A 56,361-nucleotide genomic window follows, 5' to 3' on the forward strand; every position below is an offset into this window, starting at 1 on the left:
ATCCGTATTATTGTTCATGAATACGGCACGAGTCAATTTTTGCACCAGGTAGGCTTCTTCATTGGTGCAGCGCGAAGATGTAATCACCCCCACCGAATGACGGCCATGACGTTCGATAATGCCCTTCATCCGGTTGGCGGTGAAGTCCATAGCCTCATCCCACGACACTTCCTGCCACGGGTCGTTGATGCTGTCGCGGATCATCGGGTTCAGGATGCGGTCTTTGTGGCTGGCGTAGCCGTAGGCAAAGCGGCCCTTGACGCAGGAATGACCGCGGTTGGCCTTGCCGTGCTTGTAAGGCACCATGCGCACCAGTTCGTCGCCGCGCATTTCGGCTTTGAACGAGCAACCAACGCCGCAATAGGCGCAGGTGGTTATGACGGAGCGTTCCGGCGTGCCGATCTCGATGATCGACTTTTCTTGCAAGGTCGCGGTCGGGCAAGCCTGCACACAAGCGCCGCAGGAGACGCAATCGGATGACAACGCGGTGTCGGTTTTCGCTCCAAACGACACGCGGCTATCAAAGCCACGGCCCTCGATGGTCAACGCAAAGGTGCCTTGGACTTCTTCGCATGCGCGCACGCAGCGCGAGCAGACGATGCATTTCTGCGGATCGTAGCTGAAATACGGGTTCGAGTCGTCGCGCGGGATATAGTTAGGGTTGGCGATACCAGAGGTGTCTTTGGCTTTGAAATGGGTGTCGATAGCCTCATAGCGCACATCACGCAGACCGACCGCGCCCGCCATATCCTGCAATTCGCAATCGCCATTGGCCGAGCAGGTCAAGCAATCGAGCGGATGGTCGGAGATGTAAAGCTCCATCACGCCACGGCGAAGTTGCTTCAGCTTGGCGTTCTGAGTGTGGACTTTCAGACCGGGGGCGACGGGGGTGGTACAAGAGGCAGGGGTGCCGTTGCGGCCTTCGATTTCCACGAGGCACAACCGGCACGACCCGAAGGCGTCGATGCTGTCGGTGGCGCAAAGTTTCGGCACCGAAATGCCAATCTCGGCGGCGGCGCGCATGATCGACGTTCCTTCGGGCACAGTGATGTCGAAGCCGTCGATGGTCAATGTGACCATTTGTTTACTTTTGGCGGCAGGAGTTCCGAAATCGCGATCCGGGATGATGAAGTCTTTCATTCGGCGGCTTCCTTCATAGGGGCGAAATCATCGGGGAAGTGGGTGAGGGCGGACATCACCGGGTAGGGCGTGAATCCTCCGAGTGCGCAAAGTGAACCGGCCTTCATCGTGTTGCACAGATCCGTTAGCAGCGGGATTGCCGAGGTGTCACCCTTGGCAATGCGATCCACTGTTTCAACGCCGCGCACCGCGCCAATCCGACAGGGGGTGCATTTGCCACAGGATTCAATCGCGCAGAATTCCATCGCGAAACGGGCTTGCTTCAGCATATCGGCGGAGTCATCGAATACAGTCAGACCAGCGTGGCCGATCAGCCCATCCTTACCCGCGAACTCCTCATAACCGAACGGGGTGTCGAACAATGCGCGGGGGAAATAGGCACCCAAAGGGCCACCGACCTGCACGGATTTCACCGGTCGACCCGAAGCCGAGCCTCCGGCGATTTTGTCAACGATTTCGGCGAGAGTCAGGCCGAAAGCGATCTCATAAAGCCCGCCGTATTTAACGTTGCCAGCGATCTGCAAGGGGATGGTGCCGCGCGAACGGCCGAGGCCAAAGTTCTTGTAAAACTCAGCGCCTTTCTCGAAAATCACTGGCACCGAGGCAAGGGAAATAACGTTGTTCACCACGGTTGGTTTGGCCATGAAGCCTTGCAACGCGGGCAGCGGCGGTTTAGCGCGGACGACGCCACGCTTACCTTCCAAGCTGTTGAGCAAGGAGGTTTCCTCACCGCAAACATATGCCCCGGCACCGACGCGGATTTCGATGTTGAAGGTATGAGCCGAACCCAAAACAGAGGTGCCAAGCACCCCGGCATCCGTCGCGATCTTGACCGCTTTCTGCATCACATCAACGGCGATCGGGTATTCCGAACGGATGTACACAAATCCCTTTGTTGCTCCCGTCGCAAGACCTGCGATAACCATGCCTTCGATCAAAGTGAAGGGGTCGCCCTCCATAAGCATACGGTCGGCGAAGGTGGCACTGTCGCCCTCATCGGCGTTGCAGACGATGTATTTGCGATCCGCTACAGCATCCGAAACGGTCTTCCACTTGATGCCAGTTGGAAAGCCTGCGCCTCCACGGCCGCGCAGGCCCGAGTTGGTGACTTCGGCCACGATCGCGGTCTTGTCCATGCCGAGCGCCAAAGTCAGCCCAGCCAACCCGCCATGCGCCTTGTAATCGCCGAGCGATAGCGGGTCGATCACGCCGACGCGGGCAAAAGTCAGCCTGGTTTGCGACTTCATCCACGGCAAATCATCGGTCAGACCAAGCGCTTTGGGATGCGCTGTCAGATCGCCAAACAGCGCCGGTACATCCGCCAGGGTCAACGGGCCGAACGCCATGCGCCCGGCATCGGTGACGACCTCGGCCATAGGTTCTAGCCAGACCATGCCGCGCGAACCGTTGCGCACCAGCGTTAGATTGATCCCGCGCGCCTTGGCTTGAAACAGAAGCGATTCAGCGATCTCGTCGGCACCAAGGGCAACGGCAGCGCTATCGAGAGGCAGGTAAATCTTCATTTCAGCCCTCCGATGATCGCATCAATGCGGGCTTCATCGACGCGGCCTACCAGTTTGCCGTCGATGATCGCAGCTGGGCCGCAGGCGCAAAGGCCAAGGCAGAAAATTGGCTCCAGCGTGATGCTGCCATCTTTGCTGGTTTGATGCCAATCAAGCCCGAGCGTCGTGTGCACATGGGCAGCAACCCGGTCCGCACCCATCGCTTGACAGGATTCCGCGCGGCAAAGCTTGACCACATGCCGACCTGCAGGATACTCGCGGAAATCGTGATAAAAGCTCATCACGCCATGAACTTCGGCCTTCGACAGGCTTAGATCTTTCGCAATAATCGGCAACGCCACCTGCGGCACATAGCCAAATTCAGCCTGAATGGCGTGCAGGATCGGTAGCAAAGACCCCTCCATACCTTTATGGGTGCGGAGGATTTCCTCAACCCGAGTGGTGATGTCGACGGAATCAAGCATTTGGCGGCCCTTTGGTAGCTTCCTGACGTGATACGCTGATTGATACGGAAATCAATATGGATATCCCGTTGTTCAATAGGCTTTGGCTATTGAAAGCTATTGGCGCAGACGGATCGCCAACCTTGCAGCCTCATCCATAAGTGCTTGTAGAACGGGGGTTTGGGGATCGCGCTTGGCGGTGATTAACCCGACCAAATGCTCGGCTTCCGGTTCAACTATCGGGATCGCTTTCAGCCCCTGACCCGCAAACATTTCCGCGAGCTTCATCGGCACGACGCTGGCCCACAGCCCAGACTTCACATGCGCCACCAACGCGATGCTGGAGTTCGACTCTACCGTCGGCGCAACCCGCACCCCCACTTCGGCAAGATGCTGGTTGACGATGCGACGGTTCTGCATGTCTGCGGTCAGAAGACATAAAGGCTCGTGGACCAACTCGCTCCACGTGACCTGCGCGCGGTCTGCCAAAGGCGAGTTTGGCGCACAGAGATAGCGGTAGAATTCGGTGTAAAGCGGCGTCTGCGTCACCCGACCCAAAGGTTCATTCTCCAAGTAGGTAATGCCCGCATCCAATTCCAAGCTCTCGATCCCAGCCAGAATTTCCGCCGAAGTGCGCGATAGCAAAGTCACCCGCATATTCGGATGGCGGGCGATGAACGGTGCGGTGAGGTCAGCCACCATGGGCAGGGCAGTGGGGATCACGCCAACCCGTAGATTGCCTGAAAGCCCGGAATGTACCGAGCGCATCTCATCTTTCAGAGCGCGCATGTCGCCGACAATCCGGCGCGCCCAATCCAGCACGCGCTGGCCTTCCGGCGTAAGCCCTTGAAAGCGAGAGCCGCGAAATACCAGCTGCACACCCAACTGATCTTCCAGCTGGCGGATCGCCGAGGATAGGCTGGGCTGCGTTACGCGGCACACTTCGGCGGCACGACCAAAGTGGCGCTCGTTTGCAAGAGCGATAAACATTTCCAACTTGTCAATCATCACGCCAAGGTGGCTGGGATTGAGCTTGTTCGCAAGAGTTTGAAGCCTTAGCTTTGTTGCATGATGAAATATATCCCGTTTGTTAACAAATACCCCGTTGTGCCAGTGATCCGCTTGGCAGGCACGATTGGTTCTGGCCGCAACGCTTTGAACGATGCGGGTCTTGCTACGATCATCGAGAAGGCTTTCAAAATGAAACCCGCCGCGGTGGCATTGGTGATCAATTCGCCGGGTGGCTCGCCGGTGCAATCAAGCCTCATCGCGGCACGGGTGCGGCGGTTGGCCATCGAAAAATCCATACCGGTCCACGCTTTTGTCGAAGACATCGCGGCGTCTGGCGGCTATTGGCTGGCCTGCGCTGCGGACCAGATTTGGGTCGATGCCAGTTCTATCGTAGGCTCTATCGGCGTGATCTTTGCGAGCTTTGGTTTCCCCGAGTTGATGGCGAAGCAGGGCGTTGAACGGCGTGTGGTGGCGATGGGCAAATCGAAAAGCTTTGCCGACCCGTTCCTGCCGCAAAAGCCCGAAGATATTGAGCGGTTGAAGGCGCTGCAAATGCCGATCCACGAGGCGTTTATTGCGCATGTAAAGGCCCGGCGCGGCAACCGCTTGGCCGATGCTGATCTGTTCAACGCTGATATTTGGGTGGGCCAACGCGCGGTTGATCTGGGGCTGACGGATGGTGTGGCGCATCTGGTGCCGAAGCTGAAATCGCTTTATGGCGATAAGGTGAAGCTGGTGCCGCTGGGGCAAAAGCGCGGGCTGCTTAGTCGCTTTGGCCTCAATATGGCCGAAGATGCGCTGGCCTCGGTCGAGGAGCGTGCACTTTGGGCGCGCTACGGGTTGTGACATGATCAAGGCCGTTCTGGTGTTTTTGCTGGTGATGCTGGCGATTGGTATGGTCGGCAACGCGTTGTTTCCGGGTCGGATCGGCGGTTCGGTGAAAAAACGCTTCGGACTTTCCAGTCCGGCTACCTGCAAACGCTGCGGGCGGTATATGATCGGCTCCAAAGGCTGCAACTGTAAGAAAGGCTCGTGATGGCAACAAGTTGCGGGCGCGCATTGGTCACCGGTGCTGGCAAGCGGCTGGGCCGTGAGATGGCGCTCTATTTGGCCCGTCGCGGCTATGATGTGGCCGTTCACTATGCGAGTTCCCGCAAGGAAGCCGAGACGGTTGTGAAGGAGATCATCGCTTTGGGTCGCAAAGCCGTTGCGCTGCGTGCAGATCTGCTGATCGAATCGCAAGTGGAAAAGTTGCTACCCATGGCCGTGCAGGGTTTGGGCGGGCCGCTGACTGTGCTGATCAACAACGCTTCTATCTTCGAGTACGACACCGTCGCCACCGTCAGCCGCAAAAGCTGGGATCGGCATCTGGAAAGCAACCTGCGCGCTCCGTTCGTGCTTTTGCAGGCTTTTGCAGCGCAAGTGCCTGCGCCAAAGCTGGACGATCGTGGTGAGCCTGTCGCTGGCGGCATGGTACTCAACATGATTGACCAACGTGTCCTGAAACTGACGCCCGAATTCCTGTCTTATACGCTGTCGAAGATGGGGCTATGGGCACTGACCCGTACTGCTGCACAAGACTTGGCACCTCGGGTGAGGGTGAACGCGATCGGGCCAGGGCCCACCTTGCAAGGCAGCCGGCAAAGCGACGAAAGTTTTGTGACGCAGCGTGGCGCAACAATTCTTCAGCGCGGCGCAAATCCTGCCGATATCACTGCTGCGCTAGGTTTTTTTCTAGATTCCCCTGCCGTAACAGGGCAAATGATCTCGGCGGATGGCGGCCAGCATTTGGGTTGGAAAACTCCAGACGTGATGGATTTCGACTAGGCGATATGTGGCCTCACGCAAAAGTTGTCCACTTTTGGCGTTTGCTTCACAGAGACGTTACAAAATGTTGTGGCATATCAGGGATTTGACGGGTAATAAGAATTCTTTGGTTTAAAATCAACGGCTTAATATTTCGCCTAAAAAATAGGCAACTAAGCGAATCAAGCCAAAAACATGGGAAATTTCACGGTTCTGAAAACTTCTCCGCAGTGTTATCCACAGAAAGCGGGGATAGCTTTTCTCTTGTCACATCCCATTTATCATTGCAGCAAGAGACGAGAATCGATGAGTCCCGCATGGGTATTTCTGCATGAGTGAAATCAGCTTGACCGGTCACGACCGTATTCAGGAATACCTGAAAACGCTCGATAATAGTCCCGGTGTTTACCGTATGCTGAACGCGGCCTCCGAAGTGCTTTACGTCGGCAAGGCCCGTAATTTGCGTGCGCGGGTGTCAAACTACGCCCGCGCCTCGGGTCATTCTGGCCGGATCGCTCGGATGATCGCCGAGACGGTTTCAATGATGTTCCTGACGACGCGCACCGAAATCGAGGCGCTGCTGCTAGAGCAAAATCTGATCAAACAGCTGAAGCCGCGATACAATGTGTTGTTGCGCGATGACAAAAGTTTCCCGAACATTTTGATTAACACGGAACACCCTTTTCCGCAGCTCAAGAAGCATCGCGGTAAGCGGTCCGAGAAAGGCAGCTACTTCGGTCCGTTTGCTTCGGCTGGCGCGGTCAATCGCACATTGAACCAGCTGCAAAAAGTGTTCCTGCTACGCAACTGCTCGGACTCCATGTTTGAAAGCCGCACTCGGCCTTGTCTGCAGTATCAGATCAAACGCTGCTCGGCACCCTGCACGGGGCGTATTGACCCTTCAGCCTATGCAACTTTGGTGGCTGACGCCGAGCGATTTTTGCAGGGTAAAACCACAACCGTGCAATCCAATCTTGCGGCGGAGATGAACATTGCCTCAGAGGCGATGGAGTTCGAGCGCGCGGCGGCGTTGCGTGACCGGATCAAAGCATTGACTCAAGTGCAGCAATCGCAAGGCATCAACCCGGCGGGGGTGACCGAAGCGGATGTGATTGCGCTACATCTCGATGGCGGGCAGGCCTGCGTGCAGGTGTTCTTCATCCGCGCCAATCAATCTTGGGGCAACCGCGACTTTTACCCGCGCACCGGAGCCGGAGCGGAGGCGGCCGAGATTTTGGAAGCCTTCGTCGCGCAGTTTTATGATGATAAAGAGCCGCCGCGGCTGATTTTGCTGTCACATACCGTCGAGAACGAGGATCTGGTGGTTGATCTTTTGTCGGAACGGGCTGGGCGCAGAGTGGAACTTGCGGTGCCGCAGCGGGGTGAGAAAGCGGAGCTGGTGGAGAACGCGGTTCGCAATGCCCGCGAGAGTTTGGCGCGGAAAATGTCGGAAAGCTCCACCCAGAACAAACTGCTCGCCGGTTTGGCCGAGGCTTTCGATCTCGACGCGCCGCCGACGCGGATTGAAGTCTACGATAACGCCCATATTCAGGGGTCGGATGCAGTGGGTGGCATGATCGTGGCGGGCGCGGAGGGCTTCCTGAAATCGCAGTATCGCAAGTTCAACATCAAATCGGCGGCGGGGAAGAATTCGGACGACTTCGGTATGATGCGTGAAGTGATGACGCGTCGGTTTGAGCGGTTGCTGAAGGAAGACCCGGAGCGCACCTCGGGCGCTTGGCCGGACTTGCTGTTGATTGACGGCGGGGCGGGGCAGGTTTCAGCCGTGGCGGGGATTTTGGCGGAACTCGGTGTAGATGATATCGCGGTGGTGGGGGTTGCGAAGGGGATTGATCGCGACGCGGGGAAGGAGGAGTTTTACCGGACGGGCCGGCCAGTGATGGCTTTGCAGCGCAACGATCCGGTGCTGTATTTCGTCCAGCGGCTGCGGGATGAAGCGCATCGCTGGGCCAACGGGGCGCACCGGGCGAAGCGGGCAAAGCAGGTGTCGATCACGCCGCTTGATGATATTCCGGGGGTGGGCGCGGTTCGCAAGCGGGCATTGTTGGCGCATTTTGGCTCGGCCAAAGCGGTCGCGCGGGCAGGGATCTCGGATCTGATGGCGGTGCCGGGGGTGTCCGAGACGATGGCAAAGGCGATCAGTGATTTTTTCAGCGCGCGAGGGTAGTGTCCACATGTGGACACGTTGAAAATACGAACAATAACAGTGGCTTGACTATTCTGGTAACGAGTTGTTAAGGGCCGCGCAAAGAATTAGGTGAGCGCAGCACCGGATTTTCAAGGGGTGTTAGAAGTGCATTGTTGCACAGTAGCTAGGCGAAAACAGGCGTAGTTATCGCTGCGAAAATGGCTAAACTTCCTAGTCCAGATTTCCGACAAAGGAACGAAACGTTATGACTTCCTCGATCTTTGAACCAGCTTTGCTGGGCCCGCATCAGCTTAAGAATCGCATCGTCATGAACCCGATGACCCGCAGTCGCGCCGATGTGGACGCGGTACCGACGCCCATTATGGCGACCTATTACGGCCAACGCGACACCGCTGGCATGATCATCACTGAAGGCATCGCACCAAGCCCGAACGGTCGCGGCTATGCCCGTATTCCGGGGCTGTGGAACGACACACAGGTGGCGGCTTGGAAGCCCGTAACGGCCGCTGCCAAGGCGAAGGGCGCGGTGGTTTTCGCGCAGCTTATGCACACGGGGCGGGTCAGCCATCCGAGCAACATGCCAGCCGGCGCAAAGATCGTGGCGCCCTCGGCTATCGCTTTGGCGGGGCAGATGTATACTGACGCGGACGGGATGCAGGACTATCCGGTGCCGCAGGAAATGACTGAGGCTGATATTCAGCAGGCAAAAGCCGAGATCGTCACGGCGGCCAAAAACGCTATCGCTGCCGGCTTTGATGGCGTCGAGTTGCATTCTGCGAATGGCTATCTGCTGGAGCAATTCTTGTCGCCCGACACCAACAAACGCACCGACGGCTGGGGTGGATCGGTTGCGAAACGCTCGCGGTTCTTGCTTGAGGTTGCGCAGGAAGTTGTGGCGGCGATTGGCGGCGACAAGGTTGGCATCCGGATCTCGCCCTATGGCACGGCTTCGGGCATGGCGGCTTATGCCGAGGTCGATGAAACTTATCTGGCGCTGATGGCAGCTTTGGACAAGATCGGCTTGGTTTACGTGCATTTGGTGGATCATGCGGCGATGGGCAATCCGGCAATTCCTGCCGATTTCCGCGCTAAGTTGCGCGCGGCTTGGCCTCGGACGTTCATTGTCGGCGGCAGCTTGGATGCGGCTTCGGCGCAGGCCGCGGTGGATGCGGGCGCGGCGGACCTGGTCGGATTTGGTCGGGCCTTCCTTGCGAACCCGGACCTTGTGGCGCGGATGCAGACGGGCGCGGAACTGAACGCGCCTGACTTCGCGACATTCTATACTCCGGGGGAAAAGGGCTACACAGATTACCCGACGCTTGGGTAAAGAGAGATTTAGCTATCAGAAAGGCCGCGCTGCTGCGCGGCCTTTTTTATTGGTGCATGTGGTCCGGTGGGGCAGTCGCATGTCAAAGCATTCTAGACCGGATTCGCCGCTTTAGCAGTTGGCCAAAAAGCCGATCGCTATTTGAATGCCGACAACGCGTCATCCCGGTGCCACATACTTCTGTGCGCAGGCGCGCAACTTGGGTGCGATTCCTCTAATTGTGCAGAGGGGTCATAGGGCGCATGTAAGAGGCAGACAACTTCCTCCCACTCCGTGAATGGACCTGACATGACCAATATCCTGCGCGTTGAATCCTCAATCAAACCCGCTGGCGCTGTTTCGCGCCGCCTGACCGACCGTATCATGGCGCGCGTTCTGGCCGCTAACCCGGGTGCGAACGTTGTTACCCGCGATCTGTCGGCTGGTGTTCCGGCAATCGACGGCGCTTGGTTGGGCGCAGTGTTTACGCCAGCTGAAGCCCGCAATGACGATCAGAAAACCACCGCGGCTTATGCCGATGCGCTGCTGGCTGAAGTCAAAGCCGCTGACCTGCTGGTCATCGCGCTGCCGGTCTATAACTTCGGCGTGCCGTCGCAGTTGAAGTCGTGGATCGACCAACTTGCCCGCAAAGGTGAGACCTTCAGCTACACCGAAACCGGCCCGGTTGGTCTGCTGACTGGCAAGCGCGCAATTGTTGCGTTCACTTCGGATGGCACCAAGTTCGGTTCGGAGATTGATTTCGCTTCGGGCTATATCCGCCATATGCTCGGGTTCTTCGGCATCACCGACGTGCAATTCGCAGCGGCTGATGCAATGGCTTTCGGTGCGGACGCGGCGATTGCTAAGGGTGAAGCTGAAGTCGACGCTTTGGCGGCCTAAGTTTTCTAAAAATTTAAGCAAAAGGCCCCGCAGATTTGCGGGGCCTTTTGCTTTGTATAAGCTTATTCGTCTCCGGCGGAGTTGTCGCCGCCATCGGCTTCGCCGCCGCCATCGTCGCCACCTGCATCGTCAGCCGCTTCATCGCCGCCGCTGTCGTCCATGCTGGCATCGTCGCCGCCGTCATCGGGGGCAGCTTCATCACCGCCGTCATCTGCGCCGATGTCTGCGTCGGCAGCGGCCTCGTCGGCGGGGGTGGCTTCATCGTCTGCTTGGGCTGCATCATCGGCCGCCGCGTCTTCCGTGGTGACGTCGTCCGTGACGGCAGTGTCTTCGCTCATTTCGGAGGTAAATTCTTCCGAAGTGGCGCTGGCCTCAATCGTGGTTTCAGATTCTTCGTAACTGGTGCTGATTTCTTCAGAATATTCGCTGTAAAATTCTGAATAGCTGAAGCTTTCGTAGGAGTATGCGGTCCACGACACGATTGAAGTGAGCTCGATCACCTCGGCCCAACTTACCATGGTTATATTGGCTTTGCTTGTATGCGCCGCGTTGCCGCGCCAACCGTCGAAAACGAAGTCGAAATCGTTTTGGGCGAGCCAATAATAGACGATTTTATCCAGAGAGATCGGGTCTTTGACCGTTTTACCGCGCACGCTGGAAATCACATCGCCGGGCAGGATGCCGGCCTTATCGGCGATGCCACCGGGTTGCGTTGACAACACCAGCACACCTTTATCGTCGGGCAGCAGGCCGAAGGCGGCGGTGGTGTCGTGATTAACCGGGATCAGCACGGCGTCGAGGGCGCGCGACACATAGGGGGTCGGGAGCGTCGCGGCGTGACTTGCGGTTGGCATAAGCAGCGCGGTAAAACTGAGCGCGGGCATCGCAAGGGCCAACACGAGACGCAGAGCTTTACGGGGGGAAGTTTTTGGCATCGAACACCTTGGGTTAAAATGGTGTTGCGGTTAAAGCAGCCAAATGCACGAACGTCTATGCTGTTGTTTGGGCCAGAACTGCCGCAATCGTTGGCGTGAAATGCGAAACGGGGGCAGCTTGCGCTACCCCCGTTTCAAATTTGATGTGACGGGCGGTTAAGACCGCCCGAAATGGCTTATGCCAGAGCGAGGTTGATCGCCGACTCGCGGCCGTCACGGCCTGCTTCGATGTCGAAGGTCACTGCTTGGCCGTCGTTCAGTTGACGGATGCCAGCGCGTTCCATTGCGGAAATGTGCACGAACACGTCTTTGTTGCCGTTTGCTGGGGCGATAAAGCCGAAGCCTTTGGTGGCGTTAAACCATTTCACGGTGCCGTTAGCCATCGTGTGTCTCCTAAGTTTGGTGTGCCATACGCAGGGTGCTATGGCTTGGCTCAGTCGTAAGAATCGAGAACTGAAGCCGCGAGGGAGACAGATTTTTCGATAGATAGCGTTTCGCCCCCCTTACATGCGCTATTTTAGGCGACAAAACAAGGGGGGCGCAAAAAGAATCAGTTTGCTCGATGGGTTAGAACAGATCAATCAATCGATTGAGGTAGCCGCGCTCTGACTCGGTGCGGGATTGATCGCTGGAGCGTTTGCGAATCTCATCCAGCAATTCCTGCGCGCGTTTGTAGATGTCTTTGTTCTCGGCAAGGTTGCCATCAGAGCCAATGTGCAACCCATTGTCACGGCCCAGGGGATCGCGGGGGCCCCCGGATTGTGGGTCTTCGGTCTGTTGCGTGCCATCGGGGGCGGAGCCTTCTTGGCGGTCTTGCTCGGCCAGAGCGTCACCGAAATCGCGCATACCCTCGCGCATTTTGTCCATCGCCTCGGCCTGTTTATCCAAAGCGCCGGGCAGATCGCCGTCTTTCAGCGCGCGTTCGGCTTCTTCCATGGCGCGGCCCGCGTCGTCGAGGTTCTGCTTGCCCTCGGCATTTTTGTCGCTGCCTTGGCCGGGAAGTTTGCCACCTTCGCGCAGTTGCTTGAGTTTCTCACGCAACTCTTGCTGGCGCTCTGACAGGGTTTTGCCGTCTTTGCCCTGGCCTTCTTGACCGTCTTGTAGATCGCGGAAGCTGTCGTCGGACAGGCCCTGCTGATCGCGCAAGGTATTGCCGAGGTCTTTCATCGCTTGCTTGCCGGGGCTGCCTTTGCCGCTTTGACCGTCGCCTTGCTGCACCTTCATATTTTTTATAAGGTCTTGCAACTGCTTCATAAGTTCAGCGGCCTCGGCAGTTTTGCCTTCTTCCATCAACTTTTGCAATTTGTCGAGCATCTGGTCAATCTGGTCTTGGGTGATGCTTGGGCCTTGATTTTGCGGCGAAGTTTCGTCGTTCGGATCAGCGGGATTTTTCTTAGCTTCCTCCGCCATGTAATCGTCCAGCGCGTCGCGCATCTCATCCATCAGCTTCTGGATTTCTTCGGGCGAGGCACCCTTGCGGATCGCCTCTGCCAAGCGTTCTTGGGCGCGCTGCATACGCTCTTTGGCGTTGTTCAATTTGCCGTCTTCAATCATCAGCGAAATTTCCCAGAGTTCCTTAGCGATCTCATCCCGAGACTTGGGGGTGAGGGTTTTGGCCTCGGTATCCAAACGTTTGATCACGGCTTTCAGGCGGGCGTAGATTTTGTCGTCTGGGAAGATGTCTCCGGGTTGGTGGCTGACGGCTTTCAGGATTTCCAGCGAGGTCGGGGCGTTGGCGCGCGACCAGAGCAAATCGCGGCGCATCTCAATCAGGGCGTCGGCGAGCGGGTCGAAAAAGCGTTTGCCGGGGAGGATCAGGTGAATTGGTTCGGCGGTGCCGGTCTGGCCTGCGGCGTCGGTGACGGCATAGGTGATGGTGACAGGCAGATTTGACAGCACGGATTCGGAGAGATCATCAATCAGCGTGGTGTTGATCTCCGCCCGGCTGCCTTTGAATGGCAGCGGCAGGTCGAGCACGACGGGGGCGATAGATTCGGGGTCGGTTTTCAGACCATACCGGCGGTCAACGGCAGTCAGGTCGAGGGCGATGGAGACTTCGCCTTTGGTGACGCCATAATCGTCTTTCGCGGTGAATTTCTGTTTGAAGCGACCTTCGCCATCACGTGAGATTTCGGCGGCGGGAGTGACGCTGGGGGCAACGTCAGGGGTGGCGATGATTTTCCAGGAACGGCCAGCTGCACCTTCGATGGCGAGTTCGCCAGAGGTGGCGACGCTGAAATTTTGGGTGGGTTGCGACGCGGGGGGTGCGTCGGTGCGCCCCGAAACCGTCTCGGATACGATCAGCGCGCCGGGTTCGCCGTATAGCCGGATTTGCAGCTTGGTTCCGGTGGGTAGGGTTAACGCCTCGGCGGTTTGGTCGTTTAGATATAGCGCGGGTTTTCCGGTGTAGGCGGGCGGCTGCGCCCAGCCTTCCCATGCCGGACCAGCAGCGGCATTTGCGGCACCACCGGGCGCGATGCCTGCTACAGTGGTGACGCGCCAAAGTGAGCCGAACAGCAGCGCCATTACCAGTGCTGTCAGCGCGACGTAGCGCAAAGCATAGGGGTCTCGCGAGGAAAGTTGCAGATCGGGCTGCACCGGTTTGGCACCGCTGGCGCGCGCGGCCATGCGGGTGCGATGCGCGGCCCATACGGCTTTCGACGCTTCGTCTGTGATGCCAATGGCTTGGGTATCGCGCAAAGCCGCGATCGGCTGGCCGGGCAGTTTGCTGTCGAGACGGATCAGGGCTTCGATGCGGGTTGGGCGGCGGAAAGCTCGGATGCCGTGGGCGAGACCCCAGACTAGGCCGAGGATAGCGGCGACCATCAGGAACCATGCGACTTCAATCGGTAGCACGTCTTGCAGACCGAAGGCGGCGGCGGCGAGGCTGGCGATTGCGACCGTCCACAGCGGCCAGAAGGCGCGGGTAATACGCTCAGCCCAAAGCCCCGCGAGCGTGATCCGCAGCGGGGTTTCTATCCGTTTCAGTGCCTGCGCTTCGCTGTTCTCTGTCATCGGCCTCTGCTGTTTCAAAGCCAGTGTGGGTTCAAAGCCAGTGTGGGTTCAAAGCCACAGGGGAATGGTATCGCGGTTCAGGATTTCTTCATAGGTAGGGCGGGCGCGAATGACGGCGAATTGATCATCTTTCACCAGCACTTCGGGAATGAGCGGCCGGGTGTTGTATTCCGACGCCATTACCGCACCGTAAGCGCCCGCCGAGCGGAAGGCGATCAGATCATCTTCGTGCAACGGTGCCAGCGGGCGGGCTTTGGCGAAAGTGTCACCCGTCTCACACACCGGGCCGACCACATCATAGCTGTGGGCTTCTGTGGCGGCCTTGGCCTCTTGCACCGGGATTATATCGTGATGCGCGCCATACATTGAGGGGCGCACAAGGTCGTTCATTGCGGCATCGACGATCAGGAAATCGCTGATTTCACCATTTTTGACGTAGATAACCTTTGAGACGAGCAGGCCGGAGTTGCCAGAAATTAAGCGACCGGGTTCGATTTCAATCTCGCAGCCAAGATGGCCAACGGTGCGTTTGATAAGCGCGCCGTATTCTTGCGGGAGCGGCGGGGCGGTGTTGGAGCGTTCGTAAGGGATGCCCAAGCCGCCGCCGAGATCGAGGCGAGAGATCACATGGCCTTCAGAGCGTAGGCGCAGGGTCAGGTCGGCGACCTTGTTATACGCTTGTTCAAAGGGTTCAAGTTCGGTCAGTTGGCTGCCGATATGAACGTCGATGCCAATGATTTGCAGGCCGGGGAGTTTGGCAGCCTCGGCATAGACTTCACTGGCGCGGCCAATCGGGATGCCGAACTTGTTGTCTTTCTTGCCAGTGGCGATCTTTTCATGTGTGCGGGCGTCAACGTCTGGATTGACGCGGATGGTGATGGGGGCGGTGGTGCTCATGGCGGTGGCTACTTCGGACAAAGCCCGCAGTTCGGGTTCGGATTCGACGTTAAATTGGCGGATGCCGTTTTCCAAAGCGAGGCGCATTTCCTCGCGGGTTTTGCCGACGCCAGAGAATACGATGCGATCACCGGGGACTCCGGCAGCTAAGGCGCGACGGTATTCGCCGCCAGACACCACATCCATGCCAGCGCCCAAATCGCCCAGCAGTTTGAGTACGGCAATGTTTGACAGCGACTTGATCGCAAAGCAAACAAGGTGGGGCAGCGGCGACAGCGCCTCGGTGAACAGAGTGTAGTGCCGGGTCAGGGTGGCGCTGGAATAAACGTAGAAAGGCGTACCAACTTGCGCTGCAATATCGGCGACGGCAACGCCCTCGGCATAGAGCGTGCCGTCGCGATATAGGAAATGGTCCATCCGGCGCGCCCTTATGAAATCAGTCGCTTGGGGTATAGCGCCCTGCTTGCGCCTAGGCAAATAGGGCGCAGGTTGTTACGGGGTTTCACCCGAGGATATGCCGACACGGGCGTCGCCAGAGATGGTGACGCCGGATTGCGGCGCGGTGGGAGGGCCGTCAGCGCCGCAAGCGGTGAGCAGGGCGAGGGCGAGCAGGGGGAGAAATTTCATCTGAGGTCCTTAGGGTGAATAGCTGATGCGGCCGCCAGCGATGGCTCCGGAAATAACGGGTCGGATTGTTGCGCCGTGCGGCCCGATGCCTATGCCCGCACCAAGGTAGGGGTCAGAGCAGGCAGTAAGCAAAAGGGTAGCGAGCAGCAATCGCATGGGGGTTTTCCGTGTGGCCTTTCTGTGATTTCGGGGCAAGGTGCCTTAGGCCAGCAGGCTTTTCCAGCGGGCGACTTGCTCTGCTACTCGGGTGGGCGAGGTTCCGCCATAGGACATGCGTGAGCGGACAGAATTCTCAACGCCTAGAACGGAGTAGACCTCTTGGTTGATGCCGTCATGCACCGATTTCATTTCAGTGATGGACAGATCGTGCAGGTCGCAGGCTTTGGATTCTGCCAAGGCGACGAGGGTTCCGGTGACGTGGTGCGCGTCGCGGAACGGCAGGTTTAGTGCGCGCACCAGCCAGTCGGCGAGATCGGTGGCGGTGGAGAAACCGGAGGCCGCCGAGGTCGCCAGCACGTCGCGGTTGGCGGTCATGTCGCCGACCATGCCAGTCATCGCGGCGAGGGCGAGCATCAGGGTGTCGGCGGCGTCGAAGACCTGCTCTTTGTCTTCTTGCATATCCTTGGAATAGGTGAGCGCCAGACCCTTCATGATGGTGAACAAGGCCACGGTCGCGCCCAAGATGCGGCCAAGTTTGGCGCGCAGCAGTTCGGCGGCGTCGGGGTTTTTCTTTTGCGGCATGATGGAGGAGCCGGTGGTCCAGCGGTCGGAGAGTTTGACGAAGCGGAATTGAGCGGAGGACCAGATCACTAGTTCTTCGGCAAAACGCGACAGGTGCATGGCGCAGATGCTGGAGGCGGACAGGAATTCGAGCGCGAAGTCGCGGTCGGAAACTGAGTCTAGGGAGTTGGCGGTGGGGCGGTCGAAGCCGAGTGCTTGCGCGGTCATGTGGCGGTCGATGGGGAAGGATGTTCCGGCGAGGGCGGCCGCGCCAAGCGGGCATTCGTTCATCCGTTTGCGGGCGTCTTCGAAGCGAGATTTGTCGCGGGCCAGCATCTCGACATAGGCGAGCATGTGGTGGCCCCAAGTGACGGGCTGGGCGGTTTGCAGATGGGTGAAGCCGGGCATCACCCAATCGGCTCCAGCTTCGGCTTGGGCGAGGAAGGCGCGCATCAGGGCGGTGAGACCCTGAATGGCGGCATCGCATTGGTCGCGCACCCAAAGGCGGAAATCGACCGCCACTTGGTCATTGCGCGAGCGGGCGGTGTGCAGGCGGCCTGCGGGCGCGCCGATCAGGTCTTTCAGGCGGGATTCCACGTTCATGTGAATGTCTTCAAGGGCTACCGAAAAGGTGAAATTCCCGGTCTCAATCTCTGACAACACCGTGAGCAGGCCTTCCCCGATGGCCACGGCATCACTAGGAGTCAGGATGCCGGTGGCGGCGAGCATGGCGGCATGGGCGCGCGAGCCGCGAATGTCTTGGGCGTAAAGCCGTTGGTCAAAGCCGATCGAGGCGTTGATTGCGGTCATGATCGCGTCGGGGCCAGAGGCAAAGCGACCGCCCCACATTTGGTTGGCGGCTGTGGTTGGGGAATTGGTCATGGAAGGGCCTTCGACATGATGCGGAAGATGCTGTTGGCGGTTCTTTATACGGCCTTTGCCTTTGGTGCAAATGCGGGCAGCTTGGATGGCTTGCTGACGGGCGACATGAAAAAGCTGGCGCTGGTGGAGCCTGTGGCTTTGCCCGAGGCGGTGTTGCTGGATGGGGCTGAGGGGGAGCATTCGTTGGCCGAGTATAAAGGCAAATGGGTGGTGCTGAACTTCTGGGCAACGTGGTGCGCGCCGTGCCGGAAAGAGATGCCGTCGTTGCAGCGGTTGGCCGATGCGATGCCCGAAATTGCGGTGGTTCCGGTGGCGACGGGGCGCAATGATCCGGCGCAGATCGTGAAGTTTTATGGTGAGGCGGGGGTGACTTCGCTGCCGGTGCTGCGCGATCCTAAATCGGGGCTGGCGCATCAGATGGGGGTGCTGGGGTTGCCGGTGACGGTGATTTTGAACCCCGAGGGGCAAGAGGTCGCGCGGTTGATTGGCGATGCGGAATGGGACTCGGGCGAGGCGCAGTCGGTTTTAAAGGCGATGATGGCCGAGTGATTTAAAGGCGTTTCCGCCTGCAATTCTTGCGAATTACTTGGTCAGACGGTGCGCTTCAGGCTACGGCGTAGGCGCTTGATCAGGGCGTGTTGGATCATGCCGCTTATTATGCCGGCGGTGGAGAGCATTAAGCCGACGAGGCCAGCGCCAAGTGCCCACGCGGTTTCGGAAAATCTGAGTGTGGCGCGGAACAGGCGGGCTTTGCCCAACACCTCAGCGCGGCCGACGAGTTTCGGCCCCAAGGCTTCGGCAGCGTTGGCGAGCCGGCGGGCGTCGCCCGCGTCATCGACCATCGGCAGCAAATGCAGGGCGGTGGTGGCGTCGGTGGCGGAGTTCAGGCGGCTGAGGTCGGCCATAGTGTTGGTCAGCGGCAGGAAAGATTCGGTGCGGATCGCGGCGGTGAGATCGTCGAGGGAGCGCACTCCGGGTAGGGCTGCCCAATTTACACCAGTACGGGCGGCGTCTACTGCCATTTCGACCAAGCGCGGCGACAGGCGGCCCAATTTGCGGGCGAGTTTTGCGAGGCTTGCACCGGCTTTGACAACTCCGCTGGAGCCACCCGAGGCGATGATTGCGGCGGTGGCACCTAGGCCCACCACGGATAGCGCGAGGTCGATTTGGTCTACCTTGGTGCCCGACGCATAGGCCACTCCGGCGCGGGTGATGCCTGCGATATCGCCGATGGGAGTGAGGGCGATGGGGGCTTGGCAGATCATCACTTCGGACAGCGAACATTGCGCGGGATCGTAGGCGCAGGCGGCGCAGGAGGTGACGGTGGCGTAGTAGCTGTGATCATCCTCGCGGGCGGTTTGCACGGCGGCGTTAAGTGCCGAGGGGAGCGGGATTTTCCGCTCGTAGGCGAGATCCACCAGCGCATCGAGCGCAAGCCAGTTGCGGGGGGATTCGGCGAGACGATTGGCGATGTGGGCGCTTAGAGTTTCGGGGGTGGCGGCGGTTACCAGCATCCGGTCGGTGGCAGCTTGGATTTGATCATAGCTTGCCTCAACGAACGGGGCAATTAGCGGATCAGAGGCGATGCGGGCGGCGGTGAGGGTGGTTCCGGCCAGCGAGCCTGCCAGAATAAGCAGCAAAATCAGCTGGGTGAGGCCACGCCACATCAGATAACACTCACCGGAGCGCGGCGGGTTTGGTTGGGGTTTTCGGTAGCGATGCGGCTCAGAGCAGTCATGTTATCCTCCGTCGCGCGGATGCCAGCCCGCCCAAAGGCAGGCTGGCACGGGTTTACACCTGACGCGAGCGGATCATGCCGACGATGTCGTAGACTTGATCAAGGATCGGCCGCGCGATGGCGTCGGCGCGGCTGGCACCTTCGCCAAGGATGCGGTCGATTTCAGCGGGGTCTTGCATCAGATGGCTCATCTTGGTGGTGATTGGCGAGAGTTTCGCCACCGCGAGATCGGCCAAGGCAGGCTTGAAGGTGCCGAATTGTGCGCCTGCGTATTCGGTGATCACCGCTTCTGGAGTCATATCGGCTAAGGCCGCGTAAATGTTGATCAAATTGCGGGCGTCGGGGCGATCTTTTAAGCCTTCGAGGCTGTCGGGCAGGGGTTCGGCATCGGTTTTGGCTTTGCGGAACTTCTTGGCAATGGTGTCGGCATCGTCGGTGAGGTTGATGCGGGATTGGTCGGACGGGTCGGATTTCGACATTTTTTTGGTGCCATCGCGCAGCGACATCACGCGGGTGGCGGCACCTTCAATCACCGGTTCGGTGATCGGAAAGAAGTTCTCTTTGTAGTCGTTGTTGAACTTCAGCGCGATGTCGCGGGTCAACTCGATATGCTGCTTTTGATCCTCGCCCACCGGAACATGCGTGGCTTTGTAGGCCAGAATATCGGCGGCCATCAGGGCGGGGTAGGCGTAAAGGCCGAGGGAAACATTCTCGGAGTTTTTACCCGCTTTGTCTTTGAACTGAGTCATCCGGCTCATCCAGCCCATGCGGGCGACGCAGTTGAAGATCCAGCCAAGCTCGGCATGGGCGCTCACTTGGCTCTGGTTGAACAGGATTGAACGCGTTGGATCAATGCCAGCGGCGATGAAGCCAGCGGCGGCTTCGCGGGTCTGTTGGCGCAATTTTATCGGGTCTTGCCAGGTGGTTATCGCGTGCATGTCAACGAGGCAATAGATCGTCTCGATGCCCTCATCCTGCTTTTGGACGAAGCGCTTCAACGCTCCGAGATAGTTGCCAAGGGTCAATCCGCCGGAGGGCTGGATGCCGGAAAAGATGCGGGTCGGGAAAGTCTGAGGCGTTTGGACCGGCTCGGACATGGGATACTCCATCTGGAAATTGCTACCGGATCGGCTTAACGAAGGCATTGGGGGGCGTCAATCACGCGCCTGCCAGGGTGCCTAAAGGGGATGCGATGCAGGATGATTTGAGAGCCGACCAGATTGCGCCGATCAATCCGCTGCCGGGGGTGGTGTGGTTGATCGCACTGCCGATGATCGCGTTGGAGATTTTGTTCAGTTTGGCCGATGCCGGGGTGATTGGCGGGCCGCAGGCGGTGGGGTGGCGGGTTGCGGCCATTCAGGATTATGGTGTGTTTCCAGAGTTTTGGCGGCAAAATCTTGCGGCGGGGGCGGTGGATATGCCGTTGTTGGCGCGGTTCTTCAGCTTTGCGTTCATTCACGGATCGGCGACGCAGGCGTTGTTTGGCGTGGCGATGATGATGGCTTTGGGCAAGTTTGTCGGCGAAGTTTTCAAAAGCTGGGCGGTTGCGGTGGTGTTCTTTGGCTCGGGGGCGGTGGGGGCGTTTATCTACGCCTACATAGTGCCGAACCAGCCGCTTTATGGCGCGTTTCCGGGGGTTTACGGGCTGATCGGGGCGTTCTCGTTTCTGATCTGGGTGAAGCTGGCGGGCACTGGGGTGAACCAGCTGCGGGCGTTCAGCATGATTGGCGCGCTGATGGTGATACAGGCGCTGTTTGGGGTGTTTTTCACGGTGATGCCGATGCTGATGCCGAGCATGGGGCCGGTGGGGCATGACTGGTCTTGGGTCGCGGATCTGCCGGGATTTGCGGCGGGATTCCTGCTGTCGTTTATCGTTAGCCCGGGTGGGTTTCAGCGGGTGCGGGAGCGGATCAGGGGGCGGTAAAACCGGGCCCGCGCGTATAGGCTGCGAATCATAGGTTAATGCGTTGATTTTCCGTGAAAATCGACACCCATAAAACGGCCATAAACTGTATGGAAAGCGGCCATACTTTTGTTGGGTTTTGGCGAGTTTATGGGACGTGCGGTGCGGATGTTTAGCTTCGGCGAAGTTTGCGGAAGTCTGACAGGCGGAACGCTCCGATTGCGCTGCCCGCTGCGTAGTAGCTTAAGGCACCTGCGGCGATCAGCAGGGCGAGGCCGGCGTAGCGCCAGCCGTGGCTTGCCAGCATATCGCCGAGCACGGTTTGGCCGGCGTAGAGCACCAATCCCATCACCAGTGACGCCACGATGATGCGGGGGGCGCGGCTGCGGAAGCGGGTGTCGAAACGGGCGGCGTCGCCCATGCGCTTGGTGCCAAGCCAGAGTTGGGCGGCCATCATCCAGCCAGCGAGAGTTGTCGCTAGGGCGGCGGCGGCGAAGCCGATGTAAGGCATTAAACCGACGGCGATGACGGCGTTTATGATCATTGAGACGATGGCGAAGCGGAACGGGCTGCGGCTGTCTTCGCGGGCGTAGTAGAGCGGTTGGTAGACTTTGTGCAGCACGAAGGCGGGGAGGCCCGCGCCGTAGATGGCGAGGACGAGGGCGGTGGCGGCGGTGTCGTCGGCGCTGAAGGCTCCGCGTTGGTAGAGAACGGCGGTGAGTGGCAGGGCGATCACCATCAGGGCTATGGCGCAGGGGAAGGTGAGGGCGAGGGCGAGTTCGGTGCCTCGGTTAAAGCTTTCCCGGCCTCCGGCTTCGTCGCCTGCGCGGAGGCGGCGGCTTAGGTCGGGCAAAAGGACGGTGCCGATGGCGATGGCAACGACTCCGAGCGGGAGTTGGTAGAGTCGGTCGGCGTAGACGAGCCACGATACCGCGCCCTCGGTGTAGGAGGCGACTTGGCGGCCGACCAGCATGTTGATTTGGACGACTCCGCCGGACAGGATGGCGGGGCCAGCGATAATGGCGAGGCGTTTGAGTTCGGGGGTGATCTTCGGCCAGCGTGGTGCGAAGGTGAGGCCGAGTTTGGCGGCGGAATACCAGGTGAAGGCCAGTTGGGCGACGCCAGTGATCGGAACGGCCCAAGCGAGGGTCAGGCCCATGTCCCAGCCGAATTTGGCGGCGAGGAACATCATGGCGATGAAGACGAGGTTCATCAGGACGGGGACGAAGCCTGCCTCGGTGAAGTGGCCGTAGGCGTTCAGGACGCCGGACAGCAGGGCGACGAGGCTGATGAACAGGATGTAGTTGAAGCCGATCTGGCCGTAGATCACGGCGAGATCGAAGCGGGCGTCGCCAGCGAAACCGCTGGCCATCGCCCAGACCAGCCATGGCATCGCGAAGGTGCCGATGATTGAGAAGATGATCAGGATCGCCGCGAGGCCGTTAAAGGCGTCGCGGGCGAAGCCGTTGGCATCCTCGCCGCCCTCCAGCTTTTTGGCGAACATCGGGACGAAGGCCATGTTGAAGGCACCCTCGGCGAAGAAGCGGCGGAACATGTTCGGCAGGCTGAAGGCGACGTTGAAGGCGTCGGCTACGGGGCCCGCGCCGAGGTAGGCGGCCATCATCATGTCGCGGGCGAAACCTGCGCCTCGTGATAACAGGGTCCAGCCGCCGACGGTGAGGATGGAGCGCAGCAGGCTGATTGGTTTCATGGGCGGCCCCTTGTTTGGGCAAGGCTTACAGGGGAATGCGGGCGGGGTGAATTGCGAAAGTTGGCAGGGTGGAAGAGTCGGTAAGGGCGTGTTCACGCGTGGACAGGTGCGCGGCTTACAAGATTTCAATGGGTTAGATGGGGGTGCTTAACGTTTTGTTAGCGATTGGGAAGAAACGAGTTGGATTGGGTAGCGCGCGTTTGTGTGAGGTTTGTTGGTCCGGGTGTGGTTTGACCATCTGTGATGGAACGTATTTCAATATTGCGCGTTTAGACCCGTACTTTGACAAAACTAGGGGAACTCAATGGGTATTATCTGGACAATTCTGATCGGTTTCGTTGCGGGCGTGATTGCCAAATTCCTGACTCCGGGTCGCAATGAGCCATCGGGGTTCATTCTGACCACCATTCTTGGCATCGTTGGCGCGTTTGTCGCGACCTACCTTGGGCAGGCGATGGGCTGGTATGCACCCTATGAGGGCGCTGGGTTGATCGGTGCTGTTGTTGGTGCGGTGATTGTGCTGCTGATCTGGAGCTTTGCATCGCGTCGGACATGAATGCTGGGGCGAGCTTGGCTTAGCCTTTGTAAACATCAACGATAATGAGGAGAGATCTTATGGCTAAAGGGCCTTCAATGACTGCTCTGCTGGCGCTTTTGGCGGTTGCAGGCTATCAAAATCGCGATCGGATCAGCGATATGTTGCGCAAAGCTGGTGGGCCAAGTGATCAGCCTGCTGCGGGGATAGACGGGCATAACAGTCAGTCGATGGGCAATATCTTGTCTGATATCGGGTCTTTTTTCACTGGGTCGAACGGGGCTGGCGCTTTGTCGGGTGGGCTTTCGGGCCTGATCGAGCAGTTTCGCGGCAACGGTCACGCTGATACCGCAGACAGTTGGGTGGCATCGGGTGAGAACAAACCCATCGCCGCGCCAGATCTTGAGGCGACGTTGGGTGAGGACACTTTGGCAGAGCTGCAGGCTAAGACTGGTCTGAGCCGGGAGACTTTGTTGGAGCGCCTGTCGCGGACGATACCTGAGGCGGTGCATGGCATGACGCCGGATGGGCGGCTGCCGACGGAAGAAGATGCCAAGGGCTATATCTGAGGTTCGACTTCGGTGTGGCTGGGAATTGATACCGATCGCGGGGTCTGCGGTCGGTATTTTTGTATTCGCTGAATGGCGTGATCTTGGGCAGCCGCTGGGGTTTCACACCCCAGACCCCGTGGGATATTTAAGCAAGTATGAAAGCCCTTAGGCTAAGGCACGTTTTGGGCGCGTTCTACGCCTTCGGTGATGGCTTGGCGGAGTTTGCGGTCTAGGGCTTCTTGTTTGGATTTGGTGTGCAGCTTCAGGCCGAACATGTCTTTGACATAGAACGCATCGACGACTTGCGCGCCGTAAGTGGCGATCACCGCCGAGGCGATGTAGATGTTATTGGCGGCCAAAGTGCGGGTGAGGTCATAGAGCAGGCCGGGGCGGTCGCGGGTATCGACCTCGATGATCGTGTAGATTTCCGAGCCTTCGTTGTCGAAGGTGATATGGGTCGGGAAGCGGAACTCACGCTCGCGTTTCTTCACACGGTCACGGCCAGCGAGGGCTTCGCGGGGGATGACTTCGCCGCGCAGGGTTTTTTCGATCATGCCGCGCAGGCGGGGCAGGCGTTCGACGTCATAGGGTTTGCCGTCGGCGTCTTGTATCCAGAACACCGGGGTCGCGTAGCCGTCTTTCGAGGTGTAGGTGCGGGCATCGACGACGTTGGCACCGACGAGGGCCAAGGCTCCAGCAAGGCGGCTGAAAATGCCGGGGTGATCGCCGAGCGCAAAGCAAGCGCGGGTGGCGTCGCGGGCGGGCTCGGGGTGCAGATCAATGCGAATCTCATCGTTGCCGAGGCCGCGCAGCAGGCGGGCGAAAATTTCCTGCGTGTCGGTGGAAAGGCCCTGCCAATAGGGCGTGTAGTGGCGGGCGGTCTCGGTATTGACGTCAGCGGCGGGCCAATCGTGCAGGCGTTCGCGCAGGGCGGCTTTGGCCTCATCCTCGCGTTTGACACGGTTGATGGTTTCCAAGCCACCCTCTAACGCTTCTGCGGTCAGGCTGTAAAGCTGGCGCAGCAGCATGGCCTTCCAGTTGTTCCATGTCGTCGGGCCAACGCCGCGAATGTCGCAGACCGTCAGCACGGTGAGCAGGTCGAGCCGCTTGCGGGTTTTCACCGCTTTGGCGAAATCGCGCACGGTGCGGGGATCGCCGATATCGCGTTTTTGCGCCATGTCGGACATCAACAGGTGATAGCGCACCAGCCATTCGACGGTCTCAGTTTCCTCTTGATCGAGGCCAAGCCGGGGGGCGATACGGCGGGCCATTTGCGCGCCAATGATCGAGTGATCTTCTGGGCGGCCTTTGCCGATATCGTGCAGCAGCAGGGCTACATAAATCACCCGGCGATTTACTCCGGCTTTCAGAATCGAAGACGACAGCGGCAAGTTTTCGACCAGTTCACCGCGCTCGATTTGCGCCAGAACGCTGATGGTTTGGATGATGTGCTCATCCACCGTGTAGTGGTGGTAGACGTTGAACTGCATCATCGCGACGATGTTTTCAAACTCGGGGATGAAGGCGGAGAGCACGCCGAGTTCGTTCATCCGGCGCAGCGCACGCTCCGGGTTGCCGTGTTTCAGCATCAGATCGAGGAAAATGCGCTGGGCTTCGGGATTGTCGCGCAGATCGTCGTCGATCAGGTGCAGGTTGGCGGCGATAATCCGCATGATGTTGGGGTGCAGCAGGTGGCGTGAGCGCAAGGCTTCCTCAAAAGCGCGCAGCAAGTTCAGTGGGTCGGCGAGAAACTCGGCGGGGTCTATCGCGTCAATGCGGCTTTGCACCAGCTTGTAGGGCGGCTTGACCTTGCGGCGGTTGAGCAGGCCGAGGATGCGGGCCTCGGGTTTGGCATGGCGGGCTTCGAGTTCGGTCAGGAAGATGCGGGTCAACTCGCCCACATGCGTCGCGTGACGGAAGTAGTCTTGCATGAACAACTCAACGGCGCGGCGGCCTGCGCTGTCGTGGTAGCCCATGCGGGCGGCGACATCGACTTGCGCATCGAAGGTCAGCTGATCGACGGCGCGGTGGGTGATGTAGTGCAGATGGCAGCGGGCGGCCCATAGGAAGTTCTCGGCACGCTCAAACTGGTCATATTCCTCACGGCTGAGCAGGCCAGCGGCGACCAGACCCGCGGAGGACGACACCCGCAGCAAGTATTTGCCGATCCAATACAGGGTTTGCAGATCGCGCAGACCGCCTTTGGCTTCCTTGACGTTCGGTTCCAGCACATAACGCTGACCGCCTTGGCGTTTGTGACGCTCGGCACGTTCGGCGAGTTTGGCCTCGATAAACTCGGGGCCGGAGTTGCGGAATAGGTCGGACCACAGGCGCTCGTTAAGTTCGGCCGCGAGGGCTGCATCGCCCGCGATGAAGCGGTGCTCTAGCAGGGCGGTGCGGATGGTGATGTCGCCACGGCCTAGCCGGATGCAGTCGGCGACGGTGCGAGAGGAGTGGCCGACTTTGAGTTTCAAATCCCACAGCATGTAGAGCATTGATTCAATGACGGATTCTGCCCATGGGGTGATTTTCCGTGGGGTGAGGAACAGCAGGTCAACGTCGGAATACGGGGCCATCTCGGCGCGGCCAAAGCCACCTACGGCGAGGACGGTGAGGCGTTCAGTTGTGGATTGAGTGGGGTGCAAGTGGTCGCGGGCGACCAGCAAAGCGGTGGTTACCAGCACATCGGTAAGATGCGATTGCGCGGAAATGAGCGCGCGGGCGTTCAAAGGGTGCAGCAGGAAAGCCGCCTCTAAAGCCTCATTCGCGCGGTTTTTCGCAAGCTGCATGTGGCGCACCGCGATGGCACGGCCTGCGCGGGTATCGGTGCAGCCATCCAGATCGGGGATGATCGCCGCAAGCAAAGCCCCGCCATCGATCAGATCGGCGGCGGGGATCAGCAGCTCAACACGCGCGGCAGGGCCAGCGGCGGGCGCCAAAGCGGATTTCATGGCTGGCGTCGTGCCTCTTACGATCCAAAGCCGCCAAAGCTGCGCGGTGCAGGATCGACCACGACAGCGCGGCCGCTTTGGATTTGCGCAATGGCAAGGCCGCGTTCATTGGTGCCATCCGAGCGCAGCCGGAAGATGCCATTGACGCCAACAAAGCCAGCGCCTTGGGTGAGGGCTTGTTTGGAAAGCGGGCCGGAGCCTGCCTTTTTCATCAGCGCCCCGATGGCCGCCATACCGTCATAGGCGAGGCCGGAAATCGGATGCGGCGGCTCGTTGAAGGTGGATTGGTAGCGCGATTGGTATTGCGCATAAAGTGCGGGATCGGGCAGCGCAAACCAACCGCCTTGCACGCCCGGAAGCCCCAGCGTTGCGGCTGGAATATCCCAGCGGGTCAGGCCGATGAACTGGGCGGAAGCGCTCGACAGGCCATTGTCGGTCAGCAGTTGGCTGACCAAAGGCAAAGCGCCTGCGGTATCGGCGGTCAGGAACACCGCCTGCGCACCGGAAGATTTCGCCGAGGCCGCGATACCCGGAGCAGCCGCAACCACGCCGTTTTGCGAGAATTCATAATTGCCGGTGGCGACAACAGTGCCACCCGCCGCAGCAACTGCCTGAGCGATAGCCGCGCGACCGATTTCGCCTGCGGTGTTGCGATCATTGACGATCATCACCTGCGACTTGCCTTGCCGCACCGCGTAAGTTGCCAGACGGCTGGCGGTATTGCCGAAGGTTGGGCCGAGAACGAAGACGTTGTTGCCAGCGATGTCGGGGTTATTCGAGAACGCGAGCACGTTGACGCCAGAGCCTGCGACGGCAACGCCTGCGGCATTGGCCTCTTGCGCGAATACCGGGCCAAGGATGACTTGCGCGCCTTCGGCAACGGCTTTGGAAGCCATCGCGGCGGCCTGTGCGGGTTGGCCTGCGGTGTTGTAAACGCGCAGATCAACCTGCGCCGAACCGCCGAGATCGGAAATTGCCATCCGCGTGGCGTTTTGCAGTGAGCGGGCAAGCAATTCATCACTGGCTTGGCCGGAGCCTGCTGGCACCAGCAAGGCCACCTGAATTTTACCCGAAGCACTGCCACTGCCGGCTGTCGGACTGCCTGCGGGCACGCAGGCTGCGAGCAGCACCGCCGCTGTGGCAACAACAATCTGGCCCAGCGACTTGCGGGCCCGGTTCAAAACGGACAACATAGAGCTCCCTCACCCTTAGCGGATTTGGCCGACAGGTTAAGCGCATCGGGCCGGGAAGTAAACTTGTCAGGGAGGGATTCGGCGTGACGATCAGCAGAGCGGCACCGCAGATACAGCGCCTGACGGCAGGGTTGTATTTTTTGGCGACCCCGATCGGGGCTGCACGCGATATCACTTTGCGGGCGCTGGATATTCTGGCCTCGGCGGACGTGCTGGCGGCGGAAGACACCCGGACATTGCGACATTTGATGGAAATTCATGGGGTTAGCCTCGGGGATCGGCCGCTGGTGGCGTATCACGAGCATAACAACGATGCAGCCCTGCCACGGCTGATGCGGGCGATTGCCGAGGGAAAATCGGTGGCCTATGCGTCGGAAGCGGGCACGCCGCTGATTTCCGATCCGGGGTTTCAACTGGGCCGCGCGGCGATTGCGGAAGGGTATCAGGTGTTGTCGGCCCCCGGAGCCTCGGCGGTTCTTTGCGCGCTGACGGTGTCGGGGCTGCCGTCGGATCGGTTTTTGTTCGCCGGATTTCCTCCCTCAGCCAAGGGGGCGCGGCAAACATTTGTGCGAGAGTTGGCGCAGATGCAGGCGACGGTGATTCTTTATGAGTCGCCGAAACGCGTTAAGGGATTATTAGATGATTTGGTGCAGATTCTGGGGGGATCGCGTAAAGCTGTGGTGTGTCGGGAACTTACCAAGCGATTCGAGGAAATCTCGCGTGGCACGTTGGACGAACTTGCGGATGCGTTTGACGGGCGCGATGTGAAGGGTGAAATCGTGGTGCTGATTGATCGGGCACCGGAACAAGTGGCAGATGCGGCAACGGTGGAACAGGCTTTGGATTTGGCTTTGACACATATGACGATGAAGGATGCGGCCTCTGCGGTGGCGCAGGCTTATGGTCTGGCGCGGCGCGACGTGTATCAACTGGCATTGAAAAGGGCGGGTGCATGAGCGGGGCGCGGTCTTATCACGCAGGTTTGGCGGCCGAAGATCAGGTGGCGCAGCTTTATGATCGCTCGGGGCGTGTGGTTTGTGCGCGGCGTTGGCGCGGTTCTGCGGGTGAGATTGATTTGATCGCGCGTGACGGTGCTGAAGTGATTTTCATTGAGGTTAAGCAAAGCAAAACCCATGCGCTGGCGGCGGAACATCTGACGGCGCGGCAGATGGCGCGCATTTATGGGGCTGCTTCAGAGTTTCTAGCGGGCGAACCGGCGGGGCAGTTGACCGAAGTGCGGTTTGATCTGGCTATGGTCGATGCGATGGGTCGGGTCGAAGTGTTGGAAAACGCTTACGCCGCCTGATTGCATCCGGGCGGGGCTTGCTGCATCAAGTGGGCAATGCATTCCGGAGAGTCTCATGCCGCTGAAAGTCGCCCTACAGATGGACCCGATCGGGTCGGTCAATATCAACGCTGACAGCACGTTCCGCATTGCGCTTGAAGCGCAGACGCGCGGGCATTCGTTGTTTTTCTATACGGCGGATAAGTTGGCCTTTGTCGAAGGTCGGGTGATGGCGCGGGGGTTCCCGATCACTTTGCGGCGCGAACTTGGCAATCATGTCAGCTACGGGCCGGAGGCTGAGGTTGATCTGAGCGAGTTTGATGTGGTGTGGCTGCGGCAAGATCCCCCGTTTGACATGGGTTACATCACCACGACGCATTTGCTGGATATGATTCATCCGAAGACTTTGGTGGTGAATGATCCGTTCTGGGTGCGGAATTATCCCGAAAAATTGTTGGTTCTGCGGTTTCCCGATCTGACGCCGCCGACGGCGATTGCGCGGGATTTGCAGACGATTCGTGAGTTTAAAGCGCGGCATGGCGATATCATTTTGAAGCCGCTTTATGGCAATGGCGGGGCCGGGGTGTTCCGGCTTGACCCGAATGACCGCAATTTGGCCTCGCTGTATGAGATGTTTACCGGGATGAATCGCGAGCCTTTGATCGTGCAGAAGTTCTTGCCGGACGTCTCGAAGGGCGACAAGCGGGTGATTTTGGTCGATGGCGAGCCGGTGGGCGCGATCAACCGGGTGCCGCAGGATGGGGAAACCCGCTCAAACATGCATGCGGGGGGGCGGCCTGAGAAGGTGGGTCTGACCGCGCGCGATCTGGAGATTTGTGCGGCGATTGGGCCGACCTTGCGCGAGCATGGCCAGATTTTCGTTGGGATCGACGTGATTGGTGATTATCTGACCGAGATCAACGTGACCTCGCCGACCGGGATACAGGAGTTGGAGCGGTTTGATGGCACCAACACTGCCGAACGGATTTGGCAGGTGATTGAGGCGAAGCGGGCTTAAGGTTGGCGGTTAATGTAGCATTGGAAATCGCGTATTTTCTCAAAACGCGTTTTCCGTTGCTGTTATTTTTCATGGCTGCGAGTCCCGCTAAACCAGAATCGCCTCAGTTTTTCGCGCCCACAGCCAGACGGTAGCTCACTGCTTCTGCAATATGCGGTAAGCGAACTGTGGCGGAGTTATCGAGGTCGGCGATGGTGCGGGCGACGCGCAGCACGCGGTGGTAGCCTCGGGCGGAGAGGCCGAAGCGTTCGGCTACTTTTATCAGCAGGGCGCGGCCTTCGGGATCGGGGGCGGCTACTTGCTCTAGCAGACTGCCCTCCATATCGGCGTTAACGCGGGTGTCTGGGGCGTCTTTAAAGCGCGCGGTTTGCACATTGCGGGCGGCTTGCACGCGGGCGGCGACCGCTGCCGAACTGTCGCCGGACGACGGCAGATCGAGGTCGGTATAGGCCACGGGCGGGACCTCGACGCGCAGATCGAAGCGGTCCATCAGCGGGCCCGAGATGCGGCCGAAGTAATCCTCGCCGCAGATCGGCACCTTCGCGCAGGCGCGCGCGGGGTCTGACATATAGCCGCATTTGCAGGGATTGGCGGCGGCGATCAGCAAAAACCGGCAGGGATAGCGGATGTGGGCGTTGGCGCGCGCTACCATAATCTCACCCGTCTCAATCGGTTGGCGCAGGGTTTCCAGCACGGCGCGGGGAAATTCCGGTATTATGGAGCAAACTCACCAAATATGGTTATAATCGTTCAGTATGGATCGTACTTTTGAATGTCCTCAATGGTGATGTTTTTATTGGCATCAATAGAGAATGACCAAACGAGAGCCGGACATTTCCCAATAGATTCAGATACGATATAACGAATTTGATAGAAAAAATCGCACTCTACAATTTTACACCCATACGGGTTTCTCATCAGTGCGTCGCTGACGGGTAGCCACGCCAGATCTAACAATCTCCATCCGCCAAGGAGTTCGACTTCGGGTTCACACCTCGGGTCAATAGTAAGCTCACGCATTACTGAGAGCGAATATCATTTTGTTCTGCTAGCCTCTGCAACCTTTGAATATGTAGTGGCAGCAGGGGCCTGTCAGATAGGAAGGCGCTCTCGTACGGCATTGGGTCGCCGTCATGGCGCGTACTCCACGCGGCACCATGCGAGTCATCGCTCGTTTCTGTACCAGTCATTGCCCAATAGTAAGTTATCGCACTGTCAACGAACGAAATATCTTCCGCACTGAAAAGCGCAAGGTTCGGCTGGTGCAGCGCAGAAGGGCGTTTCTCGATTTTCCCTCCGCCGAAGTCTGTGATTTCTTCACGCACCACTCCATCACGAAGCATTTCACGGTACAGAGGCATCATTTCCTTTGGGGCAGGGCCTTGCGGAAGTCTTTGGTACGCGCGGCCCGTAACCGGCACCTGTCTAATGGCATACGAACTGAAATCCGACTTCCACAGAATTTTGTTTAGCTTCACCCGGCCAAAGTACTTCGCGCCGATATTTTTCGTGCAAATATAAAGGATTAGCTGGCGAAGCCGATCTTGGCCGCCAGGTAGATTTACCCTTTGAGTTAGCACAGGTGACATGTGACGGGTCCTCTTTAACTCACACTACCATATATAGTATCTTACGCCAACTTTGTTCCTTTTCAGCGCAAAATCACTGGATTGTGAGTCTGAAATGCTACTCAAGATCGTAGTAAGCTAGAATCTGAGCTAATTGCATCCATGCACATGAGAAAGAACGCTGCGCTGAACCCCCCACGACTTATCTTGTTTGCAACGCCTCCAACACTCATTGTAACGCCTATACCCTTAAGGCGCTCCGTCAGTTCTGCGACGGTCAAACCCTTCGCGTCCATGGCTTCCCGCAACAGGCGCTTTGCCCGATCCTCAAAATCGACGTTTATAGGATCGTCCTTGCGGGCAGTCGGGGTCGGCGGCGCAGGTCGGTGCGACTTGTCGATCATATTCATAGGCGGCTCCAAAATAACCGGATATGGTGAATATAACGCTTGACGGGGCGGTTGTCCAATGGCATATCAGTATAACCATATAAGGTTATACGCCATGGCTCAACACTTCCTCCTGTCGCCCGCTGCCAAAACCCTCTCACTGGTTAAGGTCATGCGTATGTCCGATGAGGAAGCCCGCGCTTCATTCCGCAAAATCCGCTGGACTGAAACCAATGGCGAGCCTGTATGCCCGGAGTGCGGTAGCTGCGAAGCCTACGACCTGAAAACCCGCCAAGTGTACAAGTGCAAGGATTGCGCAAAGCAGTATAGCATCACGTCGGGCACGATCTTTTCAAGTCGCAAGCTAGCTGTACGCGACATCCTTGCTGCAATCGCGATCTTCGTTAACGGCGCAAAAGGCTACAGCGCCCTGCAAATGTCCCGCGATCTGTCGGTGGACTACAAGACCGCCTTCGTCCTGCTGCACAAGGTTCGCGAAAGCATAGAGTTGGCCCGCGATGGTGGCGCTCTTGCTGGCAACGTCGAAGTTGATGGCGCTTACTTCGGTGGCTACGTGAAGCCCGCCAACGAAGTTGCAGACCGCAAGGACCGCCGCTTGAAGCGCAACCAATCCGGCAAGCGTCAAGTTGTGCTGGTGATCCGCGAAACCAATGGCCGCACTGTTACCGCTGTAGGCAAACATGAAGGCGAAGGCGTGGCCTTGGTTCGGGCGAACGTTGTGGCTGGAACCACTGTACACGCCGATCAGGCTTCGCATTGGGATAAGTTGGCGGCTCACTTCCCTATAAAACGCATCAACCATGACGTTGCTTACTCGAAGGACGGCGCTTGCACCAACATGGCAGAAAGCTTCTTCTCGCGCCTGCGTCGTGCAGAAATCGGCACTCACCACCACATCGCCGGAAAGTACCTCGGCGCTTACGCCGCTGAAATGGCGTGGCGTGAGGACAACAATCGCGTCGCCAACGGAAGCCAATTTGCAATGCTCGTTGCAGCCTCGGTCGCCGCTCCCAAGTCAGCCGTTTGGTGTGGATATTGGCAACGCAGGGCTTAAGTGTAAGTGTTGACGAATTGGGCTTGCTGTGTGTTGTGACCTAACGTAAGTTGACGAGATCAACAGAGTGAATGAGTCATGGACGATCAAAGCATCATCAACCAACGGATCGCGTATGTCGTGGAGCAAAGTGAGCACTTGCGCGATCAACTGGCAAGGTTCGATGCTGAGCTTGCTGAGTTGACTGCTGCCGCCAATGTAATCGCGCGTTTAGTTGGCGCGAAGCGTACAGACAGGCAGAATGCAGCCGCTAGATCCCTGTCCGAAACTATTCACCGGGCGCAAGACAAAGACCGCAATGCGTTGAGAAAAAAATCTGACGTTCCCACGATGCCTGAATACATCATTATGGCGCTGGAGCACGAAAAGCGCCCGATGGCACCTAAGGAAATTACAGAGACGATTCGTCGAAAATGGTGGCCGGAGGTTGATGCCCATAAAATTGGCAGTATCGTCTGGCGATTGAGTAATCGAAACGACATTGAGAAAATTGAGGGAACGTCAAACTATCGACTCCCTACAAAAGACGAAGGCCCTGACGGGGGTATCCTTGGAGGGAAACCGTCAGAGCCTTCATTGTTTGGACCCTTCGCGCAAGACCGTAAAGCCGGCTCGGGGGGTGGTGCATGATAATACGTTAATACTATCAAGAGTGGTCTCGGCTTTCGCCGGGGCCACATTTACGTAAATGACCGATTTACGGCCACCCTAGCAGGTATGACTATGATTCATTGAGTGATTCAGGTCAACCGTAATCGGTCGAGCATATGGAAAACGCATAATGCACGACTGCAAAGTGACGCCCGCCATGGCGTCCGTAATCAAACTGGCAAGGTCTCTTGGTGTGCCTTACTCATGGATTTCCGGGTACTATCAGGGACTAAACTTTGGGCGTATCGCCGATGTGATGAAGGGTCGAATGTTCCCCAACATCCCACCGGCGCAAACGCTACCTTTGGACTTCCCAACTATCTGATAACGTTAAGGGCGGCTAACCAGCCGCCCTTTTTAGCACCCACAGCTTGTAAGGACCATTTACGTCATGGTCCGTGGTCCAGCCTGTATCCACGATAAGTCCCTGCTCTACACAGGTCTTTATGCAGGCACCGATACGCTTACGCAGTGTGCATAGCGTGGCCTCGTCTGCTACAAGCCCGCGATCAGATGCCCATAGTTCGGTGATCTGGCGGGACGTGATCGGCGCTGTAGCCTCACGGAAGCATCCCAGCACGAAGCTTTTCACTGTACCTTTGGCCGCGCGGTGTTTGGTCACATATTCTTTTATGGCGTAGGTATCCGACTGCGGATCAAACAAGCGGATGGCTGCGTCTAGGTGATCTATGTCTACCGTTAGCTTTTTGATTTCGCGTTTGTACTTCTCACGAAGGGCGTTGAGTTCGGCGTGTTTGGCAACAAGGCCAGACACAGTGTTAGGTCGGTCATATTTGGGAATGTTCATCATGTCAGCATTATAGCTAACCATATCTGATTGGTCTATAACCTTATATGGTGAGTTTGCTCCATAATACCGGGAAATTCGGGGAACTCATCCATGAACAGCACGCCGTTATGCGCGAGGCTGATTTCGCCGGGTTTGGCACCTTTACCACCGCCAACGATGGCGGCCATTGAGGCTGTGTGGTGCGGCTCACGGAATGGCCGCGCGCGCGAGATGCCGCCCTCGGACAGAAGGCCCGCCAGCGAGTGAATCATTGAAGTTTCAAGGGCTTCCATGGCGGAGAGCGGCGGTAGGATGCCGGGCAGGCGGGCGGCGAGCATGGATTTACCTGATCCCGGCGTGCCAACCATCAGCGTGTGATGGCGACCGGAGGCGGCGATTTCCAACGCCCGTTTGGCGCGTTCTTGCCCTTTCACATCGCGGAAATCGCGGCCTGTGGCTTGCGGGGCGACCTCACCTGCTTCGGCGGGAGTGATGGGGATTTGCCCGGTGTAATGGCGGACCACGTCGTTGAGGGTGGCTGCTGCGAGAACTTGGGTGGCACCGACCCAGGCGGCTTCAGCGCCGCAAGCCTTCGGACACAAGAGCACGCAATCGTTTTCGGCGGCGGTCATCGCGGCCGGAAGTGCGCCAAGCACCGCGATCAGGCGACCATCGAGCGACAACTCACCCAAGGCGACGGTGGCCTCAACTGCGTCTTTCGGGATGATTTCCAGTGCCGCTAGCAAAGCCAAAGCGATGGGCAGGTCGAAATGTGAGCCTTCCTTCGGCAAATCTGCCGGAGAAAGGTTAACCATGATGCGCTTGGACGGCAGCGCAATCGACATTGAGGCCATCGCGGCGCGGACGCGTTCTTTTGCCTCGGACACCGCTTTGTCGGGCAGGCCGACGACGCCGAAATACGGCATACCGGGGGCAATGGCGCATTGCACCTCGACGATGCGGGCTTCGACGCCTTCAAAGGCCACTGTGTAGGCCCGTGCGACCATCGCACCTCTCCCCGTTAAGCTTTGTTAACGGGTAGGGCGCAATGGTTTACGAATGGTAAAGATCAGGCTGTCGCTTGATAAATCGCCATGAATTTTGGCCATGCCTCGGGGTCGGCTATGGTTTTGTCGCGGCAAAAGGCGTTGCAAAAACCGATGCGACGATCTTGGATTTCAAGCACATGGCTGATCGGCTTGCCGGAATAGGGGCATACGGCGTTCTCGGACGCGGTGCCTTTTACCGGGCGGGAGGCGAGAGGAACCGGGCCGGGCCACGGCCTGCGCGGATAGCTACGCCGGTATAAATCCTGATCTGCGCCGTCAATCATGCCCATCGCGCGCCAGCGTCGGAACGAGGGATGCGCAAGATGAGCATGGACATAGGCCATCGCCGCGGGTGCAAGCGGCAGATTGTAGCTTGCGATGCGCGCGGCGACGGGGGCAAAGAAAGCGTCTGCGGCAGAGTAGTCGCCACACAGCCAAGTGGTTGATCCGGTTTCGCTTTGTGCCCAAGCCCAGAGAAGCTCGAGCCGTTTCAGGTCGGCCAGAACCTCGGGCGGTGGGGCGCAATCGGTATAGCTGACGCGCAGGTTCATCGGGCAATGACTGCGCAAAGCCACAAAACCCGCGTGCATCTCGGCCGCTACAACGCGGGCTATGGCGCGGGCTTTGGGATCGCTCGGCCAAAGGCGCGCGTCGGGGTGACGCGAGGCAAGCTCTTCTGCGATGGCGATGGTTTCAGTCACCACGACGCCGTCGGGCGTGCGCATGGTTGGCGCGGTTTTGGCCGGGAAGAAGTCTTTCAAAACATTCGCCAGCTCATCGGTGTATAACCGCGCCGTATGCAGTTTGACCGGGATATTGAAGGCATCAAACAGCAGCCAACCGCGTAGAGACCAACTGGAGTAGGCGCGGTCGCCGATAACGAGATCGTAGGGCGTGGTCATTTTTGGCTCCAATTCACAGTTGGCGCCACGCTAGGCGATGCCAGTGCGTCAGGGGAAGTGCTGATTTGTGGGCGAGTCCATCACGAAAATTGATGGCTGGGCGATAAATATGTTTCCGGCCGGGGATCCAATGGGCGGTCGAGCGCGTATCTATCTTGTCCGCAGAGACGCGAAGGCAAGCCCACCGGGGGATTTTATGGCATTAGACCAAGCTTATCCGCAATATTTGTCGCGCCAAGCGCGCTCGGCAGAAATGCTGGATGCCGAAACCGAGCTGCGTCTGGCTTATGCGTGGCGCGATCAGCGCGACGAGGTGGCGCTGCACCGTCTTATCACCGCTTACATGCGACTTGCGATTTCGATGGCCGCAAAGTTTCGCCGTTACGGTGCACCGATGAATGATCTCATTCAAGAGGCGTCGTTGGGGTTGATGAAGGCGGCGGAGAAGTTTGATCCGGATCGTGGCGTGCGGTTTTCGACCTATGCGGTGTGGTGGATCAAGGCCAGCATCCAAGATTATGTGATGCGAAACTGGTCGATTGTGCGCACGGGCAGTACATCGGCGCAGAAGTCTTTGTTTTTCAATATGAAGCGGGTGCAAGCCAAGCTGGAACGCGAAGCAGCGGCGGAAGGGTCGGTGCTGGATCAGCATCAGTTGCGCGCCAAAGTGGCGGCAGAAATTGGTGTGCGGATCACCGAAGTCGCCCTGATGGAGGGGCGGCTTGCTGGCTCGGATGCGTCGCTGAATGCAACGCAGGCAGACGAAGACGGGCGCGAGTGGATTGACGCGCTGCCCGATGATGCGCCGCAGGCTGCCGAGCAGGTCGAGGCGTCGCATGATCAAGCTTTGCTGCGCGGATGGCTGGTGGCGGCGATGCGGGGGCTGACTGCGCGGGAGCGGCATATCGTGACCGAGCGGCGTCTGCGCGAGGAGCCCCGTACGCTGGAGGCTTTAGGGGCGGAATTGGGCGTGTCAAAAGAGCGTATCCGGCAGTTGGAAGTGGCGGCCTACGCTAAACTTCGGCGCTCACTTTCGGCACAGTCGGGCGAAGTGCTGGCCCTACTGTAACGAGTTTCGCTGGCTTGAGCCAATCGTGACCGTCGGTGAAGGTTTTTTCCAAATGCCGCGTTGGTATCGGGAGAAAACCTGTCATGCGACGGCATCTTGACCCCCGATGCGTCTTAGCAAGCAAGCTGACCTGCTTTAGGTCGTTGAGTTTGAACCCTGCTGCGCCTACATCTAGGCGAGGTAGAGGAGTGGTTCATGCTGGCGAACAAGCGGATTTTGCTTATCATTGGCGGCGGCATTGCGGCCTATAAGTCATTGCTCTTGATCCGACTTTTGAAAGGCGCGGGGGCCGCGGTTACGCCGGTTCTGACGCGCTCGGGGGCAGAATTTGTCACGGCTCTTTCAGTCAGCGCATTGGCGGGTGAGAAAGTTTACGCGGCGTTGTTTGATCTGACGGACGAGGCTGAGATGGGCCATATTCATTTGTCGCGGGTGGCCGATTTGATTGTGGTTGCGCCGGGAACCGCAGATTTGCTGGCAAAAATGGCTCAAGGTCGGGCCGATGATTTGGCGTCTACGCTTTTGCTCGCCACCGATACCCGCGTTTTGGTGGCGCCAGCGATGAATGTGCGCATGTGGCAGCATCCGGCGACGCAGCGCAATCTGGCGCAACTGCGCGCTGACGGCGTGCTATTTGTTGGGCCAAACGACGGCGAGATGGCTTGCGGCGAGTACGGGCCGGGGCGGATGGCGGAACCTGCCGAGATTTTGACGGCGATTTCTGTGGCCTTGGCGGCGCAGGGAATGCCGGGCCCTTTGGTCGGGCGGCATGTGCTGGTAACCTCGGGACCAACGCACGAACCTATTGATCCGGTTAGATATATTGCAAACCGATCGTCGGGCGCACAAGGCACGGCAATTGCGGTGGCGCTGCGGGATTTGGGCGCGCGGGTGACGTTTGTGACCGGGCCGGCCTCGGTGCCAGCGCCGGAAGGTGTTAACGTGGTGCGCATTGAGACGGCGGCAGAGATGTTGGCAGCGGTTGAGGCGGCTTTGCCAGCGGATGCAGCGGTGATGGCGGCGGCGGTGGCGGATTGGCGGGTGGCCAATGCAAGCGGTTCGAAGCTGAAGAAAGATGGCTCTGGGCAGGCTCCGGCACTGGAGTTCGCCGAGAATGTTGATATTTTAGCGCGCGTTTCCAAGGGTTTGCAGCGGCCAAAACTGGTGGTTGGGTTTGCCGCTGAAACTGAGCAAGTCGCGGAATATGCAGCCGCGAAGCGCTTGCGTAAGGGCTGCGATTGGATCGTGGCGAATGATGTTTCGCCCAGCACCGGGATCATGGGCGGTAGCGAAAACGCGGTGACGCTGATCACCGGCGCCGGGGCCGAGGTTTGGCCGCGTATGGCGAAAGACGCAGTGGCGCGGGCTTTGGCGGACCGAATTGCGGCGGCTTTGTTGGGGTGAAGTCTGAAATTGCGGAGAATTGCGTGGGTTATGGCCTGACGGATGGCGTTTGGTGGCTCTGGCGGATGCCTCCGGCTGGGATATTTGGGCAGAGAGGATGCGCATGACGGTTGTGCAAGTGATGTGGGAAGATTGGGCAGATCGCGGCGTGGCACTGCCCGTTTATCAAACGGCGGGGGCGGCGGGCGCAGATATTTGCGCCAATCTGCCCGAGGCGGATCGAGTGACCGGGATCGTGCTTGCGCCGATGCAGCGCGTGGTGGTGCCAACCGGGATTCGTGTTGCGATTTCAATCGGGTATGAGATGCAGATCCGGCCTAGGTCTGGATTGGCGGTAAAGTTTGGCATCAGCCTACCGAACACTCCAGGCACGATCGACAGCGATTATCGTGGGCCACTGGGCGTGGCATTGGTAAATCTGGGCGCGCAAGCCTACACGGTGCGGCATGGCGACCGGATTGCGCAATGTGTGATTGCGCCAGTGATCCAAGCGAGCTTTCAAGTGGTTGATAATTTAGACGAAACCGCACGAGGGGCGGGTGGGTTCGGCTCCACCGGGCGGAGCTGATGCTGGTTCTGGCGCTTGCCACTGCGCTCTGGATTTTGGGCTGGGCTTTGAACACGCCCAAGAGAACCCGCTGGGCTGCGGTTGCGGTGCTGTGGTTGGCGGTAGTTCTGGTCAATCTCGCGCTGCCCGTCGGCCATCCTGTGCGTGAAATGACTGGCGGCGATGCGCGGGTTTGGCTGGCGGTGGCGCTGGGATTTGCAGCGATCGCTGGGTATCGCAGTTTGCTTAACAGACTGAAATTTCAGGTAGATCTTAACACGCCGGCGACAGTCTCGGCCGCGTTTTCCAGTGGCGAAGTCGAGCGTTACGCCCGTCATATTCTGCTGCGCGAGATTGGCGGGCCGGGGCAGCGGCGCTTGAAAGACGCTAAGGTACTGGTGATCGGCGCGGGGGGGTTGGGTGCGCCGATTTTGCTATATCTCGCGGCGGCAGGGGTGGGTGAAATTGGCGTGATCGACGATGACAGCGTTGAGGCGAGCAATTTACAACGTCAGATAATTCATACAGATCAACGGATTGGCATGGATAAAGTGCAGTCTGCGGAAATCGCGATGCGCGCGCTCAATCCTTTTACGGTGGTCAAACCGTATCATCGGCGGCTGGATGCGGCCTCGGGCGGCCTGATCGCGGAATATGATCTGGTTTTGGATGGCTCAGATAATTTTGACACGCGTTATCTGGTTAATCGGCTGTGCGTCGCGGCGGGAAAACCGTTGGTCGCGGCAGCAATCACCCAGTGGGAGGGACAGCTTTCGGTTTATGATCCGGCTAAAGGAAGCCCTTGTTACGAATGTGTTTTTCCGGTTCGCCCCGCGCCGGGAATGGTGCCGTCTTGTGCGGAGGCTGGGGTCGCGGCCCCCTTGCCCGGGGTGATGGGCAGCATGATGGCGATGGAGGCGATCAAGCTGATTACCGGAGCCGGAGAGCCGTTGCGCGGGCGGTTGCTGATCCATGACGCGCTCTATGCAGAGACGCGGGTAATCGGAGTGAAACCGAGGTCGGATTGCGCGGTGTGTGGTGTAAAGCGCTGATATTATACATTAATTGCTTCCAATGTCTGCTGCGCAGATACGGGCCACCAATCGGGCCTTGTTTACGATTTGTTCACGTATGGTAACTATTCTTAGCGAAACCTGCCTCACCTTGTGGATATAAGAAATGGTTGTCGTTCAGATTATACTTCGGTGGCTGGTGGCCCGGGTCCACATGTTTGGCCCGTACGAGACCGGCTTAATTGGCAGATCGCCCCATTTTGCTTCGAAATGGATTTCGATTGTCGATTTGGCCCGTGTCGATTTGGCCCGAAAGTGGGTCGCTATCGAGGCGAATCGCTGTCTATTGGCGCGATACGGCCCTCTTGCCCCCGTGCCCCAATCGCGGCCATACTCCCGAACATCACGCTGTGACAGGGAGTTCACATATGAAAATTGCTGCCGCTCTTACCGGCCTCGCGCTGAGTTTGTCGTTTGGCTTGAGCATTTCCAGCGCTTTCGCGGGCGATTTGCCTGATTTGGCTGGCAAACAGATCACCATTGTGACCGAGAACGCCTACCCACCGTTGCAGTTCATAGACAAATCGGGCGCCGCGGTTGGTTGGGAATATGATGCGGTGGCGGAACTGGCGAAACGGCTGAATTTCACGGTGAAATATGAAAATATCTCGTGGGATGCGATGATTCCGGCGGTGTCGGAGGGCCAGTTTGATATGGGGATGACTGGCATCACCATTAAGGACGATCGCAAAGAGAAAGTTGATTTCTCAGAGCCTTATATGCGGTCTGAAAGCATGATGTTGGTGCGTGGAGATGAGGCGCGGTTCACCGATGCGGCATCTTTCGCGGCAAACCCTGATCTGCTGGTGGGTGCGCAGGCTGGCACGACGCCGTTTTACACCGCAGTGTATTCGGTGCTGGATGGCAATGAAGCCAACCCACGCATCAAGCTGTTTGAGACGTTTGGCGCCAGTGTTGAGGCGCTAAAGGCGGGCGATGTGGACACGGTTCTGACCGATATGACGGCGGGAAAGGGCTATGTTGATGCCTCCAACGGTGGACTGAAAATGGTGGGTCAGCCGCTCGGATCAGAGGATTTTGGGTTTATCTTCCCGAAAGGCTCAGAATGGGAAGCGCCGATCAATGCGGGAATTGCGGCGCTAAAGGCCGATGGCACGTTTGATGCGCTGAACAAGAAATGGTTCTTGGACTACAAGACAGAGTGAAGCCAGCGACCTCGGCTACGTCGGGCCAATGGGCATGAAGGCATTGAAAGATCCGGATTTTCCGTGGTGGCTGGTGGCGCTGGCTGGCATAGGCTCGGTGTTGTTTTATCAGGTTTGGGCGAGCGAAGTCTACTCCTCAGCGATGCGATTACTGGCGAAGGGAATTTGGCTGACGGTGTTTGTGACGGTGATTGCCTATGCGATGGCCTGCGCGTTGGGGTTGCTGCTGGCCTTGGCGGGGCTGTCGCGGTTTCGGGTGGTTCGGCAGTTGGCGCGGTTTTACGTTGAGGTGGTGCGCGGTGTGCCGATCATGGTGCTTTTGCTCTATGTCGCCTTCGTCGCGGCACCGGGGGCGATATACGGCTGGAACTGGCTGACGGCACATCTGGGGTTGGAGCCAGTCAAAACACGGGATTTTCCGCTGCTGTGGCGGGCGATCATCGCGCTGACTTTGGCCTATTCGGCATTTCTGGCCGAGGTGTTTCGGGCTGGTCTGCAAGCGGTCGACAAGGGCCAGATTGAGGCTGCGCAGGCTTTGGGATTGTCGGGCTGGCAGCGGTTTCGGCACGTGGTGTTTCCGCAGGCGTTTCGGATGATTTTGCCGCCATTGGGCAATGATTTCGTGGCAATGGTTAAGGACAGCTCGTTGGTGTCGGTGCTGGGGGTGGCGGATATTACGCAGCTCGGCAAGGTCACGGCGGCGGGGAATTTTCGCTATTTTGAGACCTATAATCTGGTGGCGCTGTTGTATCTGACGATGACGGTGGGGTTATCGCTGGTGTTGCGGCGGATTGAGGCGCGGCTGAAGGCCAAGGACGCGCGGTAACGGCTGTGCAGTTTGGGCTGGGCTGGACCTTCGCTTGGGCGGTAGCTAGCTTTGCGGCAAAAGGAGACTTGCGATGAATGTTTTGTTGAATGCGTGGGACGGGGAATTTGGGCTGCCACCTTTCGCGCACATCCGCGACGAGGATTTTGCGCCAGCGTTTGAAGCGGCTTTGGTCGAGGCGCGGGCAAATATTACGGCGATCACTGACACTGACGAGGTGACATTTGCCAACACTATCGAGGCGATGGAGTTGGCGGAGGGCGCTTTAGACCGTGTTGGCGGGGTGTTTTATAACCTCACGGGGGCGGATTCGACAGATGCGCGCGAGGCGTTGCAGATGGAGCTTGCGCCGAAGATGTCGGCCTTTGCCTCGGAAGTGACCAACAATACCGCGCTGTTTGGCCGGGTGGAAGATTTGTGGCAACGGCGCGATGGGCTGGGGCTATCGGCGGAACAGTTGCGGGTTTTGACGCTGTATCGGCAGATGTTTGTACGCTCGGGGGCGCTGCTCGAAGGCGCGGAGGCAGCGCGGTTGACGGCGGTGAAGTCGCGGCTCGCGGTGTTGGGTACGCAATTTAGCCAGAATTTGTTGGCGGATGAGCGGTCTTGGTTCATGGAATTGTCGGAAGCTGATCTGGAAGGTCTGCCGGATTTCGTCGTGGCTTCGGCGCGGGCGGCTGGGATTGAGAAGGGCGCGGCTGGGCCGGTGGTGACGCTATCGCGGTCACTGATTGTGCCGTTTTTGCAGTTTTCACCGCGCAGGGCTTTGCGGCAAAAGGCATATGAGGCGTGGGGTTTACGCGGGGCGAATGGTGGGCCAACCGACAATCGCGGCGTCGCTGCCGAGATTTTGGCGTTGCGGGCAGAGCGGGCGAAATTGCTCGGTTATGCCAGCTTTGCCGATTACAAGCTGGAGCCAGAGATGGCGAAAAACCCGGCTGCGGTGCGGGATTTGCTGATGCGGGTGTGGGCTCCTGCGAAGGCAAAGGCGTTGGAGGACGCGGCGGTTCTAGAGGCGCGTTTGAATGCGGATGGCATCGCGGGGCCATTGGAGCCTTGGGATTGGCGCTACTATTCTGAAAAGCGGCGGGCGGCGGAGCATGATCTGGATGAGGCGGTGTTGAAGCCTTATCTGGGATTGGAAGCCGTTCTGAACGCCTGCTTTGATTGTGCCAATCGGCTGTTTGGGCTGGAGTTCCGCAAAGTGGACATTCCGCTTTATCACGCCGATGCAAGGGCTTGGGAGGTGACGCGCGGTGGTGAGCATATCGCGGTGTTCATTGGGGATTACTTTGCGCGCGGGTCAAAACGCTCGGGTGCTTGGTGTTCGGCGATGCGTAGCCAGCGCAAACTCGGCGGCGATCAGCGGCCCATCGTGGTGAATATCTGCAATTTTGCCAAAGGCGATCCGGCGCTGCTGTCTTATGACGATGCGCGGACTTTGTTCCACGAATTTGGCCACGCGCTGCACCAGATGCTATCGAATGTGACCTATGGTTTCATCAGCGGCACGTCGGTGGCGCGCGATTTTGTCGAACTGCCGAGCCAGCTTTACGAGCATTGGATGGAAGTGCCGGAGGTGCTGGAAAAGCACGCGCGGCATTGGCAGACGGGCGAGGCGATGCCTGCCGATCTGATCAAGCGACTGCTGGATGCCAGCACCTATGATCAGGGGTTTTCGACGGTGGAGTTTATCTCGTCGGCGATGGTCGATCTGGCGTTTCACGAAGGGCCGCCGCCCGCCGATCCGATGCAAAAGCAGGCGGAAGTGTTGGAGGCTTTGGGGATGCCGCGCGCGATCAGGATGCGGCACGCGACGCCGCATTTCGCGCATGTGTTCTCGGGCGACGGCTATTCGAGCGGCTATTACAGCTACATGTGGTCGGAGGTGATGGACGCGGATGCGTTTGCGGCGTTTGAGGAAACTGGCGATGCGTTTGATCCGGCGACGGCGGCGCGGCTGGAGAAGTTCATCCTCTCGGCTGGTGGGTCGGAGGAACCGGACGTGCTTTACACCAAATTTCGGGGCCGGATGCCAGGGGTGGAGCCGTTGCTAAAGGGGCGCGGCTTGCTCGAGGAGGCTTAAGGAACCGAAGCCAGACGAAGGGGTTTGATTGTTTGGACTGCCAGCAGGCGGCCCAGTGATCAATCTTCCTAAAACACGGGATAGCGGCGCGATGTTAAGCGGTTTTGATCTGACGTTTGATGCGCAAGAGACCCTGTCCCATCTGATAAAGCTGGTTCTGGCGTACATATTGGCGCTGCCGATTGGTTGGAACCGTGAGCGCGAAGAGCGCAGCGCGGGGCTTCGCACCTTCCCGTTGGTGGCGATGGCTGCATGCGGATTTGTTATCATTGCGGTCGGTGTGCTGGGGGTGGATAGCCCTGAGCAGGGCAAGGTAATGGAAGGTTTGATCACCGGCGTCGGGTTTATCGGCGGGGGTGCGATCTTGAAGCAGGGCACTCAGGCACGCGGCACCGCGACGGCGGCGAGCCTGTGGGCAACCGGGGCTTTGGGCGTCGCGGTGGGCTACGGTAAGATAGATATTGCGGTGATTTTAAGCTTGGTGACCTATGTGGCGCTGCTGATTTTGACGCCGTTGAAGGATGCGGCGCGAAGCAAAACTGCGGGTGAGCGGGACGATGGCGATATTGAAAACGCCATAGATGGTGAAATCGAAAACGCCATAGATCGAGAGACGAATCTCGCAACAGCCAAGCATCACGACGAATGATGCAGTGCGCTATCAGCGCGGTTGACAGAGCGCGGTTTTGTTGGCGCGCAAACAGGTGATCGAAGCCATTTAGCTTGGCTCGAGTTGTTTCGAGGCGGCGCTGGAACTGTGGTTTACCTTTGCTTGCGCCTTATTGACGTATTGCGCGCGGGGATATGCCGAATTCGCGGCGAAAAGCGCGGGCCAGAGTGCTGGGGCTGGAAAATCCGCAGCGCAGGGCGACTTCGGCTAGGGGGTGGCGGGTGTCGGTAATCATCCGGCGGGCAGCGGCGAGGCGAAGGCCCAAGGCGTAGGTGGCGGGGGGCTGGCCTAGGTTTTGCTTGAATATCTGCTCAAGCCGGCGCGGCGACAGGCCGATGGCGCTCGCGAGTTGCGCCGTGGTTTCGGGGACATCCAGCGTCGTCTCCATCCGTGCGATGGCCGCGCTTACGCGGGGGTCGAGATGCGGGTCGGCTTGGGTGCGGATCATCTGCGGCTCTGAGCCATCGCGGGCGGTCGTGATGAAAGAGGCTGCGACTTGCAACGCCAAAGCCGGGCCATGGCGGGCGCGGATCAGGTGCAGCATCAGATCGCAGGCGGGGGCGGCACCGCCAGCGGTAAAGCGGTTGCGGTCGATCACGAAGCGGTCGGGGGCGACGTCGATTTGCGGATGGGTGGCGGCGAAATCCTCGTGATCCTCCCAATGCACCGTGGCTTTGTAGCCGTTTAGCAGGCCCGCGCGGGCGAGCGCCCAAGCGCCTGCATCAATGCCTCCGATTGCTGCGAAGCGGGGCGCGATCCGAGACAGATCGCGGATCAGCGGTTGGGTGGCGGAGTGGGATTGTTGGAAACCTGCGATGACGATGAGGGCGTCTGCGCCTTCGGCGGCGGTCAGCGGGCCATTTGAGGGGAGTTCGATGCCACAGGTCAGCGGCACCGGGCCGCCATCGGGAGTGACGACGCGCCAGCGGTAGGCGTCGTGGCCGAGGTGGCGGTTGGCGGAGCGCAAAGGGTCTAGCGTTGATGCGACTTCGAGGATTGAGGATTGCGGCAGCACCAATAGGGCGAGGGTCAGCGGCTCGGTCGAGGCGGTGAAAATAGATCTGTCGATTATTGCGGGTTTTGCCATGTTTGTTGCGTAAATCGTCAAGCGCGCGGTTGCAAGCCCGCTATGGTAGCCGCAACCGAATAGGAGAATTCCCATGCCCTTGGCCATGAACCGCGAAGTTTTCATCACCTGTGCTGTCACTGGATCGGGCGGCACGCAGGACCGCAGCCCGCATGTGCCGCGCTCGCCTGAGCAGATCGCGAAATCGGCGATTGATGCGGCGAAGGCTGGGGCTGCGGTGGTGCATTGCCATGTGCGCGACCCGGAAACTGGCAAACCGAGCCGCGATTTGGCGCTTTATCGCGAATTGACCGAGCGGGTGCGCGATAGCGGCACCGATGTGGTGCTGAACCTGACGGCGGGGATGGGCGGCGATTTGCTGTTTGATGGCACCGAAAAGATGGGCGAGATGGCGGGCCATTCCGACATGGCAGGGGCTACGGCGCGGGTGGCGCATGTGGTTGAATGTCGGCCCGAGATTTGCACGCTCGACTGCGGCACGATGAACTTCAATGAGGCCGATTATGTGATGGTTAATACTCCCGGCATGCTGCGGGATATGGCCAAGCGGATGACGGCGGCGGGCGTGCGGATTGAGATTGAGGCGTTTGACACCGGGCATTTGTGGCTGGCGAAAGAACTGGCGCGCGAGGGCGTGATCCCGGCGCCGACCTTGGTGCAGCTGTGCATGGGCGTGCCGTGGGGCGCGCCGGACGATCTGAACACCTTCCTTGCGATGGTCAACAATGTCCCCGCCGATTGGCATTGGAGCGCCTTCGCGATTGGCCGCAACCAGATGCCCTATGTCGCAGCCTCGGTCTTGGCGGGCGGCAATGTGCGGGTCGGGTTGGAGGATAACCTTTGGCTGGATAAAGGCGTTCTGGCCACCAACGCGCAACTGGTAGAGCGGGCAGTGACGATCATCAGCAATTTGGGCGCGCGGGTGATTACGCCTGCTGAGGTGCGGGCGAAACTGAAGCTGGAGAAGCGCGCGCCGTTGGCTAGGATCTGAAGTGAAGCGCCTCAGCCTCATTGCGATGATGGTAATGCTAGCTTCGTGTCAGGAGTCCGGCGCACCATCAATGCAAGGCGATCTGGCAGTGGGCAAGCTAGGGGTGCCACAGCAAAGCGAAGCATTGGATGCCAAGCCAAAGCAGGCGCTTCCAGAGGATTGTATTGCATATCAGCCAGGTAAAAATGGTAAACCTGACGTCTGCACTTGGATGGCGAAGCGACTAACATCGCAAGAGAAGCGTAAGTGCGAAGCATCAGGCGGACGGGTGCTATCCGGTATACTCGACCCTTCAGAGTATTGTGCGATTCCTGCCGATGACACCGGGAAATCGTGCAACAAATCAACCGACTGTGAGATCGGTTGCGACGCCTCAGAGCACAAGTGCAGAGCCTATTCTAACTTAGGCATGACTTTGGACGAATTTGGCACTGTTATTGAAACCGAAGAATGACCCACGCCTACAAATTAAGGACTGAAGACATGACAAAAAAAGCAGCGATCATTGGTGGTGGGGTTATTGGCGGCGGGTGGGCGGCTCGGTTTCTGCTCAACGGCTGGAATGTTTCGGTGTTCGATCCCGACCCGGAGGCAGAGCGCAAGATCAGCGAAGTGATGGCGAATGCCCGGGCGTCGCTGCCTGCGCTTAGTGATATTCCGATGCCTGCCGAGGGAGTGCTTTCCTTCGCGCAGACCATCACCGAAGCCGTAGAAGGCGCGCATTACATTCAGGAATCCGTCTCAGAGCGGCTGGATTTGAAGCATCGGGTGTTTGCACAGATCCAACAATCGGCAGAATTGGGCACTCCGATTGGGTCTTCGACCAGCGGGTTCAAGCCAAGCGAGTTGCAGGAAAATGCCGCCAATCCGGGGACTATTTTTGTAGCCCACCCGTTCAACCCGGTTTACCTGCTCCCGCTGGCCGAAGTGGTGCCGTCGCCAAAATCCGACCCGGCGGTGATCGAGAATGCCAAGCTGATCCTGAAAGAGATCGGCATGTTCCCCCTGCATATCAAAAAGGAAATCGACGCCCATATCGCCGACCGTTTCCTAGAAGCGGTGTGGCGCGAGGCGTTGTGGCTGGTGAAGGATGGCGTGGCGACAACCGAGGAAATCGACGAATCGATCCGCATGGGCTTTGGTCTGCGCTGGGGCCAGATGGGTTTGTTTGAAACGTATCGCGTCGCGGGCGGCGAGGCGGGCATGAAGCATTTCATGGCGCAGTTCGGGCCGTATCTGACCGCCCCTTGGACCAAGTTGACCGACGTGCCAGAGTTCAACGACGAGTTAGTTGACCTGATCGCGGGCCAGTCGGATGCGCAATCGGGCGCGCACTCAATCCGCGAGTTGGAGCGTATTCGCGACAGCAACCTGATCGGTTTCCTGCGCGCGTTGAAAGAACGCAACTGGGGCGCGGGCAAGGTTTTGCGCGAACATGATGCGGCGCGCGCGGTGGCGTTCCATGCGGAAATCGACAGCGCGCCGAAGGATGCGCCGCTGGTGATGGCGCAGATGCAGGTGTTGCCGGGGTGGATCGACTACAACGGCCATATGACCGAAAGCCGCTATTATTTCGCCAATTCCGAGACGATTGACGCCTTCCTGCGGCTGATCGGGGCGGGGATGGACTATGTGGCGGCGGGTAACTCGTTCTACTCGGCGGAAACCCATATCCGGCATCTCGGCGAGGCCAAGCTGGGCGATAAGTTAACGGGCACGTTGCAGATCATCAGCGCCGATGAAAAGCGGTTCCGTAGTTTCGTGCGGATCATGAAGGGTGATGAATGCGTTGCGACGATTGAGCAGTTGTGCCTGCATGTGAATATGGCTTCGGGCAAATCGGCTCCGGCGTCGCCTGAGGTTTGGGCGAAGTTGAAGTCGATTGCGGATGCGCAAGCCGGGTTGCCAATGCCGGAAGGCGCGGGCCGGGCTGTGGGGCAGAAGAAGTGAAAACCGTTCTGATCACCGCAGGCGCGAATGGCATTGGTCTGGTAATGGCGAAAGCCTTTTCCGGGGCGGGCTATCGCGTTTGGGTGACGGATGTGGATGCAGCGATGGTTGCCGCACTGCCGCCCGGTATTCGCGGCTCGGTCTGTGATGCCAGCCTTGAGCCGGGGATGCAGGCGCTGTTTGAGCAGATCGCGGCGGAGTGGGGCGGGCTCGATGTGCTCTGCGCCAATGCCGGGATCAAAGGGCCGACAGCGGCGATTGAGGATATGGATTTAGCGGCGTGGCATCAATGTCTCGCCGTTAATCTCGACGGCGCGATGCTGGCCGCCAAACATGCGGCGCGGTTGATGAAACCGGCGGGCAAGGGCGTGATGATCTTCATGTCCTCGACTGCTGGCCTCTATGCCAACCCGTTCCGCGCGCCTTATGTGGCGGCAAAATGGGGCATCATCGGTTTGATGAAAACCGTCGCATTGGAACTTGGGCCGCACGGCATCCGCGCCAATGCGATCTGCCCCGGTTCGGTGAATGGCCCGCGTATTGATCTGGTGATTGAGGCCGAAGCCGCAGCCAAGGGGATGACGCCCGACGCGGTGCGGCAGGGCTATGCCTCTGGCACCGCGCTGAAACGGTTGACCGACCCCGAAGATGTGGCGGCGATGGCGCTATACCTCGCCTCTGACGGCGCGCGCATGGTTTCGGGCCAGGCGCTGGCTGTCGATGGCATGACCTACAACGTTGATCCGTAAGGAAATAAGATGAATTTCGGCCTGTCTGAAGAACAACAGATGATCATCGACACCACCCGCGTTTTTGTGGAGAACGAGTTGTTCCCGCATGAGGCGGAGGTGGAGCGCACGGGTGTGCTGCGGCATGATCTGATGAAGGAAATCTCAAAAAAGGCTGTGGATGCCGGGCTTTATGCGGCCAATATGCCCGAGGATGTCGGTGGCGCCGGCCTTGATACCCTGACGTGGCTTTTGTATGAGAAAGAGCTCGGCAAGGCGAACTATGCGCTGCACTGGAATTGTGTGGCACGGCCCTCCAACATCCTTTTGGCCTGCACGACCGAGCAGCGCGAGAAATATCTGTTCCCCTGTATCCGCGCCGAAAAGCACGACTGTCAGGCGATGACGGAGCCGGGGTCAGGGTCGGATTTGCGCTCAATGAAGGCGTTTGCGCGGGCTGATGGCGGCGATTATGTGCTGAACGGCACCAAGCATTTCATCAGCCACGCCGATGTGGCCGATTTCGCGATCGTCTGGGTGGCGACGGGCGAGGAAGACACGCCGCGCGGCAAGAAAAAGCTGATCACGGCGTTTCTGGTCGATAAAGGCACGCCGGGTTTCACGGTGCGCGAAGGCTATCGCAACGTCAGCCACCGTGGCTATAACAACATGATTCTGGAGTTTGATGACTGCCGTTTGCCAGTAAGCCAAATCCTTGGTGAGGTTCATAAGGGCTTTGAAGTGGCGGGCAAATGGCTCGGTGCGACCCGGCTGCAAGTGGCCTCGACCTGTCTGGGCCGCGCCGAGCGCGCCTTGGGTCACGCGATTTCCTACGCGGCAGAGCGCAAGCAATTCGGCCAGCAGATTGGCAAGTTCCAAGGGGTTTCGTTCAAGCTGGCCGACATGGCGATGGAGCTGAAAGCGGCGGAATTGCTGACACGCGAGGCGGCTTGGAAGTATGATCAGGGTTCCGTGACCGAAGCCGATATGTCGATGGCGAAGCTGAAAGCCACCGAAGTTTTGGCGATGATTGCCGATGAAGCGATCCAGATTCACGGCGGCATGGGGCTGATGGACGAGTTGCCGCTGGAGCGTATCTGGCGCGATGCGCGGGTCGAGCGTATCTGGGAAGGCACCTCGGAAATCCAACGCCACATCATCAGCCGCGAGTTGCTGCGTCCGCATGGAGCGTGAGATGAGCGATATCAAAGGTGCCGATGCCACTAAACCTGCGATCACGCTGAGCTATTGCACGCAATGCAACTGGCTGCTGCGCACGGCTTGGATGGCGCAAGAATTGCTGTCGAGCTTTGGGCAAGACCTCGGTTCGGTCACGCTGATCCCGGCGACGGGCGGGCTGTTTCAGATCACGCTGGACGGAAAAGTGATCTGGGATCGCAAGGAGATGGGCGGCTTTCCCGATGTGAAAGTGCTGAAGCAATGGTGCGGGATCGGGTGTGGCCGGGGCGTGATCTGGGCCATATTGATCGCAAAGACCCGAGCCCCGACGCTGACTGATCGTTTGACCTGGGGGGTTTCACGTTTGAAAATCACCTCGGCTCCAGGCCAATGTGGCCTGACTTCCGCAAGATATTTTAAAATGGATGAAAGTAACGCGATGTTAATCTCTTTGCGCCAGACTCACTTCACCGAACAGGCGGGGACGCCGATGGCGGTAGTAGGTGAAACCCCTCTGTCCATTGTGGCAGGGGGGCGCTGCTCTTGCCATTCATCTACTCATAAATATCCCGGGGTCCGGGGCAGCGCCCCGGCGGTTGATGCCGCGTGCGGAGGTTGGGCATGAAGAACCTCGACCGTTTGCTGCGGCCCAAATCCATTGCCGTTCTGGGCGCAGGTTGGGCGCTGAATGTCATCGAACAATGCCGCAAGATGGGGTTTGCAGGCGATATCTGGCCTGTACATCCGACCAAGGCAGAGATTGGCGGGCTGAAGGCTTATGCCTCGCTTGCCGATCTGCCCGAAGCGCCGGATGCTACCTTTATCGGGGTGAACCGGTTTGCCACGATTGACGTGGTGGCGGAGCTTGCCGCGATGGGGGCGGGCGGCGCGATTTGCTTTGCCTCGGGTTGGACAGAAGCGGGTGAGCCCGAGTTGCAGGCGAAGTTGATCGCGGCTGCCGGTGACATGCCGATTCTTGGGCCGAACTGCTACGGCGTGATCAATTACCTCGACGGCGCGCTTTTGTGGCCCGATCAACACGGCGGCATCCCGGTGACGAAGGGCGTGGCTTTGGTCAGCCAATCCTCAAATATCGTGATCAATCTCGGGATGCAAAAGCGTGCGCTTCCAGTGGCTTATGTCGCTTGTTTGGGCAACGCGGCGGTGGTGGGATTGGCGGATTTGGCCGGCGCGCTGCTCGATGATCCGCGCGTGACGGCGTTGGGGATGTATATTGAGGGCATCGACGATGCGGTGGCGTTTGCTGCGCTCGCGGAACGTGCGCGGGCGATGGGCAAGGGTGTGGTTTGTATCAAGTCGGGTAAGACGGAGCTGAGCCGGACCGCGGCGGCGTCGCATACCGCCTCGCTCGCGGGTGGCGGTGCGGCGTCTTCGGCGTTTTTGAAGCAGATTGGGGTGGCCGAGGTGAACACACCTTCGGAACTGATCGAGACGCTGAAGATTTTCCATGTCCACGGGCCGCAGATTGGCACGCGGATTTGCAGCCTGTCTTGCTCGGGCGGTGAGGCGGGGTTGGTGGCCGATCTGGCCGCTCCTTATGGCATTGATTTTCCGCCGGTGCCGCAGGCTACGCATGATCGGCTGTTTAATGTGCTCGGGTCGATTCCGACCATCTCTAACCCATTGGATTATCACACCTTTATCTGGGGTGACGGGCCGAAAACCACGGAAGTTTTCACCGCGATGCTCGAGGCTTACGACGCGGGCCTCTATATAATCGACCCGCCGCGCGATGATCGGTGTGATCCGGCGGGCTATAAGCCTGCGTTGGATGCGATTGTCGCGGCGCAACGTAGCAGCGGCAAGATCGCGCTGCCTGTCGCCTCAATGCCGGAAAATTTCAATGAGCGCCAAGCCATTGAACTGATGGATCAGGGCGTTGTGGTGCTGATGGGGTTGGAAACGGCACTGGCTGCGGTGAGGGCGGCGCAGGTTGCTTCGGGCATTGCGGGCTGGCGGCCTGCGGTGGCGCTGGCTCCGCGCGATAGTCGGGTGTTGTCGGAGGCTGAGGGCAAGGAATTACTGGCGAAAGCCGGTGTTGCGGTGCCGCGCGCGGTGAGCGGCACGTTCGCCGAGGTTGTGGCGGGGGCGGCGGGTTTGACCGCTCCGTTCGCGCTGAAGGGCTTGGGCTTTGCGCATAAGACCGAGGCTGGGGCGGTGCGGTTGGGGCTTGCCAGCCTTGACGGGCAAGCCGGAATGCCGGGCGCGACTGGCTATCTGGTCGAGGAAATGGTGACGGGCGCGGTGGGGGAAATCCTGCTGGGTCTGCGGCGTGATCCGATTTATGGCGTCAGTCTGACGCTGGGAATGGGCGGCGTGACGGCGGAAGTTCTCGCCGATACCGTGACGCTGATTTTGCCTGTGACGGCTCCGCAAATCTTGGATGCGATGCGGGGGCTGCGGTTGTGGCCGTTGCTGGACGGCTATCGCGGGCGTATTAAGGCTGACATGCAGGCGGTGGCCGAGATTGCGGTGCGGTTGGGCGATCTGATGTTGGCGGATGTAAGCCTTGAGGAAATTGAGATTAACCCGATCCTCGTGCGGCCTGTTGGGGCTGTCGCTGTGGATGCTTTGGTAAGGATTGCTTGAAATGGAAATGCGCACCGAAGGCCCGATCAAAACCCGGCGTGAGGGGGCTATTCTGGAGGTCACGCTCGACAGCCCGAAGGCCAATGCGATCAGTCTGAAGACCAGCCGTGTGATGGGCTTGGTGTTTCGGGATTTCCGCGATGATGACAGCTTGCGGGTTTGTATTCTGCGGGCGAATGGCGAGAAATTCTTTTGCCCCGGCTGGGACTTGAAGGCGGCGGCGGACGGCGATGCGGTGGATGGCGATTACGGCGTCGGCGGCTTTGGCGGTTTGCAGGAATTGCCGAACCTCAACAAACCGGTGATCGCGGCGGTGAATGGGATTTGCTGCGGCGGCGGGCTAGAGTTGGCTTTGAGTGCCGATCTGATCCTGTGTTCGGCCAACGCGACCTTCGCTTTGCCGGAAATCCGCTCGGGCACTGTGGCTGATGCGGCGTCGATCAAGCTGCCGAAGCGCATTCCTTACCATGTCGCGATGGACCTGCTGCTGACGGGCCGTTGGTTTGACGCCGAAGAAGCGCACCGTTGGGGAATCGTGAAGGAAATCACCACCCCAGAGGATTTGCTGCCGAAGGCTTGGGATCTGGCGCGGCTGTTGGAAAGCGGCCCGCCGCTGGTCTATGCGGCGATCAAGGAAGTGGTGCGCGAGGCGGAGAATATGCGCTTCCAAGACGCGCTTAACCGGGTGTCTAAGCGGCTGCTGCCGACGGTGGACAAGCTTTATTCATCTGAGGATCAGCTCGAGGGAGCCAAGGCTTTCGCTGAAAAGCGCGAGCCGGTTTGGAAGGGCAAATAAGGCCAACGTCGCTTGGCGTTGAAGTCTTGCCCGACCTCAAAGTCTTGCTCACTTATCCTCAATGATACGCCGCACCCGATCTTCCAATTCGGCAAGGTCGGGTGTGAAGGCTTCGCCGAAATCGCTGGCCTCGTAAAACGGCCGGATTTCGATTTCTGATGGGCCGGGCATTGGATTGGGGCAGCGTTTTACCCATTCGACCGCCTCGGCCATATCGGCGACCTCCCAAATCCAGAAGCCTGCGATGAGTTCTGTGGTGGCGGCGAACGGGCCGTCGATCACCTTGCGACCGGGGCCGTCGAAGGCAACGCGCTTGCCGTTGACCGATGGCTTCAACCCGTCGCCGCTGCGCAAGATGCCGGCCTCGGCGAGTTGTTCGTTGAGCGCCCCCATCTCGGCCATATCCGCCGTGGTTGGTAAGGTTCCCGCCTCACTGTCGGCTGTTGCCTTCACGATCACCATGACCCGCATGTCACACCTCTTGGCTGATTGCTCAAAACAGATAGCGCAGGTCGGGCGGCGCGGAAGCCGTCACTCAGGGCTGGCGAATTTCATCAGCAAAAGCCCGCTTACAATCAGCGCGGCGGCGATCAGGCGGAGTGGGGAGGCGGCCTCACCCAAAACCACGATGCCGAGGATGAACGCGCCAACAGCGCCAATGCCGGTCCAGATCGTGTAGGCGGTGCCCAATGGCAGGCTGCGCATCGCGAGTGCCAATAGTGCAAAGCTGGCGGCCATCGCGACAAGGGTGACGATGCTGGGCAGCAAAATCGTGAAACCGTCGGATTTCTTCATGGAATACGCCCAAATCACTTCGAGCAGTCCGGCGATTAGCAGATATATCCAAGCCATTTGGCCCTCTTGCAACTGGTGGGGCCGTCCCGAAGCGGTGCAGATGCCGCAGGCCGTCCTGCGCTTGGTTAATATGGCGCGGTATAGTCTGCGGTGCAAGACCCCGGTGATCGGGTGAATGCGACATATTTTGTCGCGTCTTCGCAAGGTGCCGTGTCGTTGCAGCGTTACAAACGCAAGGCTCGGTCGCCGCCGAGCAGCGAAAGGGCTGGATATGTTTGACACCGATTACATCATTGTAGGCTCTGGCTCGGCAGGGTCGGTGTTGGCGGATCGGCTGTCGGCGTCGGGCAAGCACAAGGTCGTGGTGCTGGAAGCGGGTGGCACCGATCGACGATTTTATGTCCAGTTGCCACTGGGTTACGGCAAGTTGTTCTACGATCCGGCGGTGAACTGGATGTATCAGACCGAGCCTGATCCGGGGTTGAACGGGCAGCGGGATCATTGGCCTCGGGGGAAGTTGCTGGGTGGGTCGTCCAGCATCAACGCGATGGTCTATATTCGCGGTCATAAGGACGATTACGCTGAATGGGGCGCGGATAATCCGGGTTGGGGTTGGGACGAATGTTTGGCCGCTTATAAAGCGATGGAAGATACCGAGGCGGGTGGTGACGCGTGGCGCGGCAAGGGTGGGCCGTTGTTC

Annotated in this window: 53 protein-coding genes and 3 pseudogenes (1 of these 56 only partly in view); 32 read left to right on the forward strand and 24 right to left on the reverse strand. The window is 58.9% G+C overall.

All coding sequences use genetic code 11. The annotated features are described in order from the left end of the window. From JWS10_RS11900 to JWS10_RS11915, 4 genes are all read right to left on the reverse strand, one after another. Positions 1–1,140 (reverse strand): 2Fe-2S iron-sulfur cluster-binding protein (locus tag JWS10_RS11900; protein WP_299507665.1); only part of this gene is annotated, 1,140 nt, incomplete at its 3' end. Further along, the gene (locus JWS10_RS11905) at positions 1,137–2,663 is read right to left on the reverse strand and encodes an NADH-quinone oxidoreductase subunit NuoF (RefSeq protein ID WP_299507667.1); all 1,527 of its coding nucleotides are present in this window, start codon (positions 2,661–2,663) and stop codon (positions 1,137–1,139) included. The genes JWS10_RS11900 and JWS10_RS11905, both read right to left, overlap by 4 nt. Beyond that, positions 2,660–3,127: a formate dehydrogenase subunit gamma gene (locus JWS10_RS11910; RefSeq protein ID WP_299507669.1), complete on the reverse strand. Its 468-nt coding sequence runs from the start codon at positions 3,125–3,127 to the stop codon at positions 2,660–2,662. The genes JWS10_RS11905 and JWS10_RS11910 overlap by 4 nt, the downstream gene beginning before the upstream one ends. 96 nt (positions 3,128–3,223) lie before the next feature. Then, a complete protein-coding gene (locus tag JWS10_RS11915; RefSeq protein ID WP_299475792.1) occupies positions 3,224–4,114 on the reverse strand; it encodes a LysR family transcriptional regulator in 891 nt (296 codons plus the stop codon). Between the two features lie 60 nt (positions 4,115–4,174). Between JWS10_RS11915 and JWS10_RS11920 the strand changes: the two genes are divergently transcribed. From JWS10_RS11920 to JWS10_RS11945, 6 genes are all read left to right on the forward strand, one after another. Beyond that, positions 4,175–4,963 carry a S49 family peptidase gene (locus JWS10_RS11920; protein ID WP_299507671.1) on the forward strand — a complete coding sequence of 263 codons (789 nt, stop codon included), beginning with the start codon at positions 4,175–4,177 and terminating at the stop codon, positions 4,961–4,963. A 1-nt stretch (position 4,964) separates the two neighbouring features. Next, entirely contained in the window at positions 4,965–5,153 is a 189-nt protein-coding gene (locus tag JWS10_RS11925; protein WP_299475787.1) for a hypothetical protein, read from the forward strand. After that, positions 5,153–5,944: an SDR family oxidoreductase gene (locus tag JWS10_RS11930; RefSeq protein ID WP_299507673.1), complete on the forward strand. Its 792-nt coding sequence runs from the start codon at positions 5,153–5,155 to the stop codon at positions 5,942–5,944. Before JWS10_RS11925 ends, JWS10_RS11930 begins: the two co-directional genes overlap by 1 nt. Positions 5,945–6,254: 310 nt before the next feature. Continuing rightward, positions 6,255–8,111, forward strand: a complete 1,857-nt coding sequence (uvrC, locus tag JWS10_RS11935; protein ID WP_299507674.1) for an excinuclease ABC subunit UvrC — start codon at positions 6,255–6,257, stop codon at positions 8,109–8,111. A 226-nt stretch (positions 8,112–8,337) separates the two neighbouring features. Next, complete coding sequence (locus tag JWS10_RS11940) at positions 8,338–9,420, forward strand: alkene reductase (RefSeq protein WP_299507676.1); 1,083 nt, start codon at positions 8,338–8,340, stop codon at positions 9,418–9,420. 288 nt (positions 9,421–9,708) lie between these two features. Beyond that, positions 9,709–10,299 carry an NAD(P)H-dependent oxidoreductase gene (locus JWS10_RS11945; RefSeq protein ID WP_299507678.1) on the forward strand — a complete coding sequence of 197 codons (591 nt, stop codon included), beginning with the start codon at positions 9,709–9,711 and terminating at the stop codon, positions 10,297–10,299. Between the two features lie 62 nt (positions 10,300–10,361). On the opposite strand, the gene JWS10_RS11950 is transcribed toward JWS10_RS11945, so the two are convergent. The 6 genes from JWS10_RS11950 to argH all read right to left on the reverse strand — a co-directional run bounded on the left by JWS10_RS11950 (position 10,362) and on the right by argH (position 17,375). Beyond that, positions 10,362–11,234, reverse strand: a complete 873-nt coding sequence (locus tag JWS10_RS11950; protein ID WP_299507680.1) for a PDZ domain-containing protein — start codon at positions 11,232–11,234, stop codon at positions 10,362–10,364. A gap of 176 nt (positions 11,235–11,410) precedes the next feature. After that, the gene (locus JWS10_RS11955) at positions 11,411–11,617 is read right to left on the reverse strand and encodes a cold-shock protein (RefSeq protein ID WP_054005407.1); all 207 of its coding nucleotides are present in this window, start codon (positions 11,615–11,617) and stop codon (positions 11,411–11,413) included. 184 nt (positions 11,618–11,801) lie between these two features. Further along, positions 11,802–14,249: a DUF4175 domain-containing protein gene (locus tag JWS10_RS11960; protein WP_299507682.1), complete on the reverse strand. Its 2,448-nt coding sequence runs from the start codon at positions 14,247–14,249 to the stop codon at positions 11,802–11,804. Between the two features lie 48 nt (positions 14,250–14,297). After that, on the reverse strand, positions 14,298–15,563 hold the full coding sequence (gene lysA, locus JWS10_RS11965; RefSeq protein ID WP_299507684.1) for a diaminopimelate decarboxylase: 1,266 nt from the start codon (positions 15,561–15,563) through the stop codon (positions 14,298–14,300). Positions 15,564–15,638: 75 nt separating this feature from the next. Then, positions 15,639–15,773, reverse strand: a complete 135-nt coding sequence (locus JWS10_RS11970; RefSeq protein ID WP_299507686.1) for a hypothetical protein — start codon at positions 15,771–15,773, stop codon at positions 15,639–15,641. Between the two features lie 201 nt (positions 15,774–15,974). Beyond that, positions 15,975–17,375, reverse strand: a complete 1,401-nt coding sequence (gene argH / locus JWS10_RS11975) for an argininosuccinate lyase (RefSeq protein ID WP_299507688.1) — start codon at positions 17,373–17,375, stop codon at positions 15,975–15,977. A gap of 18 nt (positions 17,376–17,393) precedes the next feature. On the opposite strand from argH, the gene JWS10_RS11980 reads away from it, so the two are divergent. Next, complete coding sequence (locus tag JWS10_RS11980; RefSeq protein ID WP_299507787.1) at positions 17,394–17,924, forward strand: TlpA disulfide reductase family protein; 531 nt, start codon at positions 17,394–17,396, stop codon at positions 17,922–17,924. A gap of 41 nt (positions 17,925–17,965) precedes the next feature. Here JWS10_RS11980 and JWS10_RS11985 read toward each other — a convergent pair whose 3' ends face one another. Both JWS10_RS11985 and trpS read right to left on the reverse strand, forming a co-directional pair. Next, on the reverse strand, positions 17,966–19,042 hold the full coding sequence (locus JWS10_RS11985) for a hypothetical protein (protein WP_299507691.1): 1,077 nt from the start codon (positions 19,040–19,042) through the stop codon (positions 17,966–17,968). Between the two features lie 124 nt (positions 19,043–19,166). Beyond that, on the reverse strand, positions 19,167–20,210 hold the full coding sequence (gene trpS, locus JWS10_RS11990) for a tryptophan--tRNA ligase (protein ID WP_299507694.1): 1,044 nt from the start codon (positions 20,208–20,210) through the stop codon (positions 19,167–19,169). 95 nt (positions 20,211–20,305) lie between these two features. On the opposite strand from trpS, the gene JWS10_RS11995 reads away from it, so the two are divergent. After that, the gene (locus tag JWS10_RS11995; RefSeq protein ID WP_299507696.1) at positions 20,306–21,037 is read left to right on the forward strand and encodes a rhomboid family intramembrane serine protease; all 732 of its coding nucleotides are present in this window, start codon (positions 20,306–20,308) and stop codon (positions 21,035–21,037) included. 151 nt (positions 21,038–21,188) lie between these two features. On the opposite strand, the gene murJ is transcribed toward JWS10_RS11995, so the two are convergent. Next, positions 21,189–22,727: a murein biosynthesis integral membrane protein MurJ gene (murJ, locus tag JWS10_RS12000; protein ID WP_299507698.1), complete on the reverse strand. Its 1,539-nt coding sequence runs from the start codon at positions 22,725–22,727 to the stop codon at positions 21,189–21,191. 304 nt (positions 22,728–23,031) lie between these two features. On the opposite strand from murJ, the gene JWS10_RS12005 reads away from it, so the two are divergent. Together JWS10_RS12005 and JWS10_RS12010 are read left to right on the forward strand one after the other, a co-directional pair. Further along, positions 23,032–23,283, forward strand: coding sequence for a GlsB/YeaQ/YmgE family stress response membrane protein (locus JWS10_RS12005; protein WP_299480534.1), 252 nt, complete (start codon positions 23,032–23,034; stop codon positions 23,281–23,283). A gap of 77 nt (positions 23,284–23,360) precedes the next feature. Beyond that, positions 23,361–23,831, forward strand: coding sequence for a YidB family protein (locus JWS10_RS12010; RefSeq protein ID WP_299507700.1), 471 nt, complete (start codon positions 23,361–23,363; stop codon positions 23,829–23,831). A gap of 152 nt (positions 23,832–23,983) precedes the next feature. Here JWS10_RS12010 and JWS10_RS12015 read toward each other — a convergent pair whose 3' ends face one another. Both JWS10_RS12015 and JWS10_RS12020 read right to left on the reverse strand, forming a co-directional pair. Then, positions 23,984–26,764: a [protein-PII] uridylyltransferase gene (locus JWS10_RS12015; protein ID WP_299507702.1), complete on the reverse strand. Its 2,781-nt coding sequence runs from the start codon at positions 26,762–26,764 to the stop codon at positions 23,984–23,986. A 17-nt stretch (positions 26,765–26,781) separates the two neighbouring features. Further along, complete coding sequence (locus JWS10_RS12020) at positions 26,782–27,957, reverse strand: penicillin-binding protein activator (RefSeq protein ID WP_299480525.1); 1,176 nt, start codon at positions 27,955–27,957, stop codon at positions 26,782–26,784. A gap of 83 nt (positions 27,958–28,040) precedes the next feature. Between JWS10_RS12020 and rsmI the strand changes: the two genes are divergently transcribed. Genes rsmI through gshB form a run of 3 tightly spaced genes read left to right on the forward strand, consistent with a single transcriptional unit; the run spans position 28,041 to position 30,260 of the window. Beyond that, entirely contained in the window at positions 28,041–28,913 is an 873-nt protein-coding gene (gene rsmI / locus JWS10_RS12025; protein WP_299507704.1) for a 16S rRNA (cytidine(1402)-2'-O)-methyltransferase, read from the forward strand. After that, positions 28,910–29,263, forward strand: coding sequence for a YraN family protein (locus tag JWS10_RS12030; RefSeq protein ID WP_299507707.1), 354 nt, complete (start codon positions 28,910–28,912; stop codon positions 29,261–29,263). The genes rsmI and JWS10_RS12030 overlap by 4 nt, the downstream gene beginning before the upstream one ends. Positions 29,264–29,318: 55 nt before the next feature. Further along, entirely contained in the window at positions 29,319–30,260 is a 942-nt protein-coding gene (gene gshB, locus JWS10_RS12035) for a glutathione synthase (protein WP_299480516.1), read from the forward strand. A gap of 103 nt (positions 30,261–30,363) precedes the next feature. On the opposite strand, the pseudogene JWS10_RS12040 reads toward gshB, so the two are convergent. The 3 genes and pseudogenes from JWS10_RS12040 to JWS10_RS12050 form a co-directional block, all read right to left on the reverse strand. Beyond that, positions 30,364–30,972 (reverse strand): annotated as a pseudogene (locus tag JWS10_RS12040) (ATP-binding protein); the annotation flags it as partial. 307 nt (positions 30,973–31,279) lie between these two features. Continuing rightward, positions 31,280–31,849, reverse strand: coding sequence for a Panacea domain-containing protein (locus JWS10_RS12045; protein WP_299507709.1), 570 nt, complete (start codon positions 31,847–31,849; stop codon positions 31,280–31,282). A gap of 101 nt (positions 31,850–31,950) precedes the next feature. Beyond that, positions 31,951–32,238, reverse strand: coding sequence for a DUF6471 domain-containing protein (locus JWS10_RS12050; RefSeq protein ID WP_366943537.1), 288 nt, complete (start codon positions 32,236–32,238; stop codon positions 31,951–31,953). A 94-nt stretch (positions 32,239–32,332) separates the two neighbouring features. On the opposite strand from JWS10_RS12050, the gene JWS10_RS12055 reads away from it, so the two are divergent. Both JWS10_RS12055 and JWS10_RS12060 read left to right on the forward strand, forming a co-directional pair. Further along, positions 32,333–33,292, forward strand: a complete 960-nt coding sequence (locus tag JWS10_RS12055) for an IS1595 family transposase (RefSeq protein ID WP_299507712.1) — start codon at positions 32,333–32,335, stop codon at positions 33,290–33,292. A 78-nt stretch (positions 33,293–33,370) separates the two neighbouring features. Beyond that, positions 33,371–33,922: a hypothetical protein gene (locus JWS10_RS12060; protein WP_299507714.1), complete on the forward strand. Its 552-nt coding sequence runs from the start codon at positions 33,371–33,373 to the stop codon at positions 33,920–33,922. 361 nt (positions 33,923–34,283) lie between these two features. On the opposite strand, the gene JWS10_RS12065 is transcribed toward JWS10_RS12060, so the two are convergent. The 3 genes and pseudogenes from JWS10_RS12065 to JWS10_RS12075 all read right to left on the reverse strand — a co-directional run bounded on the left by JWS10_RS12065 (position 34,284) and on the right by JWS10_RS12075 (position 36,684). Continuing rightward, positions 34,284–34,754 carry a hypothetical protein gene (locus tag JWS10_RS12065; RefSeq protein ID WP_299507717.1) on the reverse strand — a complete coding sequence of 157 codons (471 nt, stop codon included), beginning with the start codon at positions 34,752–34,754 and terminating at the stop codon, positions 34,284–34,286. 68 nt (positions 34,755–34,822) lie between these two features. After that, positions 34,823–35,740: pseudogene (locus JWS10_RS12070) on the reverse strand (ATP-binding protein); the annotation flags it as partial. 62 nt (positions 35,741–35,802) lie between these two features. After that, positions 35,803–36,684, reverse strand: a complete 882-nt coding sequence (locus tag JWS10_RS12075; RefSeq protein WP_299507719.1) for a glutathione S-transferase — start codon at positions 36,682–36,684, stop codon at positions 35,803–35,805. Positions 36,685–36,880: 196 nt separating this feature from the next. Here JWS10_RS12075 and JWS10_RS12080 point away from each other — a divergent pair, with 196 nt between their 5' ends. From JWS10_RS12080 to JWS10_RS12115, 8 genes are all read left to right on the forward strand, one after another. Next, positions 36,881–37,753 carry an RNA polymerase factor sigma-32 gene (locus JWS10_RS12080; protein WP_299476613.1) on the forward strand — a complete coding sequence of 291 codons (873 nt, stop codon included), beginning with the start codon at positions 36,881–36,883 and terminating at the stop codon, positions 37,751–37,753. A 195-nt stretch (positions 37,754–37,948) separates the two neighbouring features. Beyond that, a complete protein-coding gene (gene coaBC, locus JWS10_RS12085; RefSeq protein WP_299507721.1) occupies positions 37,949–39,157 on the forward strand; it encodes a bifunctional phosphopantothenoylcysteine decarboxylase/phosphopantothenate--cysteine ligase CoaBC in 1,209 nt (402 codons plus the stop codon). Positions 39,158–39,254: 97 nt separating this feature from the next. Beyond that, the gene (gene dut / locus JWS10_RS12090; protein WP_299507792.1) at positions 39,255–39,725 is read left to right on the forward strand and encodes a dUTP diphosphatase; all 471 of its coding nucleotides are present in this window, start codon (positions 39,255–39,257) and stop codon (positions 39,723–39,725) included. Continuing rightward, entirely contained in the window at positions 39,722–40,756 is a 1,035-nt protein-coding gene (moeB, locus tag JWS10_RS12095) for a molybdopterin-synthase adenylyltransferase MoeB (protein ID WP_299507794.1), read from the forward strand. The genes dut and moeB overlap by 4 nt, the downstream gene beginning before the upstream one ends. A 389-nt stretch (positions 40,757–41,145) precedes the next feature. Next, the gene (locus JWS10_RS12100) at positions 41,146–41,943 is read left to right on the forward strand and encodes a transporter substrate-binding domain-containing protein (protein ID WP_299507724.1); all 798 of its coding nucleotides are present in this window, start codon (positions 41,146–41,148) and stop codon (positions 41,941–41,943) included. 34 nt (positions 41,944–41,977) lie between these two features. After that, positions 41,978–42,769 carry an amino acid ABC transporter permease gene (locus tag JWS10_RS12105; protein WP_299476604.1) on the forward strand — a complete coding sequence of 264 codons (792 nt, stop codon included), beginning with the start codon at positions 41,978–41,980 and terminating at the stop codon, positions 42,767–42,769. 73 nt (positions 42,770–42,842) lie between these two features. Then, a complete protein-coding gene (locus tag JWS10_RS12110; protein ID WP_299507726.1) occupies positions 42,843–44,855 on the forward strand; it encodes a M3 family metallopeptidase in 2,013 nt (670 codons plus the stop codon). Between the two features lie 55 nt (positions 44,856–44,910). Next, the gene (locus tag JWS10_RS12115) at positions 44,911–45,504 is read left to right on the forward strand and encodes an MgtC/SapB family protein (protein ID WP_299507729.1); all 594 of its coding nucleotides are present in this window, start codon (positions 44,911–44,913) and stop codon (positions 45,502–45,504) included. Between the two features lie 130 nt (positions 45,505–45,634). Here the strand turns inward: JWS10_RS12115 and JWS10_RS12120 are convergent, their stop codons facing one another. Then, positions 45,635–46,612 carry a GlxA family transcriptional regulator gene (locus tag JWS10_RS12120; protein ID WP_299507731.1) on the reverse strand — a complete coding sequence of 326 codons (978 nt, stop codon included), beginning with the start codon at positions 46,610–46,612 and terminating at the stop codon, positions 45,635–45,637. Between the two features lie 73 nt (positions 46,613–46,685). On the opposite strand from JWS10_RS12120, the gene JWS10_RS12125 reads away from it, so the two are divergent. The 8 genes and pseudogenes from JWS10_RS12125 to JWS10_RS12160 all read left to right on the forward strand — a co-directional run bounded on the left by JWS10_RS12125 (position 46,686) and on the right by JWS10_RS12160 (position 54,866). Beyond that, a complete protein-coding gene (locus JWS10_RS12125; RefSeq protein WP_299507733.1) occupies positions 46,686–47,603 on the forward strand; it encodes a 3-keto-5-aminohexanoate cleavage protein in 918 nt (305 codons plus the stop codon). 1 nt (position 47,604) lies between these two features. Then, positions 47,605–48,057, forward strand: a complete 453-nt coding sequence (locus JWS10_RS12130) for a hypothetical protein (protein WP_299507735.1) — start codon at positions 47,605–47,607, stop codon at positions 48,055–48,057. Between the two features lie 29 nt (positions 48,058–48,086). Next, positions 48,087–49,553, forward strand: coding sequence for a carnitine 3-dehydrogenase (locus JWS10_RS12135; protein ID WP_299507737.1), 1,467 nt, complete (start codon positions 48,087–48,089; stop codon positions 49,551–49,553). Further along, complete coding sequence (locus JWS10_RS12140) at positions 49,550–50,302, forward strand: SDR family oxidoreductase (RefSeq protein WP_299507739.1); 753 nt, start codon at positions 49,550–49,552, stop codon at positions 50,300–50,302. Before JWS10_RS12135 ends, JWS10_RS12140 begins: the two co-directional genes overlap by 4 nt. 9 nt (positions 50,303–50,311) lie before the next feature. Beyond that, positions 50,312–51,475, forward strand: a complete 1,164-nt coding sequence (locus JWS10_RS12145) for an acyl-CoA dehydrogenase family protein (RefSeq protein WP_299507742.1) — start codon at positions 50,312–50,314, stop codon at positions 51,473–51,475. A 1-nt stretch (position 51,476) separates the two neighbouring features. After that, positions 51,477–51,799, forward strand: a pseudogene (locus JWS10_RS12150) (SelT/SelW/SelH family protein). Between the two features lie 282 nt (positions 51,800–52,081). After that, positions 52,082–54,070, forward strand: coding sequence for an acetate--CoA ligase family protein (locus JWS10_RS12155; RefSeq protein ID WP_299507744.1), 1,989 nt, complete (start codon positions 52,082–52,084; stop codon positions 54,068–54,070). 1 nt (position 54,071) lies between these two features. After that, on the forward strand, positions 54,072–54,866 hold the full coding sequence (locus JWS10_RS12160) for a carnitinyl-CoA dehydratase (RefSeq protein ID WP_299507747.1): 795 nt from the start codon (positions 54,072–54,074) through the stop codon (positions 54,864–54,866). Between the two features lie 48 nt (positions 54,867–54,914). Here JWS10_RS12160 and JWS10_RS12165 read toward each other — a convergent pair whose 3' ends face one another. After that, on the reverse strand, positions 54,915–55,337 hold the full coding sequence (locus JWS10_RS12165) for a YciI family protein (RefSeq protein WP_299507750.1): 423 nt from the start codon (positions 55,335–55,337) through the stop codon (positions 54,915–54,917). Positions 55,338–55,397: 60 nt separating this feature from the next. Further along, on the reverse strand, positions 55,398–55,718 hold the full coding sequence (gene sugE / locus JWS10_RS12170) for a quaternary ammonium compound efflux SMR transporter SugE (RefSeq protein ID WP_299507753.1): 321 nt from the start codon (positions 55,716–55,718) through the stop codon (positions 55,398–55,400). Positions 55,719–55,932: 214 nt separating this feature from the next. On the opposite strand from sugE, the gene JWS10_RS12175 reads away from it, so the two are divergent. Next, positions 55,933–56,361 carry the start of a GMC family oxidoreductase N-terminal domain-containing protein gene (locus tag JWS10_RS12175; protein ID WP_299507756.1) on the forward strand. The gene runs 1,185 nt beyond the window's last position, so 429 of the gene's 1,614 nt are visible here — the first part of the coding sequence; it begins with the start codon at positions 55,933–55,935; the stop codon falls past the right edge of the window.

The organism is Cypionkella sp. (genome assembly GCF_028290025.1).
GTDB lineage: Bacteria > Pseudomonadota > Alphaproteobacteria > Rhodobacterales > Rhodobacteraceae > Cypionkella.

What these genes read in the sequence shown, in the direction of transcription:
- sugE (WP_299507753.1), bottom strand. Translation starts at nt 55,718, where the DNA reads ATGGCTTGGATATATCTGCTAATCGCCGGACTGCTCGAAGTGATTTGG.
- trpS (WP_299507694.1), bottom strand. Translation starts at nt 20,210, where the DNA reads ATGTCCGAGCCGGTCCAAACGCCTCAGACTTTCCCGACCCGCATCTTT.
- JWS10_RS11920 (WP_299507671.1), top strand. Translation starts at nt 4,175, where the DNA reads ATGATGAAATATATCCCGTTTGTTAACAAATACCCCGTTGTGCCAGTG.
- argH (WP_299507688.1), bottom strand. Translation starts at nt 17,375, where the DNA reads ATGACCAATTCCCCAACCACAGCCGCCAACCAAATGTGGGGCGGTCGC.
- JWS10_RS11945 (WP_299507678.1), top strand. Translation starts at nt 9,709, where the DNA reads ATGACCAATATCCTGCGCGTTGAATCCTCAATCAAACCCGCTGGCGCT.
- JWS10_RS12100 (WP_299507724.1), top strand. Translation starts at nt 41,146, where the DNA reads ATGAAAATTGCTGCCGCTCTTACCGGCCTCGCGCTGAGTTTGTCGTTT.
- JWS10_RS11950 (WP_299507680.1), bottom strand. Translation starts at nt 11,234, where the DNA reads ATGCCAAAAACTTCCCCCCGTAAAGCTCTGCGTCTCGTGTTGGCCCTT.
- JWS10_RS12080 (WP_299476613.1), top strand. Translation starts at nt 36,881, where the DNA reads ATGGCATTAGACCAAGCTTATCCGCAATATTTGTCGCGCCAAGCGCGC.
- JWS10_RS11960 (WP_299507682.1), bottom strand. Translation starts at nt 14,249, where the DNA reads ATGACAGAGAACAGCGAAGCGCAGGCACTGAAACGGATAGAAACCCCG.
- JWS10_RS11925 (WP_299475787.1), top strand. Translation starts at nt 4,965, where the DNA reads ATGATCAAGGCCGTTCTGGTGTTTTTGCTGGTGATGCTGGCGATTGGT.
- JWS10_RS12105 (WP_299476604.1), top strand. Translation starts at nt 41,978, where the DNA reads ATGAAGGCATTGAAAGATCCGGATTTTCCGTGGTGGCTGGTGGCGCTG.
- JWS10_RS11955 (WP_054005407.1), bottom strand. Translation starts at nt 11,617, where the DNA reads ATGGCTAACGGCACCGTGAAATGGTTTAACGCCACCAAAGGCTTCGGC.
- uvrC (WP_299507674.1), top strand. Translation starts at nt 6,255, where the DNA reads ATGAGTGAAATCAGCTTGACCGGTCACGACCGTATTCAGGAATACCTG.
- JWS10_RS12045 (WP_299507709.1), bottom strand. Translation starts at nt 31,849, where the DNA reads ATGTCACCTGTGCTAACTCAAAGGGTAAATCTACCTGGCGGCCAAGAT.
- JWS10_RS11910 (WP_299507669.1), bottom strand. Translation starts at nt 3,127, where the DNA reads ATGCTTGATTCCGTCGACATCACCACTCGGGTTGAGGAAATCCTCCGC.
- JWS10_RS11980 (WP_299507787.1), top strand. Translation starts at nt 17,394, where the DNA reads ATGCGGAAGATGCTGTTGGCGGTTCTTTATACGGCCTTTGCCTTTGGT.
- JWS10_RS12015 (WP_299507702.1), bottom strand. Translation starts at nt 26,764, where the DNA reads ATGAAATCCGCTTTGGCGCCCGCCGCTGGCCCTGCCGCGCGTGTTGAG.
- JWS10_RS12030 (WP_299507707.1), top strand. Translation starts at nt 28,910, where the DNA reads ATGAGCGGGGCGCGGTCTTATCACGCAGGTTTGGCGGCCGAAGATCAG.
- JWS10_RS12160 (WP_299507747.1), top strand. Translation starts at nt 54,072, where the DNA reads ATGGAAATGCGCACCGAAGGCCCGATCAAAACCCGGCGTGAGGGGGCT.
- JWS10_RS11940 (WP_299507676.1), top strand. Translation starts at nt 8,338, where the DNA reads ATGACTTCCTCGATCTTTGAACCAGCTTTGCTGGGCCCGCATCAGCTT.
- JWS10_RS12125 (WP_299507733.1), top strand. Translation starts at nt 46,686, where the DNA reads ATGCCCTTGGCCATGAACCGCGAAGTTTTCATCACCTGTGCTGTCACT.
- JWS10_RS12155 (WP_299507744.1), top strand. Translation starts at nt 52,082, where the DNA reads ATGAAGAACCTCGACCGTTTGCTGCGGCCCAAATCCATTGCCGTTCTG.
- JWS10_RS12050 (WP_366943537.1), bottom strand. Translation starts at nt 32,238, where the DNA reads ATGAATATGATCGACAAGTCGCACCGACCTGCGCCGCCGACCCCGACT.
- JWS10_RS12060 (WP_299507714.1), top strand. Translation starts at nt 33,371, where the DNA reads ATGGACGATCAAAGCATCATCAACCAACGGATCGCGTATGTCGTGGAG.
- JWS10_RS12135 (WP_299507737.1), top strand. Translation starts at nt 48,087, where the DNA reads ATGACAAAAAAAGCAGCGATCATTGGTGGTGGGGTTATTGGCGGCGGG.
- JWS10_RS12010 (WP_299507700.1), top strand. Translation starts at nt 23,361, where the DNA reads ATGACTGCTCTGCTGGCGCTTTTGGCGGTTGCAGGCTATCAAAATCGC.
- JWS10_RS12145 (WP_299507742.1), top strand. Translation starts at nt 50,312, where the DNA reads ATGAATTTCGGCCTGTCTGAAGAACAACAGATGATCATCGACACCACC.
- coaBC (WP_299507721.1), top strand. Translation starts at nt 37,949, where the DNA reads ATGCTGGCGAACAAGCGGATTTTGCTTATCATTGGCGGCGGCATTGCG.
- JWS10_RS12110 (WP_299507726.1), top strand. Translation starts at nt 42,843, where the DNA reads ATGAATGTTTTGTTGAATGCGTGGGACGGGGAATTTGGGCTGCCACCT.
- JWS10_RS12065 (WP_299507717.1), bottom strand. Translation starts at nt 34,754, where the DNA reads ATGATGAACATTCCCAAATATGACCGACCTAACACTGTGTCTGGCCTT.
- JWS10_RS11985 (WP_299507691.1), bottom strand. Translation starts at nt 19,042, where the DNA reads ATGTGGCGTGGCCTCACCCAGCTGATTTTGCTGCTTATTCTGGCAGGC.
- JWS10_RS11905 (WP_299507667.1), bottom strand. Translation starts at nt 2,663, where the DNA reads ATGAAGATTTACCTGCCTCTCGATAGCGCTGCCGTTGCCCTTGGTGCC.
- JWS10_RS12165 (WP_299507750.1), bottom strand. Translation starts at nt 55,337, where the DNA reads ATGCGGGTCATGGTGATCGTGAAGGCAACAGCCGACAGTGAGGCGGGA.
- JWS10_RS11995 (WP_299507696.1), top strand. Translation starts at nt 20,306, where the DNA reads ATGCAGGATGATTTGAGAGCCGACCAGATTGCGCCGATCAATCCGCTG.
- JWS10_RS12005 (WP_299480534.1), top strand. Translation starts at nt 23,032, where the DNA reads ATGGGTATTATCTGGACAATTCTGATCGGTTTCGTTGCGGGCGTGATT.
- JWS10_RS12055 (WP_299507712.1), top strand. Translation starts at nt 32,333, where the DNA reads ATGGCTCAACACTTCCTCCTGTCGCCCGCTGCCAAAACCCTCTCACTG.
- JWS10_RS11970 (WP_299507686.1), bottom strand. Translation starts at nt 15,773, where the DNA reads ATGAAATTTCTCCCCCTGCTCGCCCTCGCCCTGCTCACCGCTTGCGGC.
- JWS10_RS11915 (WP_299475792.1), bottom strand. Translation starts at nt 4,114, where the DNA reads ATGATTGACAAGTTGGAAATGTTTATCGCTCTTGCAAACGAGCGCCAC.
- JWS10_RS12020 (WP_299480525.1), bottom strand. Translation starts at nt 27,957, where the DNA reads ATGTTGTCCGTTTTGAACCGGGCCCGCAAGTCGCTGGGCCAGATTGTT.
- gshB (WP_299480516.1), top strand. Translation starts at nt 29,319, where the DNA reads ATGCCGCTGAAAGTCGCCCTACAGATGGACCCGATCGGGTCGGTCAAT.
- JWS10_RS12075 (WP_299507719.1), bottom strand. Translation starts at nt 36,684, where the DNA reads ATGACCACGCCCTACGATCTCGTTATCGGCGACCGCGCCTACTCCAGT.
- dut (WP_299507792.1), top strand. Translation starts at nt 39,255, where the DNA reads ATGCGCATGACGGTTGTGCAAGTGATGTGGGAAGATTGGGCAGATCGC.
- murJ (WP_299507698.1), bottom strand. Translation starts at nt 22,727, where the DNA reads ATGAAACCAATCAGCCTGCTGCGCTCCATCCTCACCGTCGGCGGCTGG.
- JWS10_RS12120 (WP_299507731.1), bottom strand. Translation starts at nt 46,612, where the DNA reads ATGGCAAAACCCGCAATAATCGACAGATCTATTTTCACCGCCTCGACC.
- JWS10_RS11930 (WP_299507673.1), top strand. Translation starts at nt 5,153, where the DNA reads ATGGCAACAAGTTGCGGGCGCGCATTGGTCACCGGTGCTGGCAAGCGG.
- lysA (WP_299507684.1), bottom strand. Translation starts at nt 15,563, where the DNA reads ATGGACCATTTCCTATATCGCGACGGCACGCTCTATGCCGAGGGCGTT.